The sequence below is a fragment of the Actinoalloteichus hoggarensis genome, assembly GCF_002234535.1.
Taxonomy (GTDB): Bacteria; Actinomycetota; Actinomycetes; order Mycobacteriales; family Pseudonocardiaceae; genus Actinoalloteichus_A; species Actinoalloteichus_A hoggarensis.
In genome coordinates this window covers 4,086,705-4,143,861 of the sequence record NZ_CP022521.1, presented here as the reverse complement: position 1 = coordinate 4,143,861, position 57,157 = coordinate 4,086,705, and the positions used below count along the sequence as shown (strand labels likewise).

Sequence of the window (57,157 nt, the reverse complement as noted above, 5' to 3'; positions counted from 1 at the left end):
GACGTCGTCGGGAACGGGGACACGGCGCCCGTGCTCGGCGATCCAGACCTCGGCGACGGCGGCCACGTCGGGCCCGCGCGTCCACAGGTCGGCGGGGTCGGCGGGTAGCGCCGCGTCGAGCAGTCGGCGGCGACAGCGGTCGAGCAGCGGCCGGAATCGCTCTCGCGCCTGCTTGGCACCCGGGCTGGACAGGCCGAGGAGCCTCCGGTCGGTCGCGCCGAGGTAGGTCGCCGCCCAGCCGTCGATGCCGGGCATGCCGGCGAGCAGCACGGTCGCCTCCGCGCTGCCGAGTCCGGTGCGCTCGACGAGATCCGCCACGGCGTCCGGGAACCACGGAGCCGGGCCCCGGTCCGCGAGCACGGTGAGGAACCGGGCGATGCGCTCCGGCCCGAAGGTCGTGCGGATCTCCGTCGACGAGCTGACCGTCCAGCCCGCCGGGACGGCGAACCTGCCGGGCGTGCGAGCGAACTGGACTCCGGTGTAGTGATCGCCGCCGTCGTACCAGTGACGCCTCTCGAACAGGACGAGGAATCCGTCGCCGACCGGGTGCACGCGATGTCTCGGATCGGGGGCCTTGTCGGGTGCCGCCAGCCGGACCACCCGCCAGTGGCCGGTCTCGTCGGCGAGACCGGCGTCGGCGATCGACCGCAGCAGGAGGACCAGTGCGGTGCGCTGCTCGTCCGGTGTCAGTGGGGATGCGGCGCGGTGCGCCAGTGCGGCGAGCGACGGCAGCCACTCGAACCAGTCATCGCAGTGCGGCTCGGGCAGCGCCGTACCCGCCGGGGCCGTCTCGGTCGCGACGGCACCCAGCGCGGCGACCAGCGCGGGCAGCGTGGCCCGCCGGGCGCCTGCGGCGGTGGCGTGGCGGTGGCGGTCGTCGAACCAGCCGAGCGCCGAGGCGAGGTCCTGCTGACTGACCACGGGACCGGTGTCGGCCGCGGCCTCGAGGTCGACGGCGCGCGCGCTCTCGGCGATCCCGACGTGGGCCAAGGCCTCGCTCAGCAGTTCGGCGGCGTGGTAGACCAGGCCGAGCACCCCCGCGAGCAGGCCGGGACGGGTCAGGTCGGGCAGCGCGGCGCGGACGGCCCGCACGAGCCCGTCCTGCTCCGGGATCGTCCCCCGCGCCACGGCCCGCAGCCGCTCCTGGCGCGTCCGCACGGTGGCGGGGTCCTCCGCCGAGGCGACCGCGAGCAGCTCCGTCACCGCCTGCCTGCTGACGCCGCGGAGCGCGGCCGACCCGGCCACGTCGCGGGGCCGCAGCACGTGCCACCAGGCGGTCGGCGCCACCAGCGGCGTTCCCGCCGCGTACACGGGATGCCGGGCCCGGGTGGACAGCGTGCCGAGTTCGACGCCGCCCTCGTCGAGCAGTGTCAGGCCGCCGTTGCCGTACTCGCTGATCACGAGCCGCGTGCCACCGGGCAGCCGCAGCAGGCCGGTCGGGACGCGACCCCCCGACGGCATCCGCACCGACCGCCCGTCGACGCCCTCACCGAGCAGCGCGCCGTCGGCCTCGCGTCGCACCCGCCAGCCGTGCAGGCCGTCCGCCGTGCCGAGCGGGCTCGCCGAGGTCGCCGGGACGGCGGGCCGCAGGACACACTCGTGGAGCACGAGGGAGGTGCCGTCGGCGGCGAAGTCGTCGAGGAATCCAGGCAGGCTCGCGCGGCCCTGCTCCCCGGTCGCCGGATCGACCTCGATCCACCGCGGTCCGCCGCGGCGGTACGCCGTCGACCACACCGTCGTGCCGTCCCCGAAGACCCTGTCGGCCGACGGCACCGCCGAGTCGCCGGGACGCAGCGCCCGCCCGCCGCGGAACCGAGACCCGTCGGGCAGCGCGATGGACGCCGAGATCTCCTGGTGCCGGTAGCGCCACAGGCTCGTGTCGGTCGCGAAGATCCGTTCCGGGGCGTCACTCCAGTACGCCAGTCCGCCCTCGGGGCCGTCCCAACAGATCAGGAGCACTCCGTCGGACCAGAACGCGGTCGGCTCGATGCGTCGCTGAGGACGGGACTCCGCCGGAATCCGGGCGACGTGCTCGGCCAGGACGCCGTCGGGGCCGACCACCACGAAGTTCTCGCCCCGGCGCAGAACGAGCGCGGGCCAGCCCTCCCCGCACACCACGACGTGCTCGTCCTGGGCGCCGCCCGCCGAGTACAGCCGAATGACGGCCTCGTCCAGGGCGGGCCAGCCCAACTCGTCCAGCAGTCCCGCGCGCAGCGTCGTCCGCAGGGCGCCCGCCACGTCGAGGGCGGCGAGGGTCTCGGCGGCCTCGGGGACGTCGACGAAGGCCTGGGGGAGTCGGACGACCCGCAGCTGCGCGAGACCGTCCGCGAGGCCGGGCAGTCCGTCGGTGGTGACCGCCGCCGTTCGGGCGGCGATCCAGCGGCGCAGCGCGATGCGCAGGCCGGGCACGGTCATCGCGCGCAGCAGCACCTCGGGGTCGGCGGCCTGGCCGCGGCGGTGCCCGCGAAGATGCTGGACGAATCCTTCGCCGAGGGCCGGGGCGAACCGGTCGGACGCGGCGAGCGCGGTGAGATCCCGCCTGCCGGGTGCGTCGTCGGACAGCCAGCCCGAGACGTCGAAGGCGAAGCCCGAGGGCGAGCCCGCCGCCTCGGCGATCGGAACGTCCCGCGACACCAGCAGGTCCACCAGGTCCACCTCGCGGTCGTGGCGACCGCGCACCGCCTTCACCGGTTCGCCGTCGGCTCGCAGCCGGGGCGCCATCGCCGCCACCAGGTCCAGCAGAACCTGGGAACGGCTGACCGCCCGCCACCCGCCGAGTCGGACGGCGAGCACCGCCGACAGCCAGGACGCAGGGGCACGAGTCCCCTCGGGCACCGTCTCGATCGGGTCGACGAGAAGCCTGGTGGTTCCGCAGTCGTGGAGGATGCCCAGCCAGACGTCGAGCGCGCCGGTCGCGTCGGGCACGAAGGACAGCAGCCTGCCGCGCACGGCGTCGTCGCGTCGTGCCAGCGCGGCCAGCGCGGCGCGATAGGACTTCCAGAAGGCGATGCCCGCGCGGCCGACGGCCGCGGTGTCCAGGAGCTCACGAAGCAGCTGTTCGTCTTCGACGGCCGGGTCGCGTCGCGCGGCCTTGGCCAGCCGCCGCAGGTCCTCGGGCATCCCGGTGTACGGCGGCAGGCCGCCGCGGGTGCGTTCGACGCAGAGCGTCCGGAACAAGGTGTAGGCGCTGTCCGGGTCCGTCCGACGGGCCAGCGCCTTGGCCTGCGCGGACAGCGCCTTGGCCGTCAACGCGCCCGCGAAGGCGAACTCCAGGAACACCTCGCGGGTGCGCTCCGGATCGATCTCCAGGTCGTGGACCTCCTCGGCCTCCCTGGCCTTGCCGAACATGGTCGCGGCGTAGGAGGTGTTGCCGTGCTGGAGGAAGATCCGGGCCGCCTCCTCGTAGAAGGTCGGTAAGAAGTGCGGGGCCGAGCGGCCCAGCATCGTGCCCAGCGCGGTGAAGCCGTCCTTGGCGGCGCCCGCGCGGGACTTCGCGGTACGGGCCAGTCTCTCGACGTCCTTGACCAGGTTGAGCGCGTGATGGCCGTTGGCGGGGTCGTTCACCAGCGCCCAGGCGGGGAAGCCGAGGGCGCTGCGGCGGGCGGTGCCGACCTTCGCCGTGCGCTCCGGCGCATCGAAGCCGAGGTATTCGCAGGTGAGGTCCTCGGCGCGACCGAGAACGTCGGGCACCAGGCGCACGACGGCACGGTCGTCGAGGGCGGGGTGCGTGTAGCGGCGGGCGGTGAGGACGTCCCGATCCGCGCCGGTGGCGTCGGTGTCGGGCAGGATCGCGCCCGCGGTCAGCAGCAGGGTGGCGTGGTCGGGTGCGGAATCGGATGCGCTCATGCCGACACCTGTGCTTCCTCGATGACGCGGGCGGAGTAGACGGCGGAGGCCATGCGCAGGCCCTCCGACCAGGCGACGGGTCCGACCTCGGTGAGTGGCAGCTCCGCCCCGTCGGCGGTCCAGCGCAGGTCTCCCGTCCAGGCCTCGCCCTCGGGATACTCGGCGCCGATCCAGTAGCGGGCCTCCACGGTGCGGCCGCCCTCGAAGGCGCTGTACACCGCGTCGCCGCCCCGTACCGGGTACCCGAGGGTGCGGCAGCGGCTCAGCACATGGTTGACCTGGTCGAATCTTCCGTCCGAGTAGTCGTCGATCGACGTCCGACCCGCCGGGAGGTCGGCGGGCCGCCGGAAGGTCTGCCGGAACAGCTGCCGCACCCGCTGCTCGACGCCGAGTTCCGCGCCGAACTCGCGCAGTTCCGCGAGATCGTCGAGCAGGACGGGATGCGGGATCGACACCGTCTCGGGGCGGACACGCACGGTGTCACCGTCGAGCGTCACCAGGCCCAGTCCTCGGTCCGGATGGGCGTCCCGGAGGAATCCCGTCTCGACGTCGCCGCCGTCGTGGCCGGTCACGACGAGGTCGCGCAGCGCGTCCGACCACGCCGTGTCCGCCCACGCCTCGGTGAGCACGGCCGTGGGCACCGGCAGCGATCGGACCATCCAGCCGTCAACTGTGGACAGACACTCCGCCGCGTGGCGTGCCAGCCACTCGGCCAGCTGACGCAGCTGCACCACCTGGGGGTCGTCCTTGATCGCGGCGGGGATCGAGGCGAGCTGCTTTCCCCTGCCGTTACGGCAGTGGACGCGCCCGTTCTCTCCCAGCCGCACCTGGTACCCGGACGCGGCGTCGAGCCAGCCCACGGTTCCTCCTGCGATGAGTTCTCGATGTGATGGGGGCGGACGCTAGCGACGCGGTCGGACACGATGATCCTGTTCGGTGCGGTCGGGACCGCATCGTGATCCGTGAACCCGCAGGCAGCGGGGTACGCCCCGGAACGTCCGCGGCGGCGACCCGTCGGTGCGGGCGGTGGCGGCCTCCCGGGATCGCCTGTGGATTCGCGGGCGGTGCCGGACGGCCCGCCCGCACTCGATCGACGTCGACTCGTCATCGGATGCCGCCGAGGGATCGACCGTCCCCTCGCATGCCGCCGAGCGAGTGATCCTCGGCCACGAGCCCGTCACGTGATCAGCGGCGTCGTGTCCGGCGCATTAGATTGGATCGGCAGTCGACGGCGCACCACTTCAGGAGGACGACGTGATCGGTTTCATCGTCGCAGGCTTGATCATCGGCGCGCTCGCCCGCCTGATCAAACCCGGTAAGCAGCGGCTCGGTCTGCCGGCCACCCTGCTGCTCGGGCTGGCGGGCTCGGTCATCGGCGGCACCATCGCCAACCTGCTCGGCACCGGAGACGTCTTCGAGCTCAACGTCCTCGGCTTCATCATCGCCGTCATCGCCTCCGTGCTGCTGATCGGCGTGGCCGAGGGCATCGCACAGAGCCGGGGCAGGAGCATCCGCTAGCCGGAGCCGTCGGCGCCGTCGGGGCGTGCCCGCCCGTCGAGGGCATCCGACGGCCTCGGCGCCGCCGTCCCGGTCGGCCTCGGCGCGGCGGCGGGCGACACGGCCCGCGTCGTCGGGCCGAGGGACGCCGTCGACATGCGGTCAGCCGAGGTGCTCGAACGCCGAGACGAGACCGTCCCTCGCCTCGCTCCGCCATCGGGCGGTACGCCAGTCGCACACCGACGCGGAAGGCAGGCACCGCCCCGTTGTCGGGGCGGCCGGCTAGCCTCGGCCGTATTCGTCGCGGCTTCTCGGTCGCGGACGAGTCGAGTCGTCGAAACAAAATGGAATGCCGGGTGCTGATCATCTCCGGGCGGTTATACGTCGAGCCGCGACACCGAGACCCCTATCTGAACCGTGTCACGGACTTCCTCGTCCGAACTCGCGCCAAACCCGGCTGCGTCGACTTCGTCATGGCCGCCGATCCGGTCGAGCCGGGGCGCATCAACCTTCTCGAGGTGTGGGAGTCCCAGGAACACCTCACCGCGCACCAGGCGACCGCGAATCCGCCGGAACCGATGCCGACGGTGCTGCGGGACGAGGTGCGGCTGTATCAGATCAGCGCGGTCGGCCCGGTCTTCGGCTGAGCGCGGACGGCCCCCCCGGGCATCGGCTTTGAAGGCACGCCACGGCGTCGTGCGGTACCGCCGGACCGAACTCCAGACGGTCTCTCAGCGACCGTCGCCACGGCGCGGCGCCTCGGCCCGCACGGCTCGGGCCGTCCGAAGTGGAGGCGGCCTGCGGTGCGGTCGGGTCGGCTGATCACGGCCCGCGCGGTGGGACGACTCGCACATCGGCTCCCCCGGTTCGCCCGGTCGCGGCGGGACCGGCCTGACCGGCGGCCCGTTCAGTGCGGCGGCGTTCCCGATCCGCACACCAAGGGCATCAGCATCGTCACCGACGTCGAGCCGCGCGCGGCGGTGTTCGACCTGGCCTAGGCGGGTGGCCGTGACTGCTCGCCGCAGCCGGGCGCCCGGCGTCGCGGGCGCCGTCGAGGCCGATCGACATGCCACACGGACCCGACGCCCTTGCATGTCCGCGCCGACTCCTGCGATCACCTCCGCCCTGTCTGAAGGAAAGGGCGTGTCCGCCCTGACGCGGTGAGCGCGCGTCACGAGAGAGCATCCCGCCGTGCCCCTGTCCATGATCATCCGTCTCGCGAGTTCGATCAGTGGCGGCAGGCCGTCGAGACCCGAACACGATGGCGCGACCATGCGCTGTGCACCGACCCCGCCGATCGGCGGGACGCCGAAGACGCCCTCGCCACGTCGTACGCCCTGCTCGGCAGGCCCCGGCCCGCGTTCGTATAGGCGGACTCGCCGCCGCGGCGGTGCCCCTGGTCGAGGGCCGCACCCCGTGGCATCCCATGGTGACCAGCCTCTCGGGAGTCGACTCGCCAGCCTCGTCTCCGCCTTGCGTCGCCGCCTCGACCGCCGGATCGGCGTCCGCGATCCGGCCGGCCGGCCGCGTCCGCCCACGCCGCCCGACCCGTCGGCGGCCCTGCGTTCCGGTGCGGGGCCGGCCCCTCTCCTGGATCACGGCGTCCCGGGGCGCTGCGTCGAGGCCTGCGCCGCTCGGCCGCCGACGTCGTCCGAGGCGCGATCCCGAAGCGCTCCGGGCCGGCCTGGTACGGCAGGCACGAAGCCGACTGGATCGCTCGACACGAGGTGCACCAGCGGATCCATGGCTATGCCTTCACCGGCGCGGACGGGGCACACTGGGAGGCGTGGGCCACGCTGGTCCGCTCCCGCGGCCGGTGGTGGCCGCGCGAGGACGTGTGCGTCCTGGCCGAGCGGCCCTCCGAGGTGCACACCGAACCCCGCGCCCGACGACGCCTGCGGCGAGGTCCGGCTGCACGCGGCCGACGGGCCGGCCGTCGTCTGCCCGGACGGCTGGGCCGTCCACTCCTGGCACGGCACCCGAGCCCCGGCCTGGGTGATCGAGGCGCCGACGGCGGCGGCGATCGCCGCCGAGTCCACTGTGGAGGTACGGCGCCGCGCGATCGAGCGTGTCGGCCGGCCGTCGTTCCTCGAGCAGGCGGGCCTGACACTGGTCGGACGCTCGATCGACCCGGGCGACGTCGGGCATGAACCGCGCCTCTACGGCCTGCCGTATCGGCATCACGGCGCCAGGACCCGGCCGTCCGCCTCGCGCCGGACGAGGATCACGCCGCCGTCCGGACGCTCGGCGGACCGGCGGCGGGCCGCCGATCGGCGGCGAGGCTCACCGGCCGATGTCGGCCTGCGGGCCCGCCTCGGCCCCAGCAGACCGGGGACGTCGGCGGCCGGAGACAGGGTGTAGGCGTGGAACGACCTCGAATCGACGGCGTCGCCCCTGGACTCGCGGCGTCCGAAGGAGTTCACGACGATGTCGCCGGACTCCCACAGCGTGGTTTCGAGGCCGGGAAGTCGGATCGCGGGCGTTCTCGATGTCGCTGTTCTCCAGGACCATCCGGGTCGCCCCACACGAATGGTCTCCGCCGGACATGTCCCGGAGACAGGCGGGTACAGGTGTGCACAGGCGATGTCGACGGCACGGGGTCGCGTCGACCGGTGTCGCGGATCCAGCGGTGGTGTATGGCTCGACGCGGTCGGACCGGCGGCCCGTCGCGCGGCGGCGCGTCCCGCCGAGCGTCCGACGCCGGGACGACGGACCGGAGGACGCCGGGACGACGGACCGGAGGACGCGCCGCGCGGCCGGGCCCGCGCCTGCTCGACCGTCGCCGAGGACGACGGTCGCATGACCGCGCGGGAGAGTGTTGTTAGGCTTACCAAACTCATCGGCCGTCGCAGGCGGCGAAGGCGTCGATCAAGGAGCGGCCGCGGCGTCGAGGCGATCCCGACGCACCCGCGCGAGGCGCCCGACCACGCTGTACCGACGAGCACGAGGAGCCGCCGTTGCCGCCCGAGCCTCCCCCGAGCCGGGCCGAGGACCCGCCGTTCGTCGGGCCGTCGTCGTCCGGGACCGACGCGCGTTCGACGGGTGCTGCCGAAGAGGCCCGCTCGCCCGAGACGGTGTTCTCGGCACCGCGCCGGCTGCTCGTTCCGCTCGCCGTCGTCGCGGCGTCGGCGGTCGCCGTCCTGCTCAGCCTGCTGGTCGGCTCCGAGTCGGTGCCCGCCGCCGAGGTGCTGCGGGTGCTCTGGCAGGACGACCAGTCGCAGGCCGCGGTCATCGTCCACGAGCTTCGGGTGCCCCGAACCCTGCTCGGTCTGGGGGTCGGGCTGGCGCTGGGGCTGGCAGGTGCGCTCATGCAGTCGCTGACCCGGAATCCGTTGGCGGATCCGGGCATCCTCGGTGTCAACGCGGGCGCCGCCGCCGGGATGATGTTCGCCGTCGCGGTGCTCGGCCTGCGCAGCTTCCTCTCCTACGTCTGGCTCGCCTTCCTCGGCGCGGGGCTGGCCGCGGTCCTGGTGTATCTGGCGGCGGCGCGCGGCGGCGGCGCGACCCCCGTCCGACTCGCGCTGGTGGGCACCGCGCTGGGCACGGCACTCGGCTCGGCCACCCAACTGGTGGTGTTCCTCGACCCGGCGGCCTTCGACGAGTACCGGTTCTGGGTGGTCGGCGACATCGCGGGTCGCGACCCCGACGTCCTCCGGCTGCTCCTGCCGTTCCTGGTCGTCGGCGTCGCGCTGACCTTCGCGCTCGCGCCGACGCTCAACGTGCTGGCGCTCGGCGAGGACGCCGGTCGGGCTCTGGGCGCCCGGGTCGGCCGGACCCGGCTGCTGGCCGCGCTGGCGGTACTGCTGCTGGCCGGGGCCGCCACGGCCGCCGCGGGCCCGGTCGGCTTCGTCGGCCTGGCCGTGCCGCACCTGGCCCGGCGCTTCGCCGGGACGGATCAACGGCGGCTCTTCGCCTACGCGGCGGTCATCGGCCCGGTGCTCGTACTGATCGCCGACGTCGTCGGCCGGGTGATCATCGCGCCGGCGGAGCTCCAGGTGAGCGTCGTGGCGGCGGTGATCGGAGCCCCGTTCCTCATCGCCCTGGTCCGACGGAGGAGGCTGCCCGGCCTATGACGACCAGCAGTCCACACCGCCGCGTGACCGACGCCGAGACGGTGACCGACGCCGAGACCACGACCGCCGCCGCCGAAGCCATGGCGGGCGCCGAGGCTCGGGCGCGCGACGCCGTCGTCGAGGTGCCGACGTCGCGACGCACCCTGCGGCCCGCCCACGAACGATGGTCGGTCCGCTTCGATCCGAGGGCCGTCGCGGTGGGCCTCGGATTGACGGCGCTGCTCGTGCTGCTCACGGCGGCGCTGATCGCCACCGGCGACCGGGCCTTCACCCTCGCCGAGGTCGCCTCCCTGGTCATCGGCCAGGGCGGCCCGCCCGGCGGCGAGTTCGTGGTGCACACCCTGCGGCTGCCCAGGGCGCTCACCGCCGTGCTCGTCGGCGCGGCGCTGGGCGTCGCGGGCGCGGTCCTCCAGAGCGTCTCCCGCAACGCCCTGGGCAGCCCGGACGTGATCGGCTTCAGCAGTGGCGCCGCCACCGGAGCGGTCGTGCAGATCGTGCTCTTCGGCGGAAGCGCGGCGGCCGTCGCGGGCGGCGCGCTCGTCGGGGCGCTCGTCGCCTCGGCGATCGTCTACGCGGCTGCCTATCGGCGCGGCATTCTCGGCGGCAGGCTGGTGGTGGTCGGCGTCGCGGTCTCGGCCCTGCTGGCCGCCTGCAACCAGTACCTCGTCGTGCGGGCCGAGCTCACCGAGGCGCATCGGGCGATGGTGTGGCTGGCCGGCAGCCTCACCGCGCGCACCTGGGATCACGTCTGGCTGGTGCTGCCCGCCGTGGCGCTGCTGATCCCGGCGGCGATCATGCTCGGCAGGCGGCTGACGTTGCTGGAGATGGGCGAGGACCTCGCCGTCGCTCTGGGCGTCCCGTCGGCCAGAACCCGGCTGCTGCTGCTCCTCATCGCGGTCGGCCTCACCGCCACGGCGACCGCCGCCGCGGGCCCCATCGCCTTCGTCGCCTTGGCCGCACCGCATCTGGCCAGGGCACTCACCCGGTCGGCGGACGGCGTGCTGGTCACCGCAGGTCTGACCGGCGCGGTGCTGCTCGTCGGCGCCGATCTGCTCGGCCAACGGCTCTTCGCCCCGTCGCCGGTCCCGGTCGGGCTGATCACCGGCGTGGTCGGCGGCTGCTACCTCGTCGTGCTGCTGATGCGGGCCGGAGGCGGGGCCTCGCGTTAGCCACCGGGCATCGTGCGGCAGGCGGGTGCGCGGCCGTTCGCCGCGACAGGCCCGCCGACCAGCGTCGACGCGGGCCGCCCTGGTGCTCGGCGGGCGCGCGCAGGCGGCCCGGCGGGGGTTCCGAGTGCGGGGGAGCGCGGGCGCGGCGGCGGAGTCGTCGGCACCGTGACGCCGTCGCGGGCGGACCCGTTCGGTCCGCCCGCCGTCGTCTGACGACATCCGCCGTCCGATGCTCAGACGAGCCCTCGGCCGCTCAGGCGAGCTGTTCGACGATCTTCTCGAGGTCGTCCAGCGCCGCGTGCGCCGCCGACGTCGAGTAGCCGTCCCACCAGGTCGTCTGCGACACCTCGAACACCCGCCCGGACTCCACGGCGGGGAGCCTGCCCCACAGCGTCCCTTCGGTGTAGGTGGTGAAGGCGCTGGTCACGTTGCCCTCCTCGTAGGCGCCGCCGCCTCCGAAGTAGAGGAGCACGTCGGCGTCCTCCAACCGGGAGACCTGCTCCGGGGTCACGGACACGTAGGTCTCCTCCGGGCCGCTGATCGCGCTCGACTCGGTGAGCCGGACGCCCGCACGCGTCAGGATTCGCGAGCCGAAGATCACGGAGTCGGTGACGATGCGCAGCTCGTCGGTGGTGAATCGCAGCAACGCCACCCGCAGGCCCGCCAGCGTGTCCCCGTGGGTCTGGGCGAAGGCGTCCGCCCGCTCGTGGAACTCGTCGACGCGCTGCTGCTGCTCGGCTCGGACGCCGTAGTAGTCGGCGACGGTCAGGCAGGCGTCCTCCCACTCGGCGCCGCTCGCCGAGTTCGCGTAGGAGACGGTCGTCGTGATTCCCGAGTACAGCTCGTAGTCCTCGCGCAGGCTGGGGACGTGCCCCACGATCAGATCCGGCTCGAAGCCCGAGACACGCTCGGGGTCGGCCTGATTGAAGCCGAACTGCTCGAAGGGCGCGGCAGGCCTCGGCAGGTAGGCGGGCACCGACGGTTCGCTCGCCAACGTCGCCGAGGCCACCAGCGGCACCCCGTGCTCCAACGCGACCTGCAGCCCGGCCCCCGGATCGAGCGAGACGATGCGACGGGGCTCGGCGGGCAGCTCGCTGTGGCCGAGCGGATGCTCGACCGGGCGGGTCTCGCCGTCCGTCGCGCCGCCGCCCTCGGCGTCCCCGGACGCGCAGCCCACGACGCCGAGGGCGAGGGCCCCGATCCCCAGCCCCGACAGGAATCGGCGTCGGTCCAGCGGTCGGAGGGCCGTCGCCTGTCCGAGGTGGACGATCGGCGGCCGGGATGCTCTGGTCACGGTGTCTCCTGGTCTGGCGGTGTACGACGGAATCCGCGGGCGGCTGCTCAGCGGCTGAACGCGCGGTCGAACTCGGCCGCGCGGACGGTGTCCTGCTGCAAGGGGCAGGTGACGCAGTAGCCGTGTTCGGCGTCGACCTTGTAGTCGAAGCAGCACGTGCCGCGCACCGCCCAGACGCCCTGGTTGTCCTCGGGGCGGAAACGGAACAGTCGAGGCCGTGCCTTTACCGGCGCGCCTGCCGCGATCAGCGCCGCCACCAGTCGGTCGGCGCGATCGAAGGCCGCGGGCACGTTCCGGTCGAGCCGTCGAGCCGGATTGATCATGTAGAAGTGCAGGATGTCGACGAGATAGCCCCACAGCGTGCGAGCGCCGACGCGGGAATGGCGTCGGACCGCCTCGACCAGCGGGCCGAGGACCGCGACCAGTCGGGCCGCCGTCCAGGCGTCCAACGCCTCGTGGTCGTCGACGACCACGGCGGCGGGCAGGCGGGCGGCCGGAGTACCGCGCAGCACGGCGGCCCGGTCGCTGGTGATGCGGGGCGTGCCGACGTCGCCGTCCGGAGCGAAGGGGAACCAGAGCGCCTCCGGTGCGAGGGCGGGGGCCCGGTCGGTGAGGTAGACGGCTGCCGAGACGAGGAAGACGGTCTCGCGTAGCAGGCCCTTGAGGTAACGGATCGCGGCGGCGCCGGGATGACCGGCCTGCTCCCGGATTCGCAGCGCGTCGAAGGTCTCGGCCAGCCGCTCGCCCGCGAGCAGCTGGTGCAGGGAGAGCCAGCGTGTCTCCCCCTCGATCGGCGCCGGGGCGTCGGGCCGCAGCTCCGGCAGCGGGGCGAAGGTGAGATCGCGGCATGCCAGCACCACCGCGTCCAGCGGCCTCGGATGCTCCGCCTGTGTCATGTGCCCGCCTCGCCTGCTCGTCGTCGGATCGCTCCCCGTCGATATTAGGTGAGCCTATCTTCAGTATGCGAGCTCGGGTGGGGTCGGAATCGCGCCGAAAGCCCTGGTGGCGGCCGGTCGACCGGCAGCGTCGCGGGCGGTCCGGGCGGCTGGGTCCGCTGCCGGGGCGGCCGGTGTCAGCGAGTGGGCGGAGCGTCGGACGCGGCCGGATTGGACGGGTTCGGGCTGGTCACCGTGTCCCAGGCCGCCATCGCCGCGTCGACCACGGTGAGCATCTCGTCGGTGGTCGCGCCGTCTCTGGCCTGGATCGACAGTCCGAACAGGACGGTGGAGTAGAAGAGTGCGGTCGCGGCGATGTCGGCTCCGGCCGGGACGTCGCCCTCGCGCACGCCGCGGGCCACGCGCGCCTCCAGGTCGGCCTGATCCGCCCGTCTGCGTTCCGCGGTGACGGTGGCGGCGCCTGCGCTCTCGGCGGTGCAGTTGATCGCGGCCAGGACCACCAGGCAGCCCGGTGGCGTGGCCGGGTCGCCGTAGGCGACCGCGTTGAGTCGCAGCAGCCCGTCGATGCCCTCGCGTGCCGTCGGCGCGCCGTGCAGCGCCTCGTCGCCCGGCCTGCCCATGGTCTGCCCGTAGAGGTCGATCGCCTCGCGGAACAGCGCCTCCTTGGACCCGAAGGCGGCGTACAGGCTGGGCGAGCCGATCCCCATCGCGGTCGTGAGGTCGGTCATCGACGTCGCCTGATAGCCGCGCTCCCAGAAGGTTCGCATCGCGGCGGCCAGCGCGGCCTCCCGATCGAAGCCTCTCGGTCGTCCCCGCGCGGGCATGTCACCTCATTCTGTGTCGATCGACCTAGAAATGTCTTGCCCTCCGCATGCTACCGATGCTCTAATTCTGTGCCGATCAACACAGAAATGGGGTCTGTCATGTCCGAGACACGGGTCGCGCTGGTGACCGGGGGTAGCCGAGGCATCGGCGCCGCGATCGCGCAACGGCTGGCCGCCGACGGGATCGACGTCGCGCTGACCTACGAGCGCTCCGCGGAGCGCGCCGCCGAGACGGTCCGGCGCGTCACGGCCGAGGGCCGCCGCGGCCTGGCCGTCCAGGCGGACAGCGCGGACGCCGAGGCCGTCGTCGCCGCCGTCGAGCGCACGGTGACCGAGCTGGGCCGGATCGACGTTCTCGTGAACAACGCCGGGATCTTCCCGATGGTGACCCTGGAGGAGCTGACGGTCGCCGAGATCGACCGGACCCTCGCCATCCACGTCCGAGCCGTCATCCTCGCCGCGCAGGCGGCGGCGCGGCACATGACCGAGGGCGGCCGGATCATCACCATCGGCAGCAACCTCGCCGAGCGCGTCCCGGCCCCCGGGCTCAGCCTCTACGCGGCGAGCAAGGCCGCGGTGCTCGGGTTGACCCGAGGGCTCGCCCGTGACCTCGGCGGACGCGGGATCACGTCGGTGGTCGTCAGCCCCGGCTCCACCGACACCGAGATGAACCCGGCCGACGGCCCGCACGCCGACGGTGAACGGTCCGCCATCGCGGTGGGCCGCTACAACGATCCCTCGGACATCGCGGGCATGGTCGCCTACCTCGCGGGCGACGGCGGCCGACACGTCACGGGCACCGCGATCACCGTCGACGGCGGGGCGTCCGCGTGAGCCCATCGGCCGTCGCATGGGCGATCCTGTTCGTCGCGGCACTGCTGGAGATCGTCTGGGCGTTGGCGCTGAAGCAGGCGGAGGGGTTCAGCAGGCTGTGGCCCAGCGTCGTGGGCATCACCGTGGCCGTCGCCAGCTTCGCGCTGCTGACCATCGCGTTGCGGCAGCTGCCGGTGGGCACCGCCTATGCGGTGTGGGTCGGAATCGGCGCCGTCGGCGTCGCCGTCACCGGGATGCTGTTCCTCGGCGAGGCCGTCACGGCACCGCGCCTGGCCTTCCTCGGCCTCATCGTCGTCGGCGTGGTCGGACTACGGGCGGTGGAGTCGTAGGCCTGTGGCCGGTCCCCGACGGGCTGATCCCCGGCGGCGGGACACGGCCCAGGGTCACAGGGCAGGCACGGCGACGGTCGGCTCCGAGGGGTCTGCCGCGCCGAGCGGATCTCACCCCAGGTCGTCGTGCCTGCCGGTGATCCAGTCGATGTAGCGCCGCGCCGAGCGGTGCACCGCGTTCTTCGCGTCGGCGGCGATCCGACCGCCGGTCAGGGCGTAGAGCCGTTCGAAGGGATACGGCGCCAGCCGGTCGACGATGCGCTGCACGAGACCGGGAGAGAGCGGAATCCGATTGGGATAGCTGCGTTCGAAGGTGACCCACCCCGAGTCGAGCACCGGCATGATGGTGTCGCCGACCAGCAGGGTGCCGCGTCCCTCGGAGCCCGCCGCGACATGGGCGACGGCCGAGCCGGGGAAGTGGCCGCCCGCCGTCACCAGCGTCACGCCGGGCAGCACCTCCAGGGTGCCGCTCCACTCCCGGATCGCCGACGCCTCGCGTCGCACCCAGTGCCGATCCGCCGAGTGCACCAGGATCGGCGCGTCGCCGAACTGCTCGCTCCAGCTCACCTGCGAGCCGTACATGTGCGGATGACTCGCGACGATCACGGCGACGCCGCCGAGCGACGCGACCTTCTCCACGGTCCTCGGATCGAAGTGATTCGGCGGATCCCACATCAGATTGCCCCGCGGGGTCCGCACCAGGTAGGTCCGCTGTCCGATGCCCAGTCCCGGTTCCCGGCTGAGCCGATGCAGGCCGGGCTCCAACTCCTCGTGCACGAGTCGATGGTCCGCCGCCGCCAACTCGTCCAGCGTCGTCCACGCCTGCCCGCTCTCCGGCACCCACTGTCGGTCGTCCGCGCAGATGAGGCAGTCGGCCGCCGGCGGCGCCTCGGTGTCGGGGTGCTCGACCCCGCAGGTCGCGCAGATCCAGATCGTCACCGGCTCAGTCTGACCCGCCGGCGCCGCCGGATCCACCGTGAACAGGCCCGCGGTCATCCCGTCGGGATGCCGTCCGTCGTCCGCTCGGGGACGGGATCGACCGTCCCTGCCGCGGCCCGCCGAGCGTGCACGCGGGCGAAGTGTCGATGGAACCGAGCATGGCTGAACTGGTAGACGACGCCCGTGCGCCGCAGCACGCCCCGCCTGCGGGCGTCGGCGAGGAAGCTCATGACGGCCCAGGGCAGCCGACCCGTCAGCGGCAGCCAGACACGGGTGAGGACCAGCCACTGACCCCAGGCGGTGAAGCCGAGGCAGTAGCAGCCCGCGCCGATGGCCCCGCCCACGCCGCCGAGGGCGAGAACGCTGTCCATGCCCCAGTCGAGCGGGCCGAGCAGCGGCTGGAACAGCGTGGCCGCGAGCGCCCCGACGGCGCTGATCGTCAGCGTCAGCAGCGGAGCGACGATCAACACCTGGCGCAGGACGATCCGGCGGTTGTCCGCGAGCATGCTCCGCGGATCGGTCACGGTGGCCAGGTCGAGCGGCGCCTCCAGCGCCGCCAGCAGTCCGAGGACGGCGCCCACCGCCACCCCGAAGATGATCGCGAAGAGGAAGGCGTTGATCAGCGTCATGCTGATCACCTGCTCGACGGTCGGGGGGAGGCCGCCCACGATCCCGCGCCCCAGGGTGCTCGCGGGGCCCAGTCCGAGACCGACGACGAATCCACCGAGTACTCCGCCGCCGACCCGCGAGGACACGGCGGCGGGCAGTGCCCGCGCGAGCCCGGCCCGAGTACGGCCGAACAGGCGGATCCGGACTCGGGAGGGCCCGACGGGATTGTCGAACAGGACGACCAGGAGGCCGTAGGCGACGCCCGCGCCGAGACCGACCAGGGGCGCGAGCAGCGCCGCGTCCAGCAGACTCACCAGGATCGACTGCCACAGGCTCCGGCTGCCCACGACCACGTCCAGGACCAGGACGAAGAGGAAGTCGAGCGCACCCGCCAGGAACGCCGCCGCCACCGCGACGCCGAGGATGCGGCCGGCCGGGCTCAACGAGGAGGCGAGCCGCCACCAGGCCAGGTCGGGGGTGGCGAGACGGTCGAGATGACAGGCGAGGTGGCCGAACCAACGCTGGACTCGTTCCGGCGTCCAGTTCCGCACGGGCGCCGCTCCCGGCTCCGTGCCGTAGGCGGCGGGGATCAGGCCGCTGACCAGTTCCTCTTCGATGTCCTCCGAGGTGGGAAACCGTGTGACGTCCAGGAGGACCGCCGGGTCACGGCCGGGACCACCGTGGTAGACCCGGCGGGCGAGGTCGACCATGAGCGGGGTGCTCAGCGCCGCCGCGAGATTCGCGCAGCCCGGGTGTCGCGGCCGGGTCCGGAGTTCGGTCAGGACCGGCTCCCAGGCGTCGACGGTCCGAGGCGGTCTGCGGCTGTGCTGCAGATGGTCGACGAGGTCACCGGTGGTCAGGTCGGCGAGTCGGACGACGACCGCGCGGGTGAGCGCGCCCTCGGATCGGACGGCCTGGTGGTACTCCTCAGGTCGACTCGTCATCAGCATCGGCAGCCGCGTGCGCCGCAGCGCCGCCATCGCGATCTCGTGAAGGCCCTCGGCGATCTCGTCGAACCCGTCGAGCACCGGCAGGATGCGGCCCGCCTCGACGAGTGCGGCGGCCAGGGACGAGCCCGCCCCGGAGTCGGCGGCGAGCCCCGGATCGTCGCGAAGGAGCTGTTCGATGAGCCAGTCACGCAGCGTGTTCGCCGTGGGATCCCAGGACCCGAGGCTGAAGATCACCGGGACGGGGCCGGTGTTCGCCGGATCACGAAGCCGCTCCAGGACGAGACGGATGGTCAGGATCGTCTTCCCCGATCCGGCTCTCCCCAGCACCACGAGCCTGCCGGGCGGCTGTCGACGAAAGATCGCGGCGAAGACGCTCAGATCGTCGACCAGGTCCGCGGCGGGCGAGAGGCCGTCGGGTGGCGGCGCGGGGTCGGCGTCCTCCTCGGCGGTCGCCGCGCCCATCGGACGCCAGCGGATGGGCAGCGGTCCGGGATCGTCGACCCGTTGCTCCTCCTCACGCTGCCAGCGGCTTCGCACATGGTGCGCGAGCCGATCCGCGGCGTCGTCGAGATTCGCCTGCAGCGTCGACCGGTCCCGTGTCCTGGCGCGCGCCTCCCGGCCCGACGACGTGGTCGAGGCGTCCGCGTGGCCGGCCTCCGGCGGCGGAGGAGACGACGGCGGCGAGGGCTGGGGCGGCGGATACCGCCTGTCGTCCGGCTCTCGCGGCTCTGAGAGCGGCGGCCTCGTCGGCGGCGACTCCGGAGTCGCGGGCTCGTAGGGCGACAGTCGGGTACCGCCGTCGCCCGCCGCGGCCAGCAGTCCGCGGCGCTGCGGGCCGGTGACGTCCAAGGCGTCGGCGAGCAGTCGGACCGTGCCGACCCGGGGATCGCCCGCCTGGCCGTTCTCCAGTCTGCGAATCGTGCGCACGCTGATGCCCGACCGTTCCGCCAGCTCCTCCTGGGTGATCGCCGTCTGCGCCCGCAGCGTGCGTAACAACGCGCCGAACTCGTTCCCCACCGTGTCGCCTCCTCTCTTGTCCGAAGCACCCGGCTCGGTGTGGACGACGACCGGTCGACGTCGACCGGTCATCGATGACCGGTCGATGTCCTGGTCCGCTGACCAGCGTGGACACACCATCTCAGGTAGATCGACTCAGCAGAGGGGAAAATCATGAACGCTCACCTGAAAGGACGCCGGTCGGGGCTGGTCCTCATCGTGACGGCCTGCCTCGTCAGCACCGCGGCCTCGGTGGCGGGCGCCGAGACCACGGGGCCGGACATCGCGGCCCCGGCCCCGGCGGCGTCCGACACCGCGCCCCCGGCCCCGGTGCCCACGGCGACGGCGGCCCCTGCGACGACCCCGCCGGAGCTCGCCGACGGGTTCGGCCTGACCGTGGTCAGCGAGCCGGAGTGGGTGGGCGACGCGGGGCGTACCTTCCGCTTCTCCGTCGCCGCCGAGCAGGTGCCGACACCTACACTGCTGCCACAGCAGGAACCGGGCACGCACGTGATCATGGTGACGCTGCCCGAGGACTACGAGGCGACGAGCACCACACGCCACCCGGTGCTGTACTCGCTGCACGGCGGCGTCGACCGGCCCGACACCCTGACGAACCTCCGCATCGCGGAACAGTCCACCTCAGACACCGACCTCATCGTGGTCCATCCCAACGGCAGCGGGCGCGGCTGGTACACGAACTGGCTGAATCCGGGCGCCCTGGGCCCGCAGGACTGGGAGGACTTCCACCTCGACGGCGTGATCCCGTTCATCGACGCCAACCTGCGGACCATTCCGACGCGGGAGGGCCGCTCCGTCATCGGCCACTCGATGGGCGGCTTCGGCGCCTTCCGCTACGCCCAGCGCCGCCCGGATCTCTTCTCCCACGTCGGCAGCATGTCCGGCGGTCTCGATCTGCGTGGCGCGGAGCAGCGGGCCGTCGTCGTGGGCAGCCTGGTCACCGAGGTGGGCGGCGTGCCGACGGCGGGCGGAGACGCGATCTTCGGAGCCCCGTTCTGGCCCTACGACGCGATGTGGAACGCGGAAAGCCCGGCACACGACGTGGCCGCGCTGCGTGGCATGGGCGTCGCCATGTACGTCGGCGACGGCGGCGACCTCCTCGACGACCCGGTGCAGGCCCTCATCGAGCACCGAGCCAGGCAGACCAACCTGCTGGCCGCGTCGCAGCTGACGGCCGCGGGCATCCCCTTCGACTTCGTCGATTACGGGAACGGCTCGGACTGGGCGCCGGGCTGCACCGGCAAGCACGCCCAGGAACCCTGCCTCCAGGCCGACCTCGACCACTTCGTCCAGCTGATCAGCCGGTGAACAGGGGGTGTCGACATGGCAGGCGGCTACCGATATCACTGCGGCGAGTGCGACCACCGCACCGCCTGGCTCACCGAGTCCCAGGGTGAGGAGCAGCACCTCCAGCATTACCTCAGCAGGCACTCGGGAATCCTGCCGGGCGGCTGGAAGGAGTCGGCGCCGCCTCGCACGGGCGGTGGCGCCGGCGGCTGCCTCGGCGTGCTCGGCGGGGTGTTCCTGATCCTGGTGCTGGCGAGCACCTGCGAGGCGGGGGCCGCCGTGCCGCCGGCAGGCGGATCGAGCGTGTCGCTGACCGTCGAGCACCGTCTCGATCTCCTGCGCTGATCCGCAGGGCCGCACCGTCCGTCGCGAGGGGACCACGACGAGACGCCCGGGCGATGCCGACACCGGTCGGCGCGGGACTCGGGCGTCGGCCGGCCGTCGTGCGACGGCCGGCCGTGCGACGGTTCGCCGTGCGGGGCCGCTGAGACGACGGCGGTGCGGTCCGGCGATCCACTCGGCGCATGACGCCCCGGTGAGGACGGGACGGCGCCGCAGGCTCGCGCGGGCGCGTTCGGTGCACCGTTCGAACCCGCGCCCGCCGTGCCACGAGCGGGCGGGCCGGGCCCTCGGGTGGAGGGCCCCGGCGTGCTCGGTCAGGCGTGCTCGGACACGGCGGCCAGCGCGATCGAGGCCGCCTCCGCGATCACGGCCTCGTCGTATTCCGCATACCGCACGCCGATCGTGGTGTAGACGGTGAGCAGGATCGGCGCCCGATCCGGCGGCCACAGCACGGCGGTGTCGTTGACGGTGCCGTATCCGCCGCTACCGGTCTTGTTGCCGACTCGCCAGCCCGCCGGCGTGCCCGCGCGAATCCGGTTCGCGCCGGTGACGTTGGTCAGCAGCCATTCCGTCAGGATCTCCTGCCGCTCCGGTGCGAGCGCGTCCCCGAGCACCAGCGACCGCAGCGTGTCGGCGAAGGCACGAGGCGTCGTCGTGTCGCGCTCGTCGCCCGGCTCGCCGGTGCTGAGGTCGGGCTCGACGCGGTCCAGTCGGGTGGTCTCGTCGCCGATCGCGCGGACGAAGGAGGTGAACCCGGCCGGGCCGCCGATCTCGTTCAGCAGCAGATTCGCCGCGGTGTTGTCGCTGTAGCGGACCGCCGCGTCGCACAGCTGCTCGGCCGACAGCCCCGACGCCACGTGCTGCTCGGTGATCGGGGAGTGGTGCAGCAGGTCGTCCGCGGACCAGGTGAAGTGCCGGTCCAACTCGACGGTGCTGGTCTCGTGGAGGATCGCGGCGCCGAGCAGCGCCTTGAACGTGGAGCACATCGGGAAGCGCTCGTCGGGGCGGTGCGCCACCACGGTCGCATTACCGGTGTCGTAGGCGTAGACGCCCAGCCGAACGCCGAAGCGGTCCTCCAGCTCGGCGAACTCCGCGGGCGTCAGCACGGCAGGCGACGGCGGCGGACTCGACGGCGGCGACGCGGATCCGGTGACGGACGTCGTCCGCTGTCCGGTGTCCGAACACGCGCCCACCCCGAGTAACACCAGCGACGAGGCCGCGGCTCCGAGAACGGCACGGCGACTCAGGGTCCTGGAATGACGGATCACTACGGAACACCCCTCTGTTCGGTCGTCGACGGTCGGCTTCCAGCCGGAGCGGCCGCGACCTCCGTCGACTGTGTCTGATCCTCACTCGGCCCGCGGCGGGCGCCGTTCGGGCACGGACCGCTCGGCGGCTGTCACAGCCGCCCTCGTCGCGAAGGGCGCCGTCGATCGCAGTTCCCCGCAGACCGATCAGAAGACGTGCGGGTCGACGGTCGGTTGCCCGCCGGCCGGGAGATCACTCGGACCGACGGCGTCACGGGCGGACCGTGCCGACCAGCGGGATGGGCGGGCCCGTGCCTCCGGCACGAGAGCGGCCGCGGCGATCCGGTCGATCCGGCGGGATGAACCTCGTCCGACCCGGCGACCCGAGACCGTCTCGCGCTGCGCGGCGGCCGAGGGCCTGCCACATTGAGGGTGCCGAGGCTGATCATCGCCCCTCTCGTGCGGTGAGCCGAAGGTCTCGGGTCGCCTGCCCGTCCGCGTCTTGAGAGGAAGGTGCGTCCATGTCCCGTCTCACCGTCGGCCGAGAGAACGAGACCGACATCGAGCTGTACTACGAGGACCACGGCAGCGGTCGCCCGGTCGTGTTGATCCACGGCTTCCCACTCGACGGTCACTCCTGGGAGCGGCAGGCCGCCGCACTGCTGGCCGAGGGCTTCCGCGTCATCACCTACGACCGCCGCGGCTTCGGGCAGTCCAGCCAGCCGACCACCGGCTATGACTACGACACCTTCGCCGCGGACCTGAACGTCCTGGTGGAGCGCCTGGACCTGACCGAGATCGCGCTGGTCGGCTTCTCGATGGGCACCGGCGAGGTCGCACGTTACATCGCCGTCTACGGGGCGGAGCGCGTGGCGAAGGCGGCGTTCATCGCCTCGCTGGAGCCGTACCTCGTCAAAAGCGACGACAACCCGGACGGTGCCGCGCCCCCGGAGTTCTTCCAGGACGTCGCACGCCAGGTCGCCGCCGACAGGTACGCCTATTACACGAGCTTCTTCGAGGACTTCTACAACCTGGACGAGAACCTCGGCTCCCGGATCAGCGAGGAGACGGTGCGACACGGCCACGCCGTGGCCGCGGCGGGCGGCTGGTACGCGGCCTCGGCCGCGCCGCTCACCTGGCCCACCGACTTCCGCCACGACATTCCCCGGATCACCGTCCCGACGCTCATCCTGCACGGCACCAAGGATCGAATCCTGCCCATCGACGCCGCGGGTCGCGCCTTTCACGCCGCCCTTCCGCAGGCGCGTTACGTGGAGATCGAGGACGCGCCGCACGGCCTGCTCTGGACCCACGCCGACGACGTCAATCGAGAACTGCTCGCCTTCCTGCGCGACTGAGCGCACCGGTGCGCGGGACCCGACACGGCACCGCCGTCCCGCGCACCGTCGGCGATCGAACCCGGCCGAGACCGCCGCCGATCGCGGAGCCTGCCCATGCCGACTCGGGGGGACCCGGTCGTACGGCATCGACGACAGCACGAACGTCCACCCGAGACCGGCCTGCTCGTCCCCCTCGGCGCGCGTTCCTCGGCGCCCGCTCTCCGGTCGGCGAGCCCAGACCGCCGGATTCAGGCCTCGGCAGCCCCGCGAGCGTGCGCTATGTTCCGAAGAGGAGCCCGCCCGCCGAGGGAGGAACGTCCATGGCAGAGCAGCGCAGCTCACAGTGGTACGCCGGAGACGATCGCAACGCCTACATCCACCGGGCGTGGATGCGCCGCGGCCTTCCCCGCCACGCCTTCGACGGTCGCCCGCACATCGCCATCGCCAACACCGCCTCGGATCTGACGCCGTGCAACGCGCATTTCGACGAGGTGGCGACGAGCGTGAAACAGGGCGTGTTCGAGGCGGGCGGCATCCCGGTCAACATGCCGGTGGTCTCACTGGGGGAGACGCTGGTCCGGCCCACCGCCATGCTCTGGCGCAACATGGCCGCGATGGCGACCGAGGAGATGCTGCGCGGCAACCCGATCGACGGCGTGGTGCTGCTCGGCGGCTGTGACAAGACGACGCCCGCGCTGCTCATGGCCGCCGCGTCGGTGAACCTGCCCGCCCTGGTGATCCCAGGCGGCCCGATGCTCACCGGCACCTTCCGAGGCACGCCGCTGGGCTGCGGGACCGACGTGTGGCGACTCAGTGAGGAGACCCGCGCGGGCACGCTGTCCCGCGAGCAGTTCACCCGCTCCGAGTCGGCGATGATCCGCAGTCGCGGCCACTGCAACACCATGGGCACGGCGTCCACGATGGGACTGCTCGCCGAGGCCCTCGGCATGGTGATCCCCGGGCTCGCCGGGACCCCCGCGCCGGACAGCCGCCTCCTGGAGGCCTCGCACGAGTCGGGGCGACTCGCCGTCGAACTCGTCCGGCGGGGCAGACGGCCGAGCGAGATCCTCACCAAGGCGGCCTTTCACAACGCCGTCGTCGCGCTGTCGGCGATCGGCGGCTCCACGAACGCCGTCGTGCACCTGCTGGCGATCGCGGGGAGGCTCGGCGTCGAGTTGACCCTCGCCGACATCGATCGCATCGGCGCCGAGGTGCCGCTGCTCGTCGACCTTCAGCCCGCCGGTCGCTTCCTGATGGAGGACCTGCACCGGGCGGGCGGACTGCGCCCGGTCCTGCGGGAGGTCCGGGACCTGCTCGATCCCACAGCGCGCACGGTCACCGGATCGCGGCTCGTCGACGACCTCGACGACGCCGAGATCTGGGACGTCGAGGTGATCCGCCCCCGCTCGGCACCGATCCGAGAGCAGGCGGGGATCGCCGTGCTCACCGGGAACCTGGCCCCGTCCGGCGCCGTCATCAAGCCCGCGGCGGCCTCGCCGGAGCTGCTGCGGCATCGAGGACGCGCCGTGGTGTTCGACTCCATCGAGGACATGCACGCCAGGATCGACTCGCCGGATCTCGACGTCGACGCCGACTCGGTGCTGGTGTTGCGCGGCTGCGGGCCGCGTGGGTATCCGGGTATGCCGGAGGTGGCGAACATGCCGCTGCCGAGGAAGCTGCTCGAACGCGGGGTCCGCGACATGGTCCGGGTCTGTGACGGCCGGATGAGCGGCACGGCCTACGGGACCGTGGTGCTGCACGTCGCGCCGGAGGCCGCGGCGGGCGGCCCGCTGGCGGTGGTGCGCGACGGCGATCCGATCGTGCTCGACGTCGCGGCCCGCACGATCACGGTGGACGTCCCACCGGGCGAGCTGGATCGCCGCAGACCGTCCTCGGCGCTGCTGGGCGGCCTCGCCGACCCGCGGCGGGGCTGGGAACGGCTTTACGTCGACCATGTCATGCAGGCTGACACCGGGGTCGACCTGGACTTCCTCGTCGGCTCCAGCGGCGATCAGGTCGCGCGCGAATCGCACTGAGCGGACGTCGTACGGCGCAGGCCTCGACGGGCCGATGCGGCGGATCGCCGCTCGATCGAAGCGGGCCCGCCTGCCTCGCCCTGGTCGGCGGCGGCGTCCGTCCGGTTCGGACTCCACGGCGGAGTCCGGCCTGTTCCCGAGACGTCGGCGTACCGATGTCGTCGAGCGTCGTGCGGTCGGAGACCGACTCGCGGAAGTGGACGCCGGGGGACGGATCCCGTCACCCCGGGCCGCGGCACCTCGGGCCCTGCCGCGTCTGCCGCGTCTGCCGCGTCTGCCGCGTCGCGTCGGGGCGCGGTGGCGTCGGCCGTACCGAGCGACCGCCGACCAGGCGTCGGCGACCCGCGGATGACTGGACGCGCGCCTCGGCCCGGCGGCCGACGCCGACCCGCCACGCCGGTCGCCGTCCGTCGGAGGCCGGTCGCGGCGGGCATCGTCCGACTCAGTCGAGCGCGGCGTCGAGGGTGATCGTCGTGCCGCTCAGCGCCTTGCTCACCGGGCAGCCTTCCTTCGCGTCGGCGGCGACCTTCGCGAAGCCCGCCGCGTCCAAGCCCTCGACCTCGCCGCGGACGGTCAGCGCGATACCCGAGATCAGGAAGCCGCCCGCCGGGTCGGGTCCCAACGTCACGTCGGCCTTGACCTCCAGCGACTGCGGCGTGCCGCCCGCCGCCGCGATGAGCGCGGAGAGCTGCATCGCGTAACAGGAGGAATGCGCCGCCGCGATCAACTCCTCCGGGCTCGTGGTGCCCTCGGCCTTCTCCGCCGCGCGCTTCGGGAAGCTGACGTCGAAGGTGGCGACTCCGCTGCTGCTGAGCTCGACCTGTCCCGCGCCCTGCTCCAGCGTTCCGTTCCAGGCCGTCCTTGCGGTGCGAACCGGCATTCCCGATGCCTCCCAGACTTCTCGTGATCGGTGTCGCCGTCGAGTATTCCACCGGCGGGCGGTGGAGGCAGATCGCGGTGATCACCGCCGGCCTGCCCGTGTCGGCGCCGACTCCCCGCCGGAAGCCCGTCCAGCACGGCCGCCGGTTCGACCGCGGCGTCGACGCGGTGGGCGGGATACGGCGCGGCGGCGAGGCGAACGGCGACGGCGGCGAGGCGGAGGGCGGCCTGGGACCCACGGCGCGGCACGCCGCACGCCGATCGAGACGCCGACGTTCCCACCGATGCACCCGGCGGCAGTACGTCGCGACCTGCCCGTGTCGGCGCCCCGATCGGTCGCGATGTCGGCGGAACCGACGGACTGAGGCTAGCCTGACCGAACTCGATCTCCGACGGCGGTCGTCGGAACGGGTCCGCATCCGGTCAGTGGATCATCCGCCACACCGGCGGCAGGCCCGCCGACCGGGCATCGCGACGCGGACCCCTCCCGACCTCATGGGCTCGCGTCCTCACGAGTACACGCCCAGCTCGTAGAGGGCGTAACCCCACTCGCCGCCGCGGCCGGTGCCGGTCAGCCGGACGAAACGTCCGGTGCCCTCGACGTCGATGCCGTCCACGCCGCCGTCGCCGGTCGTCGTCGTGTGCAGGGTGGTCCACGACGTCCCGTCCTCGGACACCTCGATCCGGTACTCGCGTCCGTAGGCGGTCTCCCAGACCAGCTGGACGTGTCGGATCTCGCGGGACTCGCCGAGGTCGACCCGCAACCACTGCGGATCGCTCCAGTCGCTCGCCCACCGCGTCCCGAGATCGCCGTCGGTGGCCAGGTGCGGGAGGTACGGGGCGCCGTCCCCGGTCTCCTGAAAGGAGGACGCGGTCGTCGGCCTGCCCAGCGCGAGGTTCTCGCCCGGCACCGGCGGCTGCGCGCGATCCGTCTCGGCCCGCCCCAGGGCGCCCGATTCCACGAGGGCCGCCCGCCTGGTCCCGCCTGCCCGCGTAAGGCGCGGGCAGGCGGGTGCCGTCTCGCGGCGTGCGCGCTGCGTCGGGATCAGGCTTTCCGAAGCCTGCCGATGATGCCGTCGAGATCCCGGAGGAACATGTCCTCGCGGAAGAAGTGTCCGCCCGGCACCTCGTGCGACTCGTGGGGAATGCCCGCTCGGTCCAGGGCACCCCGGAACTCCCGTTGAGTGTTGAGCACCTGGACCTCGTTGATCGTGTCGAACCAGTCGACGGGGTTGGGGCTGGTGCCCGCCACCAGGAAGACGCGCTTGTGGCGGTAGCTCTCGACGCGCTCGACGGGGTTGTCGGCGCTGACCCTGGCCTGATCCCAGGGCACGCCGTAGACCGTGCCGCCGCCCAGCTCCACCGCGGCCGAGGACAGGTTCGCCCAGTGCACCACGAGGTCCCCGGAACCGCGGAGACTGGCCGGTCCGGAATGCGAGCTCACCGAGGCGAAGTGGCCGAAGTACTTCGCCGCGTACTTCAACGCCCCGAAGCCGCCCATCGAGAAGCCGGCGAGGGCCCGGCCGTCGTACTCGGCGAACGTCCGGAAGTTCGCCTCGATCCACGGGCGCAGCTGCTCGAAGTGGAAGTGCTCCCAGTTTCGAGGCCCGACGTTGGAGCTGACCGGATTGGAGTACCAGCCGGCCGCGCCGCCGTCGGGCATCACGACGATGATCGGCCTGCCCGCCGTGAGCCCCCGGATGTTCTTCCGGTCGAAGCTGATGAAGTCCTCCGCTCCGCCGTGGAGCAGATACAGGACGGGGTAGGTCCGTCCGCTGGTGTGATAGTCGTCCGGCAGCAGGACGTTGACGCCGGGGTCCCAGCCGATGGCCTCGGTCGCGAAGCGGTAGTACTGCATGCGACCGGCGTTGACGTCGCTGTCCACGACGCGCAGACCGAATCCGTCCTGCGCGGCGGCGGCCGGAGCCGTCGCCGTGAGCGCGACACCCCCGAGCGCCATCGCCGCGGTCATTCCCCCTGCGGCCTTGAAGACCGTTCGCCGACTCCACTGTCGTCCGCTCAAGAATTCCTCCCGAATCCGAGACAAGCACCGCGATCGAGTGATCACTCTCCGCGTGTGTATGGCTACCAGAACGGGGAGTCGTCTCGGGTGGGAATGAACGAACCGGGAAGGTCGACTGTCGACGGAGGACATGCCGTCGGCTTCGCCGCAGCGCCCGTGACGCTCGTGCTCAGGCACCGATGCCCGCGGCGGGCCGTCGCGTCGCGGTCCCCGCCGGCCTGCCGCCAGGCCCTGGCTCTTCTGGGTCCGGAGGAGTCCCGACCTGCGTGGTGCGCGACCCGACCCTCATCCGCCGGGGCGACCGGCCGGGGCCGTGCTCGCCGCCGCCGGGCCGTCCAGCGTCGTTCCCGGGCCGTCCGCCGCCGATCCGGCGGGCGTGCAGGACGGGCCGTCGCGCCATAGGGAGTCGGCCGACCCGGCGGCCAGATGCTCCTCGTACAGCGTCACCTTGAAACGAATGACGTCGAGCGACTCCTGAAGCTCGGCCAGCTGCCGGGTGACCTTGGCCTCGTGATCGCGGAGCAGCTGGAGCCGGGCGGCCTCGGTGCCCGCACCCTCGCGCACCAGCTCGGCGTAGCGGCGGATGTCGGGCAGCGCCATCCCGGAGGAGCGCAGCCGGATGCAGACCCGCAGCCAGCCGACCTCCCGCTCGGTGAAGAGGCGGCGACCCGCGGAGTTGCGCCGCACCGGGTCCACGAAGAGACCTTCCTGCTCGTAGAACCGCAGCGCGTGCGTCGACAGGCCGGTCAGCGCGCTGACCGCACCGATGGTCAGCGTGATCTCGGGAGCAGCGGTCATGTCATCCACTGTAGGAGTTGACTTCGAGTCGTCTCGAACTCATAGCGTCGCCGACAGCACAAGCGAAGGGAAGTGCGATGACCAGGACCTGGTTCATTACCGGAACGTCCTCGGGCTTCGGCCTGCTGCTCACTCGGCGACTGCTGGAGCGCGGCGACCGAGTGGCGGCGACGCTGCGCCGTCCCGAGGCGCTCGACGGACTCCGTGCCGAACACGGCGACCGACTGTGGGTGCGCAGGCTCGACGTGACCGACGTCGAGGAGGTGCGTGCCGTCGTGGACGCGGCGTTCGCCGAACTCGGCACCATCGACGTGGTGGTCAACAACGCGGGCTATGCCGTGTTCGCCGCGGTGGAGGAGGCCTCCGACGATCAGATCCGTGAGGTGATCGACACCAATCTGATCGGGTCGATCTCCGTCACGCGGGCCGCGCTGCCGCATCTGCGCGCGCAGCGGAGCGGGCGTTTCCTGCAGATCTCCACGGCGGGCGGGCAGACGGCCTACCCGAACTTCGGCTACTACCATGCGGCGAAGTGGGGCATCGAGGCTTCTGTCAGACGGTCGCGCAGGAGATCGCGCCGTTCGGCATCGGCATGACCATCGTGGAGCCCGGCGCGGCGCCCACCGGCTTCGCCGCCGCGCTCGCCACCGGCCCGATCATGCCCGAATACGACGCCGGACCCGCCGGGAACGTGCGGCGCGCCGTCGCCGACGGCACGTTCCCGCTGCTCAACGATCCCGAGAAGATCGTCGGCGCGATCGTGGACCTCGTCGACGGCGACGCGGTGCCGTTACGGCTGCCGTTGGGGCCGGACACCTACCGGGACGTCCGGGCGTCGTTGGCCGCGCGGCTCGCCGAGCACGACGCGCACCGGGAGACGGCGTTGTCGGTGGTGCGCGCCGAGTTCGCCGACCAGATCGCGGCGCTCGCGTCCGCCGAGGGGCAGCCGGTGCGGTGATGTGACGCGGCGGGTCGCGATCCCGTCGTGCTCGACGCGAGCCGATCTCCCGGGCGCGATGATCACCGCCTCGGCGGGTATCGGCGGCTGGGCGAGCGGGACCGCCGTCGCCGCGACAGGCGGGTTCGCGCCGATCACTCCGACGCGGTCCGCGGGTCGAGCGCGCCGGGCTGCCACCAGGCGCCGATGCCGAGGATGACCCGCCACAGCCAGTCGGCCGCGACGTCGGGCGGCGGCAGCGGGTCGCGGCCGATCCAGGCGGTGATCACCCCGAGCGCGCTGCCCGCGATGCCGGAGGCGACGACGTCGACCGGCAGGTCCGGGTAGGCGGGGGAGCCCTTCGTGCCGACCGCGTCGCGCACGATCAGCTCGACCCGCCTCCGCAGTCGTGCGGTGATCACCGTCGAGCCGTGCTCGCCCAGGACACGCCGGTAGACGGCCGCGTTGGCCGCGATGTGCTCGAGATAGGTGTTGAGCTCCGCGGGCATGGTCGGCGTGCCCGCGGCGATCGGCACCTCCGGGAGCTGCGTGGAGACGTCGTGCAGCGCCTCCTCCAGCGCATCGGCCAGCAGCGTCTCCTTGTCCGCGTAGTGCTGGTAGAAGCTGCTGCGGTTCACCCCGGCGCGTGCCGTGACGTCGCCGATCGTGACCTCGTCGAGCGGTCGCTCACGAGCGAGGTCCAGCAGGGCCTGCTGGAGGCTCGCGCGAGTGCGGACTACGCGGGGGTCCATGGCGGCGATCCTCTCACGTGGTGGAAGACACCTCCGAGATTATCCAACACTCGTCGGATAACCGACAGTCGTTGGATAGAGTGGCGCCGGAAAGGTGTCCGATTCAACGAAAGGCGTCTGGTGGCCAACCTCCTGTACCGGCTGGGGCGGCTCTCCGCGCGACGTGCGTGGGCCGTCATCGCCGCGTGGATACTCGTGCTCGCGGCGGCGGGAGGTGCCTTTCTCGCTCTCGGCGGCTCCCTGGCCTCGAACTTCTCGATCCCCGGCACGGAGACCGAGCGAGTCAACGACCGTCTGACCGAGCAGTTCCCCGAGCTGACCGGCGCCACCGCCACGGTGGTCTTCGCCGCCGACGGCGACGAGTTCGGCTCCGCCGAGCGAGCCGAGATCGAGGGTCTCCTCGACCGGGTCGGCGAGGTCGACGGAGTGACGGCCGTGACCAGTCCCTTCGAGACCGAGGCGCAACGCGCCGAAGCCGAGGAGCAGGTCACGGGCGGCAGAGAGCTGATCGACGGCGCGCGCGCCGAACTCGACGCCGCCGCCGAAGAGCTGACGAACGGCCAGACGCAGCTCGACGCCGCGATCGCCCAGGCGCAGGACGCGGGCGTCTACGAGCAGGCCGCCCCGGAGTTCGAGGCCCAGCAGGCACAGCTGGACGCGGGCCGGGAGCAGCTGGACGCCGGACTCGCCGAGATCGAGGCGCAGGAGGCGGAACTCGAACACGGCAGCGCGCTCGTGGAGTTCGCCTCCTCGATCGGCACGGTCTCGGAGGACGGCCGGACCGCCATCGCCACCATCGCCTTCGAGGAGACGTTGTTCGAGCTGCCCGACAGCGTCAAGGCCGCGGTGGCCGACGTCCTGGAGGCGGGTGACATCGCGGGCGTCGACATCGACTGGTCGGCCACCATCACCGCCTCCGTCGAGGGCATCCTCGGCCCGGGCGAGATCATCGGCGTCGTCGTGGCGGGCCTGGTCCTGCTGATCATGATGCGTGCCCTCCTCCCGGCGATGACCCCGCTGGTCAGCTCGCTCGTCGGCGTCGGCGTGGGCGTCGCCGCCTCCCTCTCCTTCTCCGGCCTCGTGCCGATGGCCTCCATCACCCCGGTGCTCGGTGTGATGCTGGGTCTGGCGGTCGGCATCGACTACGCGCTGTTCATCCTCAACCGCCACCGCAAGCAGCTGCTGGCGGGCATGGACGTGGACGAGTCGATCGGCCTGGCCAACGGCACCGCGGGCAACGCGGTCGTGTTCGCGGGCAGCACCGTGATCGTCGCGCTCGTCGCCCTCGGCGTCACCGGGATCCCCTTCCTCACCACGATGGGCGTCGTCGGCGCGGCCTGTGTCCTGATCGCCGTCCTCGTCTCGATCACCCTCACTCCCGCGCTGCTCGGCCTGCTCGGCACCCGCGCGCTCGGCCGCAGGGCCCGCGCGACGATCGGGGCCGACGAGCACGCCGCGACCCAGGCCACGCCCATGCGCACCGGCCGCGCCCTCGGGGCCGTCGCCGTGGCCGTCATCGGTCTGCTCGTCCTCGCGATCCCCGCGCTCTCGATGCGTCTCGGCCTGCCGGAAGGCTCCTCCGAAGCGCCGGACACCACGCAGTACCAGGCGTTCAAGGCCGTCGAGTCGGAGTTCGGTCCCGGCATGAACGGTCCGCTGCTGGTGGTCGCCGAGACCTCGGAAGCGGTGGACGACACCGAGGTGACCGCGACGCAGGCGGGCATCGCCGCGGAGCTGATGGAACAGGACGACGTCTCCGCCGTGGCGCCCATCGTCGTCTCCGACGAGCGGAACGTCTTCCTCTTCCAGGTGGTGCCCGTGGAGGGCCCGTCCAGCGTCTCCACCGAGGACCTCGTCCGTGACCTCCGATCGCTGACACCCCTCGCGGGCGACGTGAGCCTGGGAGTGGCGGGTCAGGCCTCCGGCAACATCGACGTCTCCGAGATGCTCGCGGAGGCGCTGCCCATCTACCTGGTCGTCGTCGTCGGCCTGTCGCTGGTGATCATGGTGCTGGTGTTCCGCTCACTGCTGGTGCCGCTGATCGCCACCGCGGGCTACGTCCTGTCGCTGTTCGCCGCGCTGGGCGCGGTCACGGCCATCTACCAGTGGGGCTGGCTGTCGGACCTCTTCGACGTCCACGAACCGGGCCCGGTGCTGAGCTTCGGCCCGATCATCATCATGGGCGTCCTGTTCGGCCTGGCCATGGACTACCAGCTCTTCCTGGTGTCGGGCATGCGCGAGGCACACGTCCACGGCATGCCCGCGAGGGCCGCGGTGGTCCAGGGACTCCGACAGGGCCGGGCGGTGGTCACGGCGGCGGCGATCATCATGATCTCGGTGTTCGGCGGCTTCGTCTTCAGCCACCTCGGCATGGTCCGTCCCCTCGGCTTCGGCCTGGCGATCGGCGTGCTCTTCGACGCCTTCGTGGTCCGGATGGTCCTGGTACCCGCGCTGATGCACCTCCTCGGCGAGAAGGCCTGGTGGCTGCCGAGGTGGCTCGACCGGATCATGCCCGACGTCGACGTCGAGGGCGCCTCGCTGGAGCGGGCGCACCCGGTGAGCGGGGCCGCGTCGACCAGGCAGGTCGAGGAGCCGTCGAGGTCCTGAGGTACCGACCGGCTGTGCTCGCCCGGAGTCGGGACCGGGCGAGCACAGCCGCGATGAGCACGGCCCCGCGGCGCGACGGCGAGCGGAGCGCCCCGGTCATCGGAACGCGACGCCCCGCCCGAGATGCTCCTCCGAGGGCACCGTCGAGCCCCGGAACCAGTCGTCGAAGAACGCGGTGAGATCGCGGCCCGCGACCTCCTCGACGAACGCCTCGAACCGCGGCCACTCGACGTGGTCGCCGCGATGCTCCCGAGGCCACCGTCGGAGCACGGCGAAGAACGCCTCGTCGCCGATCTGACGCCGCAGGGCGTGCACGGCCGACGGCCCCTTCTGATAGACGTTCATCCCCGCGCCGACGCCGGGGCGGTACAACGGTGCCCAGAACGCGTCGTCGTCCCGGTTCGCCTCGATGTGGTCCCGGTGCCGGGCGTCGAGGTCTGCCCCGTCCTTCGCCTCGTCCCACAGCCAGGTCGTGTAGACGGCGAGACACTCCGACAGGCACAGGTCCGCCGACGTCCGGTGCGCCGTCGAGACCCCGTACCACTGGTGGGCCTGCTCATGGACGACGGCTTCGAGGTTCATGAACCGCTCGTTGCCCGCGCCGAGATACACGGGTCGGGTCTGCGGCGCGGTCGCGGGCCCGTCGTCGTTCACGTGGACGAACACGTTGCCCGCGGCGTCGAAGGGGTAGGGGCCGAACAGCTCGGCGAGGAAGTCGAGGATCTCCGGCAGCCGCGCCGCCAGCGGCCTGGTCGCCGCCTCGAGGCCAGGCGCGTAGGCGGTGACCACGGGCGTCCCGTCGGCCAGCTCCGTGCGGTCGATCGTCAGGCGGTCGACGGTCACGGCGAGATGCGCGGGATCGACGGCGGGTTCGGACCAGTGGAACGTGGTCGTGTCGGGCCCCTCCCGCACCGGGCCCTCCCGCCCGACCGACACGACGCTCCAGCCGGTGGGAACGGTGGCGGTCAACCGGAAGGACGCCTTGTCGAAGGCCTCCTCGACGGCCGGGAACCAGGCGCTGGATCTGCCCATGAAGGCGGTGGCGCCGCCCGAGACGGTCGGCAGCCAGCCCGCGCCGGGCGTTCCGTCGTACTCGACCCGGACCTGGAAGCGATCTCCGGCCTCGATCGACGTGGCGGGTACGACGACCAGGTCCGCCGAGTCGGTCTGCGTGAAGGACGCTACTCGGGAGTCGACCGTGACCGACCGCACGGTCAGGCCGCTCAGGTCGAGCGCCACGCGCCCCAGCGCCTCGTCCGCCGTCGCGCTGATCGTCGTGACGCCTTCCAACGTCGCGGAGTCCGGGTGATAGCTCATCGTCACGTCGTACTCGGCGACGTCGAACGCCCTGTCGGCGGCCGAGACCGCCCCGCCCGGCGCGTCGACGAACGGGGAGCCCGCGACGGCGTCGCCCGCGCCCGCCGCCACGACCACCCCGGCCGACATGGCCGCCGCCACGAGTCGCCCGCCCCGCCGTCGACGCGCCCGGCCGGACCGCCGTTGAGCGACGTCGACTCCTTCGCTGCTCTGCTCACGTCTCATGGTCGACATCGTCGAGCGTCGGCGTCCCGTCGGCGTCCGGACTCTGTCGCAGGACTGTCGCAACCCTTCCCGGCCGCAGGCACGCGGCCGAACGCGGTGTCGATACTGCGGGGGTGCCTGCCCTCCTGCTCATCGAAGACGATCCCCTCGTCCGACGCGGCCTGGAACTGGCCCTGCGCCGACACGGCCACGACGTCGACACCGCGAGCACCGGCGAGGACGGGCTGCGGCGGCTGCACGCCCGGCCGCCGGATCTCGTGCTGCTGGATCTCATGCTGCCGGGAGTCGACGGGTTCGAGGTGTGCCGCCGGGTTCGCGCGGCCGGGGAGATCCCGGTCGTCATGCTCACCGCGCGGGGGGACGACGCCGACGTCGTCGTCGGTCTGGCGGCCGGAGCGGACGACTACGTGGTCAAGCCGGCGCGGCCGGCCGTGCTCGACGCGCGGATTCGGGCCGTGCTGCGCCGGGCGCCCGGCCCGCCCGACGGCGTGCGGGTGCACGGCGATCTGCGCATCGACACCACGGCGCTGACGGTGACGTCGCACGGCAGGCCGATCGCGTTGACCCCGACCGAGTTACGGCTGCTGCTGACCCTGTCGCGGGCGCCAGGGCGGGTGTTCGGCAGGCAGCGGCTGTTGGAGGAGGTGTGGGAGCACGACTATCTCGGCGACTCCCGCCTCGTCGACAACTGCGTACAGCGGCTGCGAGCCAAGATCGAGGACAGCCCGGCCTCCCCGCTGTACGTCCAGACCGTCCGAGGATTCGGCTATCGATTCGGACCGGTGTGATCCGGCGACTCGGACCGCGTGGTCTGCGGGCTCGTCTGGTGCTCGCCTTCGTACTGGTGACGGTGCTCGGAGCCGCGGCGGCGTCCTGGTCGAGCGCCGGATCGGCGAGCGCCGCGCTCCTCGACTCCACGGAACGGCGGCTCGTCGAGACCGTCACGAACCGGATCGAGGAGATCGCACCGCAGATCGGCTACCCCCCGGATCGGGAGGAGCTGGACCGGCTGCGCCTCGGCGTCGGCGCCGACGCCGTCGTCACCTATGCGGAGCTGACCGCCGCGAACGGCACCCGGCTCGGGTTGATCGACGACGCCTTCCGGGCCGCCGTGGGCGGTGGGAACCGCCTCGTCACCCGGCGGGTCGTCGTCGACGGCCGTCCGTGGCTGCTCATCGGAACTCCCGTCCTGACCACCGCGCCCGACGGCGGCCGCACGCCTTCCGGCGTCGAGGTCTACGCCGTGCACGATCTCGCCGACGTCCAGGAGCGGATCGACGGCCTGGCCTGGTCGGCCGTCGGCACGGCCGCGTGGGCGCTGCCGCCCGCGGTCCTGCTGGCGCTGCTGGCCTCGGCAGGCGTGCTGCGTCCGGTGCGTGAACTCCGCGACACCGCCGAGCGGCTGGCGGCCGGGGACCTCGGCGCCCGGTCGCCGCCGCAGGGCGCCGACGAGCTGGCCGAGCTGACCATGACGATCAACGCCATGGCCGCGGCGGTGGAGACGTCCATGACGGCGATGCGACGGATGCAGGCCGACGCACGGCGGTTCGCAGCCGACGTGTCGCATGAGCTGCGCACCCCGCTCAGCACGCTCACGGCGGTGCTGGAGGTGTTGGCCGCCTCGGCCGACGGGATGGAGGACGACGCCAGGGAGTCCACTCGGCTCGCGATCGCCGAGACCCGTCGCCTCGTTCGGCTCGTGGAGGACCTGATCGAGGTGTCCCGCTTCGACGCCGGCACCGCCGTGCTGCGCCGGGAGACGGTCGACGTCGTCGGTGTGGTGCGTGACTGCCTGCGGGCCCGCGGCAGGCTGGAGCAGGTGGAGCTGGTGGCACCGCCGAGCATGGAGCTGGCCTTGGACCCGCGTCGGCTGGACGTGATCGTGGCGAACCTCGTGGGCAACGCGATGCAGCACGGGGCGCCGCCGGTGCGCGTCGGGGTCGAGGCCCGCGACGACGAGCTGTGGATCGAGGTGGCCGACCACGGCCCCGGACTGGACCCGGAGGTGCTACCTCACGTGTTCGACCGCTTCTACAAGGCCGACACCGCTCGCGGCCGCGCCGAGGGCAGCGGCCTCGGACTGGCGATCGCGCGGGAGAACGCCCGGCTGCACGGCGGCGACGTCGTCGCGTCGGACGGCGACGGTCTCGGCGTCGGGGCTCGTTTCGTGCTGCGGATGCCCGCTCGGCGGGAGGACCCGTGATCCGGTTCGGCACTGCGGTGGTCGTCGCGATCCTGCTGTCGACGGGCTGCGGGGTGTCGCCCTCGGAGGTGACCGACGGGGGAGACGCGCCCACGGGTCTGGCGCCGGGGGTGACGCTGTACTTCGTCGACTCGAACGGCGCGCTCGCGCCCCGCCTGCGCGAGACCGGCAGGCTCGGCACGATCTCCGAGGCCGTGTCCCTGTTGTTGGACGGCCCCGGTGACTTCGATCTCGACACGGAGATCGCCGCCACCGAGGTGACCAGGGTCCGGGTCGACACCGAACCGGAGCTGATCCGGTTGATGGTGCCCCTGGCCGACTACGAGGTGACGTCGTCGGGCATCGACCAGATCGTGTGCACGGCGGTGGGCGCCCACGTACAGGCGGGCGGGTCGCCGCGGACCCGGGTGCAGGTGCGGTTCACCCAGCACACCCCTGAGTCGGACGTACGGCGGACCTGCCCGCTCCTCGCGGAGCCCTCGTGAGGCGGCGCGGCGCGCCTGGGACGTGCCGAGGCCGGTCTCTTCGGCCGGGCGCCGGCGTGCGGCGGGGCGGGTAGGGACCGGGGCTCCGGCTCCGCCCGCGTGCGACGGCGTACCCGCCGGTCGGACGCCAGGGCAGTGCGCGCGGTATTCCGGGGCATCCACGGGAGGAACGACGGTGTCCGCCGCGTCCCGCTCCGGGCGGGGCCCGTCGCGCCGCACGTGATCCTGGGCCGGAGCGCGGAACGTGAGGGAGGACACGCGGCCGTCCTCGAACGTGGACGTGGACCGGGTAGAATCCGACGAATGCCCAGTTCGGAACCGTCGTCCTCGACATCGGCGGCGGCAGGGGATGCCGTCCTGCCGTCGCCCGGCGGGAACGGGCCGGGATGCCGTGCGGCCTGCTCGGCGCCGTGTCGGCCGTCGGGACGCGTGCGGATTTGACGCCGCGATAGTAGTGAGTGTTAACTATCAACCATGGCGGGCGCGCGCAGGCCGAGGGTCAGCATCGAGCGGCGTCGCGAGCAGATCCTCGCGGCGGCGTTGCAGGAGTTCAGTCGCAAGGGGCTGCACGGCGGCTCGACCGTCACCATCGCCAAGGACGTCGAGATCTCCCACCCCAACCTGTTCCGGGTCTTCTCCACCAAGAAGGAACTCTTCATCTCGGTGCTGGAACAGACCTTCGCCACGATCGAGCGCGTGATGCTCGTCCCCGGCGAGAAGGAGGCGGTCGCCCCGTTGCAGACGATGGCGGACGCCTGGGGTGATCTGATGGAGAACCGGGCGCTGATGCTCATCCTGTTGCAGGGATACGCGGCGTCGGACGACCCGGAGATCCGGGACGTCATGCAGGGGTGGACGCAGGACGTCTTCGAGCGGATGGAGGCGCTGCCGAAGGTGGGAACCGACACGGCGCACTCCTTCCTCGCCGAGGGATTCCTGTACATGGTCTCCGCCTCGATGGACCTGTCGGTCCGCGCCGAGCACGATCCCTGGGCCGAGCGTTTCCTGGACTCCGGAGCCTGATCTCGTCGGCAGGCGGTCGGCGGACGACGTTCTCTCATGGGTAGTGAGCACTCACTACTTGTGATCCGTGATCACGCGGCCGTCGGATGGACGGTCCGTCCGTGTCGGGAGCGGTCGATCAGGACGGCGATCGTCTCCCGTGGGGGGGGGGGAGCCGTACCGATCGTCACGATCCCGGCGCGCACGCTCGCCGACCGAGGAGTACGGGAGGAGGACGCACAGCCCCCGAGGACCGCACGCCCCGCCGCCGACTCGCTCGACGCACGTCCCGCCGCGGCCCGCGCCGCACTGGACGACCTCCGCACCGGCCGACACGACAACCAGGAGAGGAACTCGACGATGAACCCGCCGACCGTGCTCGTGACCGGTGCGACCGGAACCGTGGGATCCGCCCTGATCCCCGCGCTCCAGGCACACGGCGTCACCGTCCGTGCCATGATCCGCGACCCGGCAAGACCCGTCCCCGGCGTCGAGAACGTCGTCGCCGACCTGGCGGACGCGGCCGCGGTCGCCGCCGCACTGGACGGTGTCGACGCCGCCTTCCTCAACGGCCCGTCGACGCCGGACGCCGCCGCGCTCCAGATCGGATTCGCCGATCTCGCCCATGCCGAGGGCCTGCCTCGTCTCGTGCTGCTCTCGCAGTACGCGGCGAACCCGGACTCGGCGGTGCGATTCCTGCGGTGGCATGCCGAGGTCGAGGCACACGTGCGCGGCCTCGGCCTTGATCACACCGTCCTGCGCCCCAACCTGTACCTGCAGTCGCTGCGCGCCTTCGCCGGCACCATCGCGCAGGGCTGGTTCGGCGCGCCCGTCGGCGGCGCGGCCGTCAGCGTCGTCGACGCCAGGGACGTCGCGGACGCGGCCGCCGTGGTGCTGACCGGTGCGGGACACACCGGCGCCGTCTACACCCTGACCGGGCCGCGCGCCGTGACCCACGCCGAGATCGCGGCGGCGCTCTCCTCGGCCGCCGGCCGGGACATCGCCTTCCACGACACGAGTGCCGCGGAGTTCTCCGCCGCGCTGGCCGGACTGCTGCCGCCCTGGCAGCTCGACGGGCTCGTCGAGGACTACGCCCACTACGCGAGGGGCGAGGCGGCCACCGTGTACACGTCCGTCGCCGACCTCACCGGCAGGCCTGCCCGCGACGTCGCCGACTTCGCCCGCGATCACGCCGCCTTGTTCACCCGTTCATGAATCGACCAGCCGAACCACTATCCGAAAGGGGGATTCGATGATCTACCACGGTATTCGTTTCACCATCAGGCCCGACGTCTCGCGAACGGAGGCCGAGGCCGTGCTGGAGCGCATGCTGGAGGGGTGCCGCCGGATGGTGCCGAGCCGCACCGGAGTACTCGGCCGAGACTTCGGCGGCGAGTACGAATACGGTGCGGTCGCGGTGTTCGAGGACCTGGAGAGCTACGAGCGGATGTTGAACGATCCGGCGTACCTCGAGGTTGATCTCATCGGGCTTCCGCTGGTCGACAAGTTCACGTCCTTCGACATCACCGACGATCCCGACCCGGAGTTCGGCGCCAAGCTCGCCGAGATCCACCGACGCCGATGGGACAAGCTGCCCGATCTGACCAGGCTCGTCGCCAATCTCGACGAGTACACCGACAGCGCCGCGGCGGGACCGGTGCGTGAGCCGACCGCCTTCGGCGGTCAGCCTGCGGCTGCCCGGTCCGGCTCGTCGCCGTCGGCCGCGGGATGACGCCGAGTCGGGGGAGGAGCACCGCGCCGGCCGTCGTCGGGCGCAGCGTCGATCGTCGTGTCGTGGATCTCGGCGGGGCCGTGGAGCCGCGCTCCTTTCGAGACCGACGTCTGTTCGACGGCTCCTCACGTGCGTGCTTCGACGGGCCGAGGATGAACGGGCCGATCTCGGCGATCGACCGCATCGACTCCGGCCGACGGTGCGTCGCCGGTGCGCCGCCGCGCGGGCGAAGGGGTGCGACGGACTTGGTGAGCGGATGTGTCCGCGGTCCCGGGAGGCCGAAGGCGCCTCCGACCGCGTCGATCGCTTCCTGTCGCCGGCCTGCGCGGTCCGGCCGTGTCGACGACAGGGGCGATGCCGTCTGCGGCGCGTAGCCGGCGCGACCGACTCTCGGGCCGGCATGCCGAGTCACGTCGGCATGCGGAGCCGGCGGACCCGGGAGAGCCAGAGGACGAGCGCCGCGAGGGCCACGGGAACGATCGCCCAGAGCTGAGTCGCGCGGACTCCGACGGACTCGGCGAGCACACCACCGAGGATCGCGCCCACGGGCGTGCCGCCGAGAGCGATCATGCGTGACGAGGTGTTGACCCGGCCCTGTAACTCCTCCGGGGTGAGCTGCTGTCGCAGGGTGACTCCGTTGACCACCGCCAGCGTATTGGTGCAGTACCAGACCGCCCAGCAGCCCAGCGACAGCAGCCAGTGTCCCGCCAGGGCGACGCCGAGGAGCGCGGGAACGTACAGGCTGAACGCCGCGGCCGACAACCGGCCGGCGCCCAGGAGCCTCGTCGACCACGGCAGCAGGACCGTCGCAGCCAGTGCCCCGACCGCTCCGGCCGCGAAGAACAGGCCGACCCGCCAGTCGTCGGCGGCGATGCCGAGGTTCCGATCGAGGTGTACCACGAGGATCCCGATGACGGCGCCGCTCGACAACGTGAGCCCCACGGAGGCCAGGGTGACGAGCCGGATCTCCACCGTGCGCCAGAGAAAGGCCAGACCGTCGCGGATCGTCTGCCCGAGGGGCGGCGTCGCGCGCGAGACGGGGTCGAGGTTCGTCCGGATCCGCAGGATCAGGATCGCCGAGACCGCGTAGGTCACGCCGCTGACGGCAGGCATCACGCCGGGGTGAGCGGCACTGCTCACCACCCCCGCCACGGCGGGCATCGCGATCCCGGCCGTGATGCCGAAGGACCAGATGACGGAGTTGGCGCGCACCAGACGGTCCCGGCCGACGACGCTGACCAGGGTTCCCCACGCCGCGGCGTCGAACCAGACGAACGCCGTCCACGCCACGAACGCCACGACGAGGACGTGGACCGTGCTGAGCGACCCCGTCAGAGCGGCGACGGGCACGGAGACGACGGCCGCGGCCGCCACCAGATCCGAGAGGACCATGAGTCCGCGGCGGTTCACCCGGTCGGCGAGCGCGCCCGCGAACAGCCCGAAGAGGAGATACGGCAGTGTCAGCAGCGCCGAGGCGGCTCCGGTGAGCGCCGCGGACCCGCTCTGCCGATAGACGAGGACCGGTATGACGACGGCGAGCGCCTCGGTGCCCGCCGACGAGATCGTCCTGCTGCCGACCCAGAGCCGGAAGTCGCGCGACCACCGCGATCGCTCCGGTTCGGGCGACGCCGGTTCCGCCGTGCTCCCGTTGCCCATCCGCGACCCCGATCGGTGCCGTGTGACGCCTGGAATGGAGACGGATGCCGTGGGCGGTCGCGGTGCGGGCGGGTCCGGCGTCGGCGGGGGATCGCGGTCTCGTGCCCCCGCGGCCTGCCGTGCTCGGCCGTCCGCTCGCGGCGTCCGGCCCAGGGTATCGGACGCGGGCGATCGGCCTTCGACGCGGGAACGCCTAGGTCATCGCCGTCATCGGCGTCGCCGCGGTCGATTCCCGCGATCACGGATCGGTACGCAGGCGGTCCTCGGTGGCGCGATCGTGCGCCCCGGTCGGTAGCCGCCGACATCCGCCTGCGCCGACACCGACGCGGTCTTCCCAGGTCGGAGCGGAGAACCGAGAGCGCGACCCGCCGGTGGGCGGCCCGGAGTCGCCCAGATCTGGCCGCTCGTGCTAACTTCTGGCCATGCGGTCAGATAATGAGCCAGACGGCCAGAAGCGCCGTTCCGTGATCGAGGACGTCCGGCGTGCCCAGATCATCGAGAGCGCGATCGAGACCTTCGCGGAGGTCGGCTACAGCGGGACCTCGCTGGCGCGCATCGCCGAGCGCGCGGGCATCAGCAAAGGAGTGATCTCCTACCACTTCGCAGGCAAGGACGAGCTGATGGAACAGCTCGTCGATCAGGTCTACCGCGAGATCACCGGCTTCGTCGCGCCGAGGGTCGAGCGGGAGTCCACGGCGGCGGGCAGGCTCCGTGCCCGCCTCCGCTCGGTCGCCGAGTACGTGCAGGGCCATCGCTCCCAGCTGCTCGCCCTGGCCGAGGTCTTCAACAACCTTCGCGACGCCAACGACCAGCTGCGCTACGGGGAGACCTTCAACGAGCCGATCTACCAGAGTCAGGAGGCGATGCTCCGGGCCGGCCAGGACTCGGGCGAACTGCGCGACTTCGACGCCAGGGTGATGGCCGTCACCGTGCAGGCGGCGATCGACGCCATGATCGCCTACTGGGGCGCCTATCCCGAGCACGACATCGCGGCACACGCCGAACAACTGGCCGACCTGTTCGAGAACGGCATCCGCGCGCACCACGCCGGGCAGGAGACCGACCGATGACCTACACCGCCCCCTCGCAGCCCACCCCGATCGCCACCCGCCCGCGACTGGCCTACCTCGACAACCTGCGCGTCGCGCTGACCGTGCTGGTGGTGGTGCACCACGCCGCGGCGGGCTACAGCGGCATCCCGGGCGTCTGGTACCACACCGAACCCGCGACCGACGGCTCCGCCGGCTTCCTCGCGGGCCTGGTCATGGTGAACCAGGGGTTCTTCATGGGCGCCTTCTTCCTCATCGCGGGAGTCTTCGTTCCCGGGTCCTACGACCGCAAGGGCGGCCGACGCTTCATCATCGACCGACTCATCCGCCTGGGCATCCCGCTGCTCGTCTTCGTCGTGGCGATACGGCCGCTGGTCAACTACGGCTACTACGTGTCCGCGAGGGAGGCCGTGCTCGCGCAGGAGGGCGTCGAACTGCCCTACTGGCTGTTCTACCTGTTCTCCTGGGACCCGGGGCCGATGTGGTTCGTCGAGCTGCTGCTGCTGTTCAGCCTCTGTTATGTCCTGGTGCGGCGGCTGCGGCGGGGCCGTCGCCCGGCCGCCGAGCCGCGGCGTGAGGGTCGCGCGCCCGGTGCCCTGCTCGTCATCGGTCTTGCCGTCGCCGTCGCCGTGGCGACCTACCTGTGGCGCATCGTGGTGCCGGTCGGCACCACCGTCCCGATCCTCGGGCTGCCCACCGTGGCCTACCTGCCGCAGTACGCCGCGCTGTTCGTCGTCGGCGTGCTCGCCGCCCGAAACGGCTGGCTGCCGAGCCTGTCGGCGACGGCAGGTCGGATCGGCTTCGCCGTCGCGGTCGTGGCCGCGGCCGGTGTCGTCCTCGTCTTCCGTTCCACCGGCGACGCCTTCCACGGTCTGGGCAGCCCGGAGTCCTTACTGATGGCGGTGTGCGAGTCCGCACTCGCCGTCGGGATGACGCTCGGACTGCTGGTGCTGTTCCGGAACCGTTTCGACCGGCAGACCCGGACGGGCGGGTTCCTGTCGGAACGGGCCTACACCGTCTACTTCACCCATGCGCTCGTCCTGGTCGGCCTGGGCGTCGCCCTCAGCGGCCTCGCCGCTCCCGCCGTCGTGAAGTTCCTGCTGCTCGCCGTCACGGGCGTGCCGCTGTGCTGGCTGGCGGCCCACCTCGTCCTGGCGCTGCCGGGCGCCAGGAAGGTGCTCTAGGCGAGGCCTCGGGCGGCGTGGTCCGCGGCCGGTACGAAGCGCGATGCCGTGGCGTGATCGGCGGCGAGCATGTCGCCGGATCGACGCGGCCGTCCGCCACCAGGACCGTCGCCGGGCGCGCCCACCGCCGCCGACGAGCGGCGTGCCTGCCGCGTGCAAACGGGAGAACCCACGCGATTCCCTGACGGTCGAGGATAAGCCCGCGAACACCGATCGCGGCCGAATTCGGTGATGGTTTTCGGCCAGGGGAAAAGGATGTGTCGAATCATGGCCCATCGCATAACGTCCCCGGCATGCCATCGACGATCCGCCGATTCGGTGGCGTGAAGGACGACGCATCCCGGGGGAGTGTCGGCCGATGCCGGTGATCGGCGATCGGCACGGGATGCGGATTCGGCGGGGACGTGTTCATGAATTGATCAGGGAGGAATCTCATGTCAGCTCGACAGCGTTCGCGCAGCATGGTGATCGTCGGGGGTCTCGTCGCGGGACTGACGTTGTTCTCCGGAGCCGCGGCCGTCGCGGCACCCGCCGAGGGCACGCGGACCGTCGCCGAGGCGCCGCGAGCGGCGGAACAGCGGCCGACGTACATGGGGGAGTACGGCTCGAAGTCCGCCTGCGCCCGGGAAGGCGAGTTCGGGCAGCTGATCGGGGCCTGGGGCGCGTTCGAGTGCGCCGGGTCCGGCAGCAGCTGGCACCTGTGGGTCTACTGAGCCGCTGGGGAACGGGGGCGCGTCGCCGCGTGGCAGGCGGCGCGCCCCCGCCCGTCGGCCGGGCTGTCCGGCAGCGCGCCGGTCGACGTCACCGCCGCATCCTGGGGTCCTCGGTCGGGTCCGCGTACATCGGCGGGCAGCCCTCGACGGCCGCCTCCTGCCGCAGCTCGTAGTGCCACGCCTCGTTGCCGTAGATCTGACAGAGGCCGTAGTCCGCGCCGTACCGGACCAGCCAGTCCAGCGCGGCATACGGGCCGATGTCCACCGCGTCGCCGGACACGTGCGCGGACGTCGTCGGGGTCGCCACCCAACGGGCGGCCTCCTCCCGGGACCCGTACGTCGCCACGGCGTCCCGCAACAGCCGCTCCTGATACCTCGGCGAACGCCAGCCGCTGGTGACGGAGAAGTCGACGCCGTCGGCCTCGGCGTCCGTCGCGGCACGTCGCAGCGCGGCGAGCAGGTCCGCGTCCAGCTTCGACACCGCGGGGACGTCGTCGAACACCGACGGCTCCTCGCCGTCGACGATCCGGCCGTCGGCCGCGGTGGGCTCGCCCCGGAGGGTGGACCACAGGGCGTCGCCGAGCGAGGCGCCGGGCGCGGCGCCCGCCCGCCCGGCGGGCAGCGACTGGAGCGCGGCGAACACCGCGACCATGCCGCCGACCACGGTCAGCGCGACCGCGACGATCCGACGGCGGCGAGACGTCGCGAGGGGAGTCCGAATGCTGTCGTTCATGCGTGACAGCGAACGTCGCCCGCCGTTGCCGCGGCGTATCCGAATCCGGATATGCCGACGATAGGCGGTGCCGCCTAGCCTGCTCACATGCGTGTGCTGATCGTCGAGGACGAGCCCTACCTGGCCGAAGCCGTGCGGGACGGCCTCCGGCTCGAGGCGATCGCCGCCGACATCGCGGGTGACGGTGACACCGCCCTGGAACTGCTCGACGTGAACTCCTACGACATCGCGGTGCTGGATCGCGACATCCCCGGACCCTCCGGCGACGAGGTCGCCCGATCGATCGTCGACTCGGGAAGCGGAATCCCGATCCTCCTGCTCACCGCCGCCGACCGACTCGACGACAAGGAGTCCGGATTCGCCCTGGGCGCCGACGACTATCTGACGAAGCCCTTCGCCATCCGCGAACTGGTGCTGCGACTGCGCGCACTCGACCGTCGGCGTGCACACCTCCGGCCGCCGGTGCTGGAGATCGCCGGCCTGCGACTCGACCCGTTCCGGCGGGAGGTCTACCGCGACGGCCGCTACGTCGCGCTCACCAGGAAGCAGTTCGCCGTGCTCGAGGTGCTCATCGCCGCCGACGGCGGCGTGGTCAGCGCGGAGGAACTGCTCGAGCGGGCCTGGGACGAGAACGCCGACCCCTTCACCAACGCCGTCCGCATCACCGTCTCGTCGCTGCGCCGACGCCTCGGCGAGCCGGGGCTGATCGTCACGGTCCCCGGCGTCGGATACCGGATGGACCCCGGCGGCGGACCGGGGTCGACGGACGGCCCGCGTGCCTGACGCGTCCTCGCCGCCTCGGCCCGGGCCCAGACGTCCCGGTCCGAGCATCCGACTGAAGCTCACCCTCAGCTACGCGGGCCTCCTCGTCCTCGCGGGCGTCCTGCTGCTCGGCGTCGTGTGGCTGTTCCTGCTCCGCTACGTGCCGGACGGGGCGATCCCCACCCGCGGCGGCTTCGTGCCCAATCGCACCGACCTGATCCGGGCCTTCGCCCCGGCGGCGACCGGCGTTCTGTCCTTCCTGCTCGTGCTCGGCCTGGCGGGCGGCTGGTTCCTCGCCGGTCGGATGCTCCGGCCCCTCACCCGGATCGGCGATGCGGCCCGGCTGGCCGCGCAGGGCTCGCTGTCCCACCGGATCAGACTCGAAGGCGCGCAGGACGAACTGCGCGAACTCGCCGACGTCGTCGACACGATGCTGGAACGGCTCCAGTCGCACGTCGCCGAGCAGCAGCGGTTCGCCGCCAACGCCTCCCACGAACTGCGCACGCCCCTGGCGATCTCGCAGGCGCTGCTCGAGGTCGCCCGCCACGACCCGGATCGTGACGTCGAGGCGCTCATCGACCGGCTTGAGAACGTCAACTCCAGGGCCGTCGAACTCACCGAGGCGCTGCTCCTGCTGAGCCGGGTCGACGGACGCTCCTTCGCCCGCGACGCCGTCGACCTCTCCCTCGTCGCCGAGGAGGCGGTGGAGACGCTGTTCCCGCTGGCCGCGCGGCGCGGCGTCACCCTCGACATCGGCGGGACGTCCGCCCGGACGATCGGCTCGGCGGCTCTGCTGCTCCAGATGACGACGAACCTCGTGCAGAACGCGATCGTGCACAACCTGCCCGCGGGCGGGCTGGTCTCCGTGCACACCGAGACCCGGCGATCGACGGCCGTCGTGCACGTGGAGAACACCGGTCCGCCCCTGGCGCCGGAGCTGGTGGCGACGCTGACCGAGCCGTTCCGACGCGGCACCGAACGCCTGCGTGACGACGACCAGGCGGGCGTCGGTCTCGGGCTGGCGATCGTGCAGAGCATCATCCGCGCCCACGGGGGGACCTGGAGTCTGGCACCTCGGCCCGCCGGGGGACTGGTCGTCACGGTGCACCTGCCCACGGCACCGCAGGCCGCCCCGCACGTCTCCTGACGACTCGGTCGATCACCTCGTCCGGCGGTCTTCGCTGTTCCTCCCCGAGCGTGGCCGGAGTCGTCGCCGTTCGGAGACCTGCCGTCGGAGACCTGCCGTCGGAGACCTGCCGCCGGACTCCTGTCGCCGGATTCCGGTCGTCGGTCTCCGGTCGTCGGATTCTCGTCATCGTCGGATCACTGCTCGCGGGTCCGAGGGCGAGATCGCAGGTCGGTCTCGGCCCGGACCGCTCAGGCGACCGCCCAGGCGGCTCAGAGGCCCAGACGACTCAGGCGGCTCCGACCAGGCGGCCACACGGAACGGGGGCGGCCGTGACGTCGAGCGTGGCAGGCTCTCCGCTCAGCCGATGCCGCCCAGCGCGCGGTACGCGAGGTTGAACGCGATCGCGACGCCCGCCGTGCCCACGACCGCGATGGCGAGGGCACCCGGCTCGCGCAGCCGCCGGATCGCGACGCCGATCAGCAGGGCGGCGCCTGCCGAGGCGATCAGGACCCAGTAGACCGGGCTCGTGGTCTCCGCGATCCACGTCAGCCCGTAGCCGCCCTCGCCGATGCCGATGCCCGCGACCAGGGCGACGGCCGAGGCGATCCGCCATTGTGAGCGAGACCGGAGCCAGGCCGCCGCGGCACCGACGAAGGGACCGACGACGACACCGACGACGCCGAACAGCACGGGGCTGTAGAACAGGCCCATCAGGGCGGCCGTCCACGTGTAACCGAGCACGAGCAGCACGAAGCTCACCGCGCCGAGGACGCTCGAGAGCACGGTGGAGGCCCGCGCCCCGTAGACGAGCAGCACCGTCAACAGCGTCCATCCACTGGCCGAGTTGGCGAACGAGGTGAGTGCCTCGGGCAGCCAGCCCTGGGCGAAGAAGGTCAGCCCGCCCAGCAGCAGGCTTGCCGCGAGCACCACGACGACGCGCGGGAGGACACGGGTTCGATCGGTATTCGGATGTTCCGCGATGTCGGGCACCGACGCAGATTACAAGTCCGCCGCGAATGCCTCTCCGCCCGTCTGACGCGGGAATCGATCAACGACAAAGCGAGGCGATCCCGTGCCGATCCTCGGTGGCGACCGAGGTGACGAGGACGTTCATGCGGGTCACAGGCATGGGAACGGGGACCGGGACGATCACCGAGGGAATGACGGGCGGCCGGTCGGTCCCCGGTGTCGCGTTTTCCCCGATTCCGTCATTGAACTCGCTCGGACATTCGGACTGCGACAGGAGCGCCCGTATGACCGTGTGCTTCTCATCATCCCGCCGTCCGTTTCTCGGCACCGGGGGCGGACCCGCCGGGCACACCGCCTGTCCGCGCGGGAGTCACCGGAGCGACATGACCCCGTCGGAGGCCGAGGCCGCCCGCCGCGTGGTTCAGGCCTGCCGCTCCAGCCACTCCCAGAGCTCCCGCTCCCGGTCGGCGTCATACGATTCGCGCGACGAGCTCATGGTCCGCGTGCGGTGGATGTAGGAGCCGGTGGGGGCACGCACGGCGCCGAGGATCACGTCGGTGAGCTTGCGGCCCGCGGCCTGCGGGGTGTCCACCAGCGGGGTGGCCGCGAGCGGAGGGATCAGCCTGCTCATCACCCAGGGGAATGCGCCGCCCGCCGCCCGCGCCAGCCCGGTCCCCACGACGAGGCTGGGGTTGTAGGCGAGGATCTCCACGTCTCGCGGCAGTCGGCGGGCCCACTCGTGAACGAGGTGGACGCCGCCCAGCTTGCTGGTGGTGTAGGCCCGGCGGCCGGCTCGGACCCGCGCGGAGTTCGCGAACGCGCCGGGCCTGGAGACCGTCTCCGGGCCCGACCAGTCCGGTCGAGGCATGATCCCGCCGGTGTGTCGGAGGTCGCCGAAGTGGGCGTCGCTGACGGTGAGGACGACGCGGGCGGGAGCCTGGAGATGCGGGTGCAGCCTGCGCAGCAGCAGGTGCGGCGCCAGCACGTTGACGGCGAAGGTCGTCTCGTAGCCGTCCACGGTCGAGTGCAGCGCGTTGTCGAGGTGGACGCCCGCGTTGTAGGCGACGCCGCTCAGCGGCGGGAGTTCGCCCGCGTCGAGCAGGTCCTCGACGCGCGCGGTGGCCGCGGCGATGCTCGCCTTGCTCGCGAGATCCGTGTCGATCACCGTGACCTGCGCGGAGATCGCCCGCAGACCGGGGAGCACCTCGGCGCCCGAACCCGCCCGGGCGAGGATCACCAGTCGCGTCTCGGGGCTGCGCCGCAGGATGTCGCGGGCGGCCTCCAGACCGATCCCACGGGTGGCACCGGTCATGATCAGGGTTCGCTTCGCTTCGTCCATCTGTTCGCTCCTCGCGGTGTGACGATCGGGCCGTATCCGGCGGCGGAGCGTGTGGCTCCTGCCGCAGGCACCGACTGTGCTGGAGCCTCGGCAGGCCGGGGAGATCCCGTCGAACCTGGTATCGGCAGGACCACGCACAGGGTCCGGCGGCACCGTTCGGGCGAGGGACAATAGCCGCCATGGTGCGAGACACGCGGTCGGATCTGGGCGGCTATCTGCGGCACCGACGCGCCGAGATGACGCCGCCGAGCCGTCCCGGCGTCGCCCCCACATCCCATCGCCGGGTCCCCGGCCTTCGGCGACAGGAACTCGCCGACCTCGCGGGACTGTCGGTCGACTACTACATCCGTCTGGAACAGGGGCGCGCCACGCGGCCCTCGCGTGACGTCCTCGCCGCCCTGGCGCGTGCCTTCGGCCTCTCGAAGGCCGAACGGGACCACCTGTTCCGACTCGCAGGCGAGTCGGCGCCGCTCCCGACGGCCCCCGATCACCGGATTCGTCCCGGAATCCTGCGGCTGCTGCACAGCCTCGAAGGCGTCATGCCCGCCACCGTTCACGACGGGCGCCTCGATGTGCTCGCACTCAACGCCGACGCGGCAGGGCTGCTGGGGCCGCTGCGGGGCGAGGGTCCGTACGGTCGGAACATCGTCTATCAGTGCTTCACCGCTTCAGGACTGCGTGATCTGCTCGATGACGACGGCGTCGAGCAGTTCACCCGCGTCGCGGTCTCCGAACTGCGCACGGCGCTCGGCCGCTATCCGGAGGACGAGTACCTGCGTTCGCTGTTCGACGAGCTGGTCGCCGTCAGCGCCGCGTTTCGCGCCCGATGGGAGCAGGGCGAGATCGGAGCATGGCGTTCCGCCTTCAAGCGACTGCGGCATCCCTCCCTCGGGTGGGTCAGCGTCGACACCGAGATGCTTCACGACCCCGAACCCGACCACTGGATCATGCTGTACGCGCCGCGTGTTCCGTCGTGAGGTCGCACAGCGGACACCGGTCTGGCTGAGCGCCCGTCTGGTCGAGCGCCCGTCGGCGTGAGTGCGCGCCTCGCGCCTCGCGCATCGCCTGCGGACTCGGCACGACGAGCCGCCGTGACACCGGACGCGGGCAGCCGAGAGACGTCGATCCACCCCGTCATTCGCGGTAGCCGGTGCGATCGCAGTACCTCTCGCCCCACCAGCCGATCCAGTTGCCGCCGCCGTCGTACCGGTCGCTTCGTCCGCCGACCGCCACCCGACACCGCGACCGGGCCCGCCTGTGCTCGGACGGCAGGTGTCCGCACTCGGCACACGGTCGTCGCCCGGCGTCCGGGGCGGGCGGGTTCCGGCGCACCATGGCGAGTCCGCCGACAGCCAGGGCCGCGATCGCGGCCATGCTGACCGCCACACTCAGGATCTCGTACGTCATCGTCGTCAGGCCTCCGTGGCGAAGGACGGAACGGCGCGCATCCGGCGCGGCGGGTGACCGGTGTCGCTCGTGACTCCCGCCGGACGACGGGTCACGTCGCCGCCGGGATCATGATGCGGCGTCCGTCCGACTCTCCGAGGACGTTCCGGCCGCCGGACTTCCCCGCCGACGTCGTCGCGCCCGGACGGGGTGCGGGCGTTCGGGCGGGCGACCGGCAGGTCGTGGAGCGCCTCGGGGGCGGCCGCAGACGCCGTCGGGCGGACGCGCCGTCTCCGAGCCAGGACGTGGCCGACCACCGCTCGGGCGAGGTGGCGTCGGTACAGCCGTCCCGCCGCGGAGCAGCCCGACGGGACCAGCACGCCTGCGCAGGCCCGTCGATCGGGACGGCGTGTTCCTCGACGTCGAACCGCGTTCTTCGTGCTGTCAGCCAGTGTGTTCACGAAGCCGGACTCGTCATCACGGAGGCGACGCGGGTGATCCGGTCGGCATGCGGCCGCAGGAGATGTGTCGTCCTCGGCGGCCGTCGACCGTCGTTCGGGCACTCGAAGTCCAGCAGCCGATGCCGGAGCCGAGCCGGCCGGGCCCGAACCTCGTGCCGACGGCCTGTTCGCCGCGCCGGCCTGCTCGATCACGTCCGTCTGGTGCGCGTCCGTCCTGCGTGACTCGGTGGGTTCGTGGGAGTCGTCCCGGCCGATCCCACCCTCTGGGGCAGGGGCTCGCGCGGCCTTTCAGTGGCGAGCACCATCGCGACGCGCCGCCGCCGATCATGACTCGGCCTGCGCCGCGCGACGCATTCATCGACACCGCAGGCGCGATCGAGCTTCCTCTCGCCGACGCGATCGCCCGCAGCCTCGGCGACGACACGCCGCAGGGCGCCCGGGTGTTCGCGGCGAGCGTGGGCGCCGCGGTCCGAATCGCGCTGTGCTAGCCGCGGCCCCGTGCCTTCTTCTCGGGTCCCTCGGGGTCTCCGGCCGCGTCCGCGACGGAGTCGTCGGAGGGCGGGCAGGCGTCGCGCAGGCGGTGCAGGGTCGCCGTCACGACGGCGTGGACGTCCGTCTCGCGTAGTGGGGCGGAGAACAGCGCCGAACTGAACGAGAAGCCCTCGATCAGGGCGAACAACAGGAGCGCCTCGCGGTGCAGCGCCTCCTCGTCGATCGTGCGGTCGGCCAGCGCATCACGCAGCAGCGAGCGCATCAGCTCCGTGCCCGCGAGGGAGGTCGTCGCGAGGTCGGCCGCCAGCTCCGGGTCCGTGCGCGCCATGACCCGGTACTCGACGAGGGCGATGTTCTCCTTGCGCTCCTGTTCACTGGTGGGCGCGGCGAAGGTGATGACGTCGGCGATCCGGGTCGTCGGGTCGCCGGACAGCGTCGCGGCGCGGCGCACGGCGCGCTGGATGAGGACGCCCAGGGTGAAGCGCATGACCTCGCGGACGGTGTCGCCGAAGTAGTGCCGGATGCTTCCCACGGCCAGGCCGGTGCGTGTGGCGATCCGCGCGAGGGTCACCGAGCGGAGCCCGTGCGCGGTGATCTCGTCGATCACGGCGTCGGCGACCTGCTCCCGGCGGACATCCGGGTCGACTCTCTTGGGCATGCCTCCACCTTAGCGCTTCTAGCATTCGCATGCTACTTTTCCTAGCATGGACGTGCTAAATAAACCTCGTGGCGGTGCCCCTCCACGCGAGCCCGACGACATGAGCCGTGAGCGACCGGCACGGCGCCTGGACGGCAGGCCCTCGACCAAGAACACCCGCCACCATCGCCGCGCCCTCGTACTCGACCGCGGCGTGACGGAGGAGAAACGCATGCGATCACCCCTTCGACTCCCGAGCCGATCCCGGCGCCTCGCGACCGGGCTCGTCGCGGCCGCCACGTCGACGCTCGTCCTGCTCACCGGCTGCGCGCCCGCTTCTCCACCACCGGACCCGAACTCGGACACGGGCACGGACCTCGGCGCCTACCTCGGGCAGGAGCTCGACTGGGGCGGGTGCGAGGAGACCGCGACGAACACGGCGGACGCCGAGCTGTTCGCGAATCCCGCGCTCGAGTGCGCCTCGGTGGAGGTGCCGCTCGACTACGGCGATCCGGAGGGCGAGAAGGCGCGGATCGCGCTCCTGCGCCTGGCGGCATCGGGCGAGGCCGAGGGCTCGTTACTGATCGACCCGGGCGGCCCGGGCGGCTCCGGCACGAGCTTCGTCGCGTCGACCGTGTCGCTGTGGCAGGCAGGCCCGGTCGCCGAGCGCTTCGACATCGTCGGCTTCGATCCTCGCGGGACGGGGTCGTCGACACCGGCGCTCGACTGCTATACCGACGAGGAGTACGACGCAGGCGACGTGCCGCGGTTCGGCGCGGTGTACGACGTCACCAGCTCCGAGGAGGCGGTCGAGCTCGCGGAGCGCTGCGCCGACGGCTCTGGCGGCGTCGCGAACCTGGTCAACGCCGGGTCGACGAACGTCGTGCGCGACATGGACGTCATACGAGCTGTGCTCGGCGATGACGAGCTGACCTATCTCGGCTACAGCTACGGCAGCGAGCTCGGCGCCATGTACGCCGCCGCCTACCCCGAGAAGGTCCGCGCGATCGTGCTCGACGGGGCCGTCTCGCCCGACCTGACGGCGAGCGAGTTCCGCCTGTCCTCGTTCACCGGCGTGCAGGCCCGGTTCGACGACCTCGCCGCATTCTGCGCCGAATCGCCCGACTGTGTACTCGGCGCCGATCCCGCGGCGGCGAACGACCGCCTGCACGAGATCGTGCGGCCCCTCATCGAGACGCCCGCGCCGACGGCCGACGGCCGAGCCGTCAGCGTCTGGGACGTCTACCTCGGCATCACCGGCGGCCTGTACTCGGAGCGGAGGTGGCCCGAGATCATCTCCGCCCTGACCGCGCTCGACGCCGGGCAGGCCGACGAGATGCTCGCCCTGCGCGACGCCTCCCACGCCCGCACCCCGGACGGCGCCTACGGCTTGGACCTCGACACGAACATCGCCGTGCGCTGCATGGACTCGCCCCGCCTGACGCCCGAGGAGCAGACCGCCTTCGCACGCCAGGTCGGAGACGTCGCGCCGATGTTCGACCTCGACGTGTTCACGGCGGGGATCTACCACAGCGAGTGCGAGGCGTGGCCCGCGCCGCCCACACGCGAGGAGCCCTGGCTCGCCGACGTCGGCGACCTCCCCGACACGCTCGTCGTGTCGGTCACCGGTGATCCCGCGACGCCGCACGAGGGCGGCATCGCGATGGCTCGAGCCCTCGGTGGAAGCCTGCTCACCGTCGACGGCAGGCAGCACGGCGCCTACCTCCTCGGCGGCAGCGAGTGCGTGGACGACGTGGTCGACGCTTATCTCCTCGACCTCGAATCCCCGCCCGCCGACGCCCGATGCAGCCTGTGACACGTACGATTCAGGCCCGGCAGTCCTGCGGCGGATCCGGTCACACCACTTCGGCTGGTGCGATGTCCTTCGCGCGGGGAATCGGGACCGGGCTGCCGCGGCACGCCGCGGGTACGGGGCTTACGACGAACCCGCTGTCAGAGCCACGAATGCGTACTCGGTGACATCGCTCCTCCGCGTACCTCCGTCGCGTACCTCCGTGTCCTCGCGGATGGCGGCTCGCTCTGGTGTGGAATCGCCGGGAGGCCGAATTCCATGGGCAGGTCTCGCATTTCGAACGGAATCGTCGTGAACGGCGAGGACGGTGACCGTACCGTCGGGTCGGGGGTGGCAGCGGGTCGTACGGCGTGGTCGGATTCGGCTCCTGCCAGGTGGTATTCCCGACGGATGTTCTGGGTAGCAGATTTTCTCGCGGTGTTCCGGTCTCCGTTCTGGTGACGAAGTGGAAGTCGCCGCGCTCCTGATGGCGACTCGGCGCCGAGTGTGGGTTCTCACTGATATTCCGTCCGGCGCGGAGTCGGCCCGGTCGAGACCCGTCCAGTCGACCACAGCCGTCCGGTGGCGTCGATGGCGAATCCGGCCGGGTTCCCGTCGTCGTCCTGGATCGTCCCCGCAGGGCCGGGAGTGACGCCGCCTTCAGATTCCACTCGTCGCCCGCCGTTCCCCGGTCGGTCGCGAGCACGTCGGAACTCGCTGGTCAGCTCGCTTGTCAGAGTGATCGGCCGGCCGTCGGACGTTGTCGTCCGACAGCGGGTTCAGCGGTGGAGCCCGCCGGCCCGACGGGTAGACGTTTCATTTTTCAACGACCGCGGTGCGATGGTCGAGGACAGAGACCACGCGTGTCGGCAATAGGGTCCCGCATTGTAGGATCTCGTCGCCGAAGTCGAATGCGACATGCAGAGCTCCGTTCTGTGATGGACGCAGGAATTCGGCGGGTTTCGAGGGTGAATCAATTACTCCGACAACGGGTCAGATTGGCCCGAACGGACCTATCCAAGGTTGCGGACGCCCACTAGCGTCGTTCGCAGCTTCCGATGTTCGTCTGTCGGGGATCCGGAAGAGCTGTCGCGGTCACGCTGAGATCGGCGTGGTCGACCGACGTGCGCTTCGCGTCTGGGGAGATGCTGCGAGCATCAGAAGGGGGAGGTCGCAGGCTGCCACATCTCACGGACGCCGACGGTCGGCACGAGGAACGCGGAGAACGACGACTCGTGAAACCGTTCATCGGTGCCCGTTGCGGGTGCGTCCGGGAGTCCTCCTGGCGATCCCGCCCGTTATCCGGCGCGGGGGATCGCGCCCCCGGATTCCACTGAGGAGTCTTTCGTGACGTCGCAGATGTTCCTGGAGAATCCGTCTTCCGAGTTGTCCCTCTCGTTGGCCGAAAGCGGGTTCGGCCCCTTCTTCGGCACGCCTTGCGGGATTCTGGCACCTTTTTACGAACGTGTGGAGCGGGATTGCGGACTGCGCACGGTCCCCCGGGAGGACAACGCGATCGGGATGGCGGCCGGGGCGGCGATGGCCGGCCGGTCGCCGGTGGTCATGATGCAGAACTCCGGGTTGGGGCAGTCGCTCAACGCGCTGGCCTCGCTCGTGGTCCCCTACGAGATCCCGATGCTGCTGATCGTCAGCCTCCGCGGCGTGCTCCCCGACAGGACCTCGGAGAACCTCGTGATGGGGCGCCTCACCGAGCCGCTGCTCAACGCCTGCGGCATCCCCACCGAACAGCTCCGTGCGGACGCGCCGGCCGCCCAGGTCGAGTGGGCGCGCGACCTGGTCGGCCGACGGCACCGACCGGCCGCCCTGCTCGTCCCCCCGACGTTGTTCGGGTGGCAGGCGTGAACAAGACCTCGGCGATCCGAGCGATCATCTCGGCGACCACCAGCGAGCCCATCGTGTTCACCACGGGCTATTCGTGCCGCATCGCCCAGGACATAGCGGACCGGCCGAGCCACTTCTACATGACGGGATCGATGGGACTCGCCACCTCCATCGCGACCGGGGTCGCCCTGGCGACCGGCGGCCCGACCGTGGTCGTCGACGGCGACGGCAGCCTGTTGATGAACCCGGCCGGGCTGGTCACCGCCGGTGCGATGCCGGATCTCGGACTCCTCCACGTGGTCCTCGACGACGGTCGGTACGCCTCGACGGGCGGCCAGAGCACACCGTCGGGGAGGACCGACTTCGCGGCGTGGGCTCGTGTCTGCGGATACGACCAGGTCTTCCGGGTGGCGGAGGACGACACGTTCGCCGCCGTGCTGTCCGACGTCCTGGCTCATCGCACGACACCGGTGTTCATCCACTGCGTCCTCTCCGCATACGACTCCGCGGTGCCACCGCGGGTGAGCGCCGACCTCGGGGAACACCAACGCCGGTTCCGCCAGCACATCCAGTCGACGACGATCACGAAGGTGTAGGGGCAAGAGTGACCGTTCACGAGCATCGCGCCACTGGTTCTCGCTCGCTGATCACGTGCGACAGCAGGAGTCTCCTCACCCGCTACTACGACCTGCTCGCCGAGTTCGCCGCCCGCTCCGAGCCGCCTGCGTCGAGTGTCGACTTCGAACCGTCGATGCGGCTGCCCGAGCTCGACGACAAGGTCGTCGAGTTCCTGTCGCCTGCCACCGCGGGCCTCTACGAACTCGGTGACGTCCGGGGACTGCCGGTGCGGCTGCTCGATCTGAGGCAGAACCCGCGGACGCAGACCACCAAGACGTTCGCCTCGCTGATCATCGTGGCACGCGCGGTCAACCACATCCGGGAGACCGGGGAGCCGGTGATCCTCTTCTCGCCGTCGTCGGGGAACAAGGCCGTCGCACTCCGCGACGCCGTCGCCCGCGCCCTGACCGCCGGTCTGGTGGAACCCGACCAGTTGCGGGTCGTGACGCTGACTCCCGCGCAGACGACGGGCAAGCTGCGTCGTTCGATCCTGTCCGAGGACGCGGAGCTGCGGCGGCTCAACCCGGTGTTCGTCCTCGACGACGCGCCGCCGGAAGCCGTGAAGCAGGTGGGCCGGGAGTTCACGCGCCTCTACGTCGACAGCGGGTTCGACCGCATCCGGCTCTGGCACTCGCTTCGCCTGGAGAACTACCGGGTCGCCGACATCGTGCGGGCCCTGTACGACTTCGAGTTCGGCCTCGCCGGACGCACCGACCTGCGCACCGTGCACGCCCACGCGGTGTCCAGCGCCTTCGGCCTGCTGGGTTACGCCAGCGGCATCGAGGTGCTCAAAGAGCGTGGCCACGCGGTCGCGGACCCGTCGTTCCTGCTCGTCCAGCACCTGGCGACGTGCGACATGGTCTTGCACTCGGTGGAGGGTTCGTTCGACCGCGGAAACGTGCCCGC

The 57,157-nt window shown here is 72.0% G+C and carries 51 protein-coding genes and 2 pseudogenes (2 of these 53 only partly in view); 32 read left to right on the top strand and 21 right to left on the bottom strand.

What is annotated here, in order from left to right:
• Positions 1-3,846 carry the 5' portion of a hypothetical protein gene (locus tag AHOG_RS17745; RefSeq protein ID WP_093942359.1) on the bottom strand. The gene continues 1,032 nt to the left of window position 1, outside the view, so only the first 3,846 of its 4,878 coding nucleotides appear in the window; its start codon is at positions 3,844-3,846; its stop codon lies beyond the left edge, outside the window.
• On the bottom strand, positions 3,843-4,706 hold the full coding sequence (locus tag AHOG_RS17740) for a DUF4132 domain-containing protein (protein ID WP_093942358.1): 864 nt from the start codon (positions 4,704-4,706) through the stop codon (positions 3,843-3,845). The genes AHOG_RS17745 and AHOG_RS17740 overlap by 4 nt, the downstream gene beginning before the upstream one ends.
• Positions 4,707-5,100: 394 nt before the next feature.
• Between AHOG_RS17740 and AHOG_RS17735 the strand changes: the two genes are divergently transcribed.
• The 5 genes and pseudogenes from AHOG_RS17735 to AHOG_RS30555 all read left to right on the top strand — a co-directional run.
• Positions 5,101-5,364, top strand: a complete 264-nt coding sequence (locus AHOG_RS17735) for a GlsB/YeaQ/YmgE family stress response membrane protein (RefSeq protein ID WP_093942357.1) — start codon at positions 5,101-5,103, stop codon at positions 5,362-5,364.
• A 335-nt stretch (positions 5,365-5,699) separates the two neighbouring features.
• Positions 5,700-5,990, top strand: a complete 291-nt coding sequence (locus tag AHOG_RS17730) for a putative quinol monooxygenase (protein WP_157736891.1) — start codon at positions 5,700-5,702, stop codon at positions 5,988-5,990.
• 189 nt (positions 5,991-6,179) lie between these two features.
• On the top strand, positions 6,180-6,341 hold the full coding sequence (locus AHOG_RS17725; protein ID WP_157736890.1) for a hypothetical protein: 162 nt from the start codon (positions 6,180-6,182) through the stop codon (positions 6,339-6,341).
• 615 nt (positions 6,342-6,956) lie between these two features.
• Positions 6,957-7,244 (top strand): annotated as a pseudogene (locus AHOG_RS30560) (DUF6745 domain-containing protein); the annotation flags it as partial.
• 10 nt (positions 7,245-7,254) lie between these two features.
• Positions 7,255-7,452, top strand: a pseudogene (locus tag AHOG_RS30555) (DUF6745 domain-containing protein); the annotation flags it as partial.
• A 71-nt stretch (positions 7,453-7,523) separates the two neighbouring features.
• Here the strand turns inward: AHOG_RS30555 and AHOG_RS28710 are convergent.
• Complete coding sequence (locus AHOG_RS28710; RefSeq protein ID WP_157736889.1) at positions 7,524-7,766, bottom strand: hypothetical protein; 243 nt, start codon at positions 7,764-7,766, stop codon at positions 7,524-7,526.
• Positions 7,767-8,300: 534 nt separating this feature from the next.
• Here AHOG_RS28710 and AHOG_RS17710 point away from each other — a divergent pair.
• The gene (locus tag AHOG_RS17710) at positions 8,301-9,416 is read left to right on the top strand and encodes a FecCD family ABC transporter permease (protein WP_245856287.1); all 1,116 of its coding nucleotides are present in this window, start codon (positions 8,301-8,303) and stop codon (positions 9,414-9,416) included.
• Positions 9,413-10,585 carry a FecCD family ABC transporter permease gene (locus tag AHOG_RS17705; RefSeq protein WP_245856286.1) on the top strand — a complete coding sequence of 391 codons (1,173 nt, stop codon included), beginning with the start codon at positions 9,413-9,415 and terminating at the stop codon, positions 10,583-10,585. Before AHOG_RS17710 ends, AHOG_RS17705 begins: the two co-directional genes overlap by 4 nt.
• Before the next feature lie 253 nt (positions 10,586-10,838).
• On the opposite strand, the gene AHOG_RS17700 is transcribed toward AHOG_RS17705, so the two are convergent.
• The 3 genes from AHOG_RS17700 to AHOG_RS17690 all read right to left on the bottom strand — a co-directional run bounded on the left by AHOG_RS17700 (position 10,839) and on the right by AHOG_RS17690 (position 13,599).
• On the bottom strand, positions 10,839-11,879 hold the full coding sequence (locus AHOG_RS17700; RefSeq protein WP_157736888.1) for an ABC transporter substrate-binding protein: 1,041 nt from the start codon (positions 11,877-11,879) through the stop codon (positions 10,839-10,841).
• Positions 11,880-11,926: 47 nt separating this feature from the next.
• The gene (locus tag AHOG_RS17695; RefSeq protein WP_093942351.1) at positions 11,927-12,775 is read right to left on the bottom strand and encodes a (2Fe-2S)-binding protein; all 849 of its coding nucleotides are present in this window, start codon (positions 12,773-12,775) and stop codon (positions 11,927-11,929) included.
• Positions 12,776-12,951: 176 nt separating this feature from the next.
• On the bottom strand, positions 12,952-13,599 hold the full coding sequence (locus AHOG_RS17690; protein ID WP_093942350.1) for a TetR/AcrR family transcriptional regulator: 648 nt from the start codon (positions 13,597-13,599) through the stop codon (positions 12,952-12,954).
• Positions 13,600-13,698: 99 nt separating this feature from the next.
• Here AHOG_RS17690 and AHOG_RS17685 point away from each other — a divergent pair, with 99 nt between their 5' ends.
• Positions 13,699-14,433 carry an SDR family oxidoreductase gene (locus tag AHOG_RS17685; protein WP_093942349.1) on the top strand — a complete coding sequence of 245 codons (735 nt, stop codon included), beginning with the start codon at positions 13,699-13,701 and terminating at the stop codon, positions 14,431-14,433.
• Positions 14,430-14,762 (top strand): DMT family transporter, encoded by a 333-nt coding sequence (locus tag AHOG_RS17680; protein WP_093942348.1) that lies wholly within the window; start codon positions 14,430-14,432, stop codon positions 14,760-14,762. The genes AHOG_RS17685 and AHOG_RS17680 overlap by 4 nt, the downstream gene beginning before the upstream one ends.
• 111 nt (positions 14,763-14,873) lie before the next feature.
• Here the strand turns inward: AHOG_RS17680 and AHOG_RS17675 are convergent, their stop codons facing one another.
• On the bottom strand, positions 14,874-15,701 hold the full coding sequence (locus AHOG_RS17675; protein WP_093944553.1) for an MBL fold metallo-hydrolase: 828 nt from the start codon (positions 15,699-15,701) through the stop codon (positions 14,874-14,876).
• A 53-nt stretch (positions 15,702-15,754) separates the two neighbouring features.
• A complete protein-coding gene (locus tag AHOG_RS17670; protein ID WP_169725875.1) occupies positions 15,755-18,277 on the bottom strand; it encodes a helix-turn-helix domain-containing protein in 2,523 nt (840 codons plus the stop codon).
• Positions 18,278-18,430: 153 nt separating this feature from the next.
• On the opposite strand from AHOG_RS17670, the gene AHOG_RS17665 reads away from it, so the two are divergent.
• Together AHOG_RS17665 and AHOG_RS17660 are read left to right on the top strand one after the other, a co-directional pair.
• Entirely contained in the window at positions 18,431-19,585 is a 1,155-nt protein-coding gene (locus AHOG_RS17665; protein WP_093942346.1) for an alpha/beta hydrolase, read from the top strand.
• Positions 19,586-19,600: 15 nt separating this feature from the next.
• Positions 19,601-19,909 carry a hypothetical protein gene (locus tag AHOG_RS17660; protein ID WP_184450941.1) on the top strand — a complete coding sequence of 103 codons (309 nt, stop codon included), beginning with the start codon at positions 19,601-19,603 and terminating at the stop codon, positions 19,907-19,909.
• 311 nt (positions 19,910-20,220) lie between these two features.
• Here AHOG_RS17660 and bla read toward each other — a convergent pair whose 3' ends face one another.
• A complete protein-coding gene (gene bla, locus AHOG_RS17655; protein WP_260404121.1) occupies positions 20,221-21,114 on the bottom strand; it encodes a class A beta-lactamase in 894 nt (297 codons plus the stop codon).
• A 560-nt stretch (positions 21,115-21,674) separates the two neighbouring features.
• Between bla and AHOG_RS17650 the strand changes: the two genes are divergently transcribed.
• Both AHOG_RS17650 and AHOG_RS17645 read left to right on the top strand, forming a co-directional pair.
• Positions 21,675-22,511 carry an alpha/beta fold hydrolase gene (locus AHOG_RS17650; protein ID WP_093942345.1) on the top strand — a complete coding sequence of 279 codons (837 nt, stop codon included), beginning with the start codon at positions 21,675-21,677 and terminating at the stop codon, positions 22,509-22,511.
• A gap of 302 nt (positions 22,512-22,813) precedes the next feature.
• On the top strand, positions 22,814-24,529 hold the full coding sequence (locus tag AHOG_RS17645) for an IlvD/Edd family dehydratase (RefSeq protein WP_093942344.1): 1,716 nt from the start codon (positions 22,814-22,816) through the stop codon (positions 24,527-24,529).
• Between the two features lie 442 nt (positions 24,530-24,971).
• Here the strand turns inward: AHOG_RS17645 and AHOG_RS17640 are convergent, their stop codons facing one another.
• The 4 genes from AHOG_RS17640 to AHOG_RS17620 form a co-directional block, all read right to left on the bottom strand.
• Complete coding sequence (locus AHOG_RS17640; protein WP_093942343.1) at positions 24,972-25,409, bottom strand: OsmC family peroxiredoxin; 438 nt, start codon at positions 25,407-25,409, stop codon at positions 24,972-24,974.
• A 508-nt stretch (positions 25,410-25,917) separates the two neighbouring features.
• On the bottom strand, positions 25,918-26,370 hold the full coding sequence (locus AHOG_RS17630; protein WP_245856284.1) for a discoidin domain-containing protein: 453 nt from the start codon (positions 26,368-26,370) through the stop codon (positions 25,918-25,920).
• Positions 26,371-26,453: 83 nt separating this feature from the next.
• On the bottom strand, positions 26,454-27,431 hold the full coding sequence (locus AHOG_RS17625; RefSeq protein ID WP_281258032.1) for an alpha/beta hydrolase: 978 nt from the start codon (positions 27,429-27,431) through the stop codon (positions 26,454-26,456).
• Between the two features lie 285 nt (positions 27,432-27,716).
• Positions 27,717-28,229 carry a MerR family transcriptional regulator gene (locus AHOG_RS17620; protein ID WP_093942340.1) on the bottom strand — a complete coding sequence of 171 codons (513 nt, stop codon included), beginning with the start codon at positions 28,227-28,229 and terminating at the stop codon, positions 27,717-27,719.
• 77 nt (positions 28,230-28,306) lie between these two features.
• Here AHOG_RS17620 and AHOG_RS29535 point away from each other — a divergent pair, with 77 nt between their 5' ends.
• The gene (locus AHOG_RS29535; RefSeq protein ID WP_211290436.1) at positions 28,307-28,825 is read left to right on the top strand and encodes an SDR family NAD(P)-dependent oxidoreductase; all 519 of its coding nucleotides are present in this window, start codon (positions 28,307-28,309) and stop codon (positions 28,823-28,825) included.
• Entirely contained in the window at positions 28,822-29,187 is a 366-nt protein-coding gene (locus AHOG_RS29530) for a Rossmann-fold NAD(P)-binding domain-containing protein (protein WP_211290435.1), read from the top strand. Before AHOG_RS29535 ends, AHOG_RS29530 begins: the two co-directional genes overlap by 4 nt.
• Before the next feature lie 134 nt (positions 29,188-29,321).
• Here the strand turns inward: AHOG_RS29530 and AHOG_RS17610 are convergent, their stop codons facing one another.
• A complete protein-coding gene (locus tag AHOG_RS17610) occupies positions 29,322-29,918 on the bottom strand; it encodes a TetR/AcrR family transcriptional regulator (protein WP_093942339.1) in 597 nt (198 codons plus the stop codon).
• A gap of 120 nt (positions 29,919-30,038) precedes the next feature.
• Between AHOG_RS17610 and AHOG_RS17605 the strand changes: the two genes are divergently transcribed.
• Positions 30,039-32,525, top strand: coding sequence for an MMPL family transporter (locus tag AHOG_RS17605; protein WP_093942338.1), 2,487 nt, complete (start codon positions 30,039-30,041; stop codon positions 32,523-32,525).
• Positions 32,526-32,621: 96 nt separating this feature from the next.
• Here the strand turns inward: AHOG_RS17605 and AHOG_RS17600 are convergent, their stop codons facing one another.
• Positions 32,622-34,067 carry a M1 family metallopeptidase gene (locus tag AHOG_RS17600; RefSeq protein ID WP_157736887.1) on the bottom strand — a complete coding sequence of 482 codons (1,446 nt, stop codon included), beginning with the start codon at positions 34,065-34,067 and terminating at the stop codon, positions 32,622-32,624.
• A gap of 113 nt (positions 34,068-34,180) precedes the next feature.
• Here AHOG_RS17600 and AHOG_RS17595 point away from each other — a divergent pair, with 113 nt between their 5' ends.
• The 6 genes from AHOG_RS17595 to AHOG_RS17570 all read left to right on the top strand — a co-directional run bounded on the left by AHOG_RS17595 (position 34,181) and on the right by AHOG_RS17570 (position 39,489).
• A complete protein-coding gene (locus AHOG_RS17595; protein WP_093942336.1) occupies positions 34,181-34,855 on the top strand; it encodes a response regulator transcription factor in 675 nt (224 codons plus the stop codon).
• Positions 34,852-36,270: a sensor histidine kinase gene (locus tag AHOG_RS17590; protein WP_093942335.1), complete on the top strand. Its 1,419-nt coding sequence runs from the start codon at positions 34,852-34,854 to the stop codon at positions 36,268-36,270. The genes AHOG_RS17595 and AHOG_RS17590 overlap by 4 nt, the downstream gene beginning before the upstream one ends.
• A complete protein-coding gene (locus AHOG_RS17585) occupies positions 36,267-36,755 on the top strand; it encodes a hypothetical protein (protein ID WP_245856283.1) in 489 nt (162 codons plus the stop codon). Before AHOG_RS17590 ends, AHOG_RS17585 begins: the two co-directional genes overlap by 4 nt.
• 474 nt (positions 36,756-37,229) lie before the next feature.
• Positions 37,230-37,778 (top strand): TetR/AcrR family transcriptional regulator, encoded by a 549-nt coding sequence (locus tag AHOG_RS17580; RefSeq protein ID WP_093942334.1) that lies wholly within the window; start codon positions 37,230-37,232, stop codon positions 37,776-37,778.
• Between the two features lie 339 nt (positions 37,779-38,117).
• Complete coding sequence (locus AHOG_RS17575) at positions 38,118-38,972, top strand: NmrA family NAD(P)-binding protein (protein WP_093944549.1); 855 nt, start codon at positions 38,118-38,120, stop codon at positions 38,970-38,972.
• Between the two features lie 37 nt (positions 38,973-39,009).
• Positions 39,010-39,489 (top strand): Dabb family protein, encoded by a 480-nt coding sequence (locus AHOG_RS17570; RefSeq protein ID WP_093942333.1) that lies wholly within the window; start codon positions 39,010-39,012, stop codon positions 39,487-39,489.
• Positions 39,490-39,897: 408 nt separating this feature from the next.
• Here the strand turns inward: AHOG_RS17570 and AHOG_RS17560 are convergent, their stop codons facing one another.
• Entirely contained in the window at positions 39,898-41,145 is a 1,248-nt protein-coding gene (locus AHOG_RS17560; RefSeq protein WP_093942331.1) for an MFS transporter, read from the bottom strand.
• A gap of 422 nt (positions 41,146-41,567) precedes the next feature.
• Here AHOG_RS17560 and AHOG_RS17555 point away from each other — a divergent pair, with 422 nt between their 5' ends.
• From AHOG_RS17555 to AHOG_RS17545, 3 genes are all read left to right on the top strand, one after another.
• Entirely contained in the window at positions 41,568-42,215 is a 648-nt protein-coding gene (locus tag AHOG_RS17555) for a TetR/AcrR family transcriptional regulator (RefSeq protein ID WP_093942330.1), read from the top strand.
• A complete protein-coding gene (locus AHOG_RS17550) occupies positions 42,212-43,378 on the top strand; it encodes an acyltransferase family protein (RefSeq protein ID WP_093942329.1) in 1,167 nt (388 codons plus the stop codon). Before AHOG_RS17555 ends, AHOG_RS17550 begins: the two co-directional genes overlap by 4 nt.
• A 434-nt stretch (positions 43,379-43,812) precedes the next feature.
• Entirely contained in the window at positions 43,813-44,091 is a 279-nt protein-coding gene (locus tag AHOG_RS17545) for a hypothetical protein (RefSeq protein WP_157736886.1), read from the top strand.
• An 88-nt stretch (positions 44,092-44,179) separates the two neighbouring features.
• Here the strand turns inward: AHOG_RS17545 and AHOG_RS17540 are convergent, their stop codons facing one another.
• Positions 44,180-44,824, bottom strand: coding sequence for a M15 family metallopeptidase (locus tag AHOG_RS17540; RefSeq protein ID WP_245856282.1), 645 nt, complete (start codon positions 44,822-44,824; stop codon positions 44,180-44,182).
• Positions 44,825-44,911: 87 nt separating this feature from the next.
• On the opposite strand from AHOG_RS17540, the gene AHOG_RS17535 reads away from it, so the two are divergent.
• Positions 44,912-45,607, top strand: coding sequence for a response regulator transcription factor (locus AHOG_RS17535; RefSeq protein WP_093942327.1), 696 nt, complete (start codon positions 44,912-44,914; stop codon positions 45,605-45,607).
• A complete protein-coding gene (locus AHOG_RS17530; RefSeq protein WP_093942326.1) occupies positions 45,600-46,733 on the top strand; it encodes a sensor histidine kinase in 1,134 nt (377 codons plus the stop codon). The genes AHOG_RS17535 and AHOG_RS17530 overlap by 8 nt, the downstream gene beginning before the upstream one ends.
• A 339-nt stretch (positions 46,734-47,072) precedes the next feature.
• Here the strand turns inward: AHOG_RS17530 and AHOG_RS17525 are convergent, their stop codons facing one another.
• Positions 47,073-47,705, bottom strand: coding sequence for a DUF6518 family protein (locus tag AHOG_RS17525; protein WP_211290434.1), 633 nt, complete (start codon positions 47,703-47,705; stop codon positions 47,073-47,075).
• 400 nt (positions 47,706-48,105) lie between these two features.
• Positions 48,106-49,023, bottom strand: coding sequence for an SDR family NAD(P)-dependent oxidoreductase (locus tag AHOG_RS17520; protein WP_211290433.1), 918 nt, complete (start codon positions 49,021-49,023; stop codon positions 48,106-48,108).
• 179 nt (positions 49,024-49,202) lie between these two features.
• Here AHOG_RS17520 and AHOG_RS17515 point away from each other — a divergent pair, with 179 nt between their 5' ends.
• A complete protein-coding gene (locus AHOG_RS17515; RefSeq protein WP_093942325.1) occupies positions 49,203-50,000 on the top strand; it encodes a helix-turn-helix domain-containing protein in 798 nt (265 codons plus the stop codon).
• 157 nt (positions 50,001-50,157) lie between these two features.
• Here the strand turns inward: AHOG_RS17515 and AHOG_RS17510 are convergent, their stop codons facing one another.
• Positions 50,158-50,430: a hypothetical protein gene (locus AHOG_RS17510; protein ID WP_093942324.1), complete on the bottom strand. Its 273-nt coding sequence runs from the start codon at positions 50,428-50,430 to the stop codon at positions 50,158-50,160.
• A gap of 924 nt (positions 50,431-51,354) precedes the next feature.
• Entirely contained in the window at positions 51,355-52,020 is a 666-nt protein-coding gene (locus AHOG_RS17500; protein WP_093942322.1) for a TetR/AcrR family transcriptional regulator, read from the bottom strand.
• 211 nt (positions 52,021-52,231) lie between these two features.
• Here AHOG_RS17500 and AHOG_RS17495 point away from each other — a divergent pair, with 211 nt between their 5' ends.
• From AHOG_RS17495 to AHOG_RS17480, 4 genes are all read left to right on the top strand, one after another.
• On the top strand, positions 52,232-53,815 hold the full coding sequence (locus tag AHOG_RS17495; protein ID WP_157736885.1) for an alpha/beta hydrolase: 1,584 nt from the start codon (positions 52,232-52,234) through the stop codon (positions 53,813-53,815).
• Positions 53,816-55,138: 1,323 nt separating this feature from the next.
• Positions 55,139-55,654, top strand: coding sequence for a thiamine pyrophosphate-binding protein (locus AHOG_RS17490; RefSeq protein ID WP_093942320.1), 516 nt, complete (start codon positions 55,139-55,141; stop codon positions 55,652-55,654).
• Positions 55,651-56,229, top strand: a complete 579-nt coding sequence (locus AHOG_RS17485) for a thiamine pyrophosphate-dependent enzyme (RefSeq protein ID WP_157736884.1) — start codon at positions 55,651-55,653, stop codon at positions 56,227-56,229. Before AHOG_RS17490 ends, AHOG_RS17485 begins: the two co-directional genes overlap by 4 nt.
• 8 nt (positions 56,230-56,237) lie before the next feature.
• A protein-coding gene (locus AHOG_RS17480) for a DUF6002 family protein (RefSeq protein WP_093942318.1) crosses the window boundary here: on the top strand, positions 56,238-57,157 show its 5' portion. It continues 466 nt past the right edge of the window; only the first 920 of its 1,386 coding nucleotides appear in the window; the start codon lies at positions 56,238-56,240; its stop codon lies beyond the right edge, outside the window.

Bases quoted from the DNA above. Each gene is read 5' to 3' on its own strand.
- AHOG_RS17705 (WP_245856286.1), top strand. From the start codon at position 9,413: ATGACGACCAGCAGTCCACACCGCCGCGTGACCGACGCCGAGACGGTG.
- AHOG_RS17695 (WP_093942351.1), bottom strand. From the start codon at position 12,775: ATGACACAGGCGGAGCATCCGAGGCCGCTGGACGCGGTGGTGCTGGCA.
- AHOG_RS17690 (WP_093942350.1), bottom strand. From the start codon at position 13,599: ATGCCCGCGCGGGGACGACCGAGAGGCTTCGATCGGGAGGCCGCGCTG.
- AHOG_RS17685 (WP_093942349.1), top strand. From the start codon at position 13,699: ATGTCCGAGACACGGGTCGCGCTGGTGACCGGGGGTAGCCGAGGCATC.
- AHOG_RS17665 (WP_093942346.1), top strand. From the start codon at position 18,431: ATGAACGCTCACCTGAAAGGACGCCGGTCGGGGCTGGTCCTCATCGTG.
- AHOG_RS17660 (WP_184450941.1), top strand. From the start codon at position 19,601: ATGGCAGGCGGCTACCGATATCACTGCGGCGAGTGCGACCACCGCACC.
- AHOG_RS17650 (WP_093942345.1), top strand. From the start codon at position 21,675: ATGTCCCGTCTCACCGTCGGCCGAGAGAACGAGACCGACATCGAGCTG.
- AHOG_RS17645 (WP_093942344.1), top strand. From the start codon at position 22,814: ATGGCAGAGCAGCGCAGCTCACAGTGGTACGCCGGAGACGATCGCAAC.
- AHOG_RS17640 (WP_093942343.1), bottom strand. From the start codon at position 25,409: ATGCCGGTTCGCACCGCAAGGACGGCCTGGAACGGAACGCTGGAGCAG.
- AHOG_RS17620 (WP_093942340.1), bottom strand. From the start codon at position 28,229: ATGACCGCTGCTCCCGAGATCACGCTGACCATCGGTGCGGTCAGCGCG.
- AHOG_RS29535 (WP_211290436.1), top strand. From the start codon at position 28,307: ATGACCAGGACCTGGTTCATTACCGGAACGTCCTCGGGCTTCGGCCTG.
- AHOG_RS29530 (WP_211290435.1), top strand. From the start codon at position 28,822: ATGACCATCGTGGAGCCCGGCGCGGCGCCCACCGGCTTCGCCGCCGCG.
- AHOG_RS17610 (WP_093942339.1), bottom strand. From the start codon at position 29,918: ATGGACCCCCGCGTAGTCCGCACTCGCGCGAGCCTCCAGCAGGCCCTG.
- AHOG_RS17600 (WP_157736887.1), bottom strand. From the start codon at position 34,067: ATGAGACGTGAGCAGAGCAGCGAAGGAGTCGACGTCGCTCAACGGCGG.
- AHOG_RS17580 (WP_093942334.1), top strand. From the start codon at position 37,230: ATGGCGGGCGCGCGCAGGCCGAGGGTCAGCATCGAGCGGCGTCGCGAG.
- AHOG_RS17575 (WP_093944549.1), top strand. From the start codon at position 38,118: ATGAACCCGCCGACCGTGCTCGTGACCGGTGCGACCGGAACCGTGGGA.
- AHOG_RS17570 (WP_093942333.1), top strand. From the start codon at position 39,010: ATGATCTACCACGGTATTCGTTTCACCATCAGGCCCGACGTCTCGCGA.
- AHOG_RS17560 (WP_093942331.1), bottom strand. From the start codon at position 41,145: ATGGGCAACGGGAGCACGGCGGAACCGGCGTCGCCCGAACCGGAGCGA.
- AHOG_RS17555 (WP_093942330.1), top strand. From the start codon at position 41,568: ATGCGGTCAGATAATGAGCCAGACGGCCAGAAGCGCCGTTCCGTGATC.
- AHOG_RS17550 (WP_093942329.1), top strand. From the start codon at position 42,212: ATGACCTACACCGCCCCCTCGCAGCCCACCCCGATCGCCACCCGCCCG.
- AHOG_RS17545 (WP_157736886.1), top strand. From the start codon at position 43,813: ATGTCAGCTCGACAGCGTTCGCGCAGCATGGTGATCGTCGGGGGTCTC.
- AHOG_RS17540 (WP_245856282.1), bottom strand. From the start codon at position 44,824: ATGAACGACAGCATTCGGACTCCCCTCGCGACGTCTCGCCGCCGTCGG.
- AHOG_RS17535 (WP_093942327.1), top strand. From the start codon at position 44,912: ATGCGTGTGCTGATCGTCGAGGACGAGCCCTACCTGGCCGAAGCCGTG.
- AHOG_RS17520 (WP_211290433.1), bottom strand. From the start codon at position 49,023: ATGGACGAAGCGAAGCGAACCCTGATCATGACCGGTGCCACCCGTGGG.
- AHOG_RS17515 (WP_093942325.1), top strand. From the start codon at position 49,203: ATGGTGCGAGACACGCGGTCGGATCTGGGCGGCTATCTGCGGCACCGA.
- AHOG_RS17510 (WP_093942324.1), bottom strand. From the start codon at position 50,430: ATGACGTACGAGATCCTGAGTGTGGCGGTCAGCATGGCCGCGATCGCG.
- AHOG_RS17500 (WP_093942322.1), bottom strand. From the start codon at position 52,020: ATGCCCAAGAGAGTCGACCCGGATGTCCGCCGGGAGCAGGTCGCCGAC.
- AHOG_RS17495 (WP_157736885.1), top strand. From the start codon at position 52,232: ATGCGATCACCCCTTCGACTCCCGAGCCGATCCCGGCGCCTCGCGACC.